Annotated in this window: 44 protein-coding genes and 1 riboswitch (2 of these 45 running past the window's edge); of the genes, 18 read left to right on the top strand and 26 right to left on the bottom strand. The window is 64.4% G+C overall.

The annotated features are described in order from the left end of the window. On the bottom strand, positions 1-6,767 hold the 5' portion of the coding sequence (locus tag UP09_RS24645; RefSeq protein ID WP_044540881.1) for a cadherin domain-containing protein. The gene continues 2,377 nt to the left of window position 1, outside the view; only the first 6,767 of its 9,144 coding nucleotides appear in the window; its start codon is at positions 6,765-6,767; its stop codon lies off the left edge, out of view. A gap of 790 nt (positions 6,768-7,557) precedes the next feature. Here UP09_RS24645 and UP09_RS24650 point away from each other — a divergent pair. The 3 genes from UP09_RS24650 to UP09_RS24660 all read left to right on the top strand — a co-directional run bounded on the left by UP09_RS24650 (position 7,558) and on the right by UP09_RS24660 (position 13,339). Further along, positions 7,558-8,733 carry an efflux RND transporter periplasmic adaptor subunit gene (locus UP09_RS24650; protein WP_502689081.1) on the top strand — a complete coding sequence of 392 codons (1,176 nt, stop codon included), beginning with the start codon at positions 7,558-7,560 and terminating at the stop codon, positions 8,731-8,733. After that, positions 8,730-11,903 carry an efflux RND transporter permease subunit gene (locus UP09_RS24655; protein WP_044540882.1) on the top strand — a complete coding sequence of 1,058 codons (3,174 nt, stop codon included), beginning with the start codon at positions 8,730-8,732 and terminating at the stop codon, positions 11,901-11,903. Before UP09_RS24650 ends, UP09_RS24655 begins: the two co-directional genes overlap by 4 nt. Before the next feature lie 245 nt (positions 11,904-12,148). Beyond that, the gene (locus UP09_RS24660; RefSeq protein ID WP_044541201.1) at positions 12,149-13,339 is read left to right on the top strand and encodes an ABC transporter substrate-binding protein; all 1,191 of its coding nucleotides are present in this window, start codon (positions 12,149-12,151) and stop codon (positions 13,337-13,339) included. A gap of 190 nt (positions 13,340-13,529) precedes the next feature. Here UP09_RS24660 and UP09_RS24665 read toward each other — a convergent pair whose 3' ends face one another. The 5 genes from UP09_RS24665 to UP09_RS24685 are packed head-to-tail and all read right to left on the bottom strand — an operon-like array spanning position 13,530 to position 18,926. Then, a complete protein-coding gene (locus UP09_RS24665; RefSeq protein WP_044540883.1) occupies positions 13,530-13,919 on the bottom strand; it encodes an MAPEG family protein in 390 nt (129 codons plus the stop codon). A 21-nt stretch (positions 13,920-13,940) separates the two neighbouring features. Continuing rightward, positions 13,941-15,029, bottom strand: a complete 1,089-nt coding sequence (locus tag UP09_RS24670; protein WP_044540885.1) for a lipocalin-like domain-containing protein — start codon at positions 15,027-15,029, stop codon at positions 13,941-13,943. After that, a complete protein-coding gene (locus tag UP09_RS24675; protein ID WP_044540886.1) occupies positions 15,019-17,478 on the bottom strand; it encodes an FtsX-like permease family protein in 2,460 nt (819 codons plus the stop codon). The genes UP09_RS24670 and UP09_RS24675 overlap by 11 nt, the downstream gene beginning before the upstream one ends. After that, entirely contained in the window at positions 17,475-18,128 is a 654-nt protein-coding gene (locus UP09_RS24680; RefSeq protein WP_082070266.1) for an ABC transporter ATP-binding protein, read from the bottom strand. Before UP09_RS24680 ends, UP09_RS24675 begins: the two co-directional genes overlap by 4 nt. Before the next feature lie 36 nt (positions 18,129-18,164). Then, positions 18,165-18,926 carry a class I SAM-dependent methyltransferase gene (locus UP09_RS24685; RefSeq protein WP_044540888.1) on the bottom strand — a complete coding sequence of 254 codons (762 nt, stop codon included), beginning with the start codon at positions 18,924-18,926 and terminating at the stop codon, positions 18,165-18,167. Positions 18,927-19,172: 246 nt separating this feature from the next. Here UP09_RS24685 and UP09_RS24690 point away from each other — a divergent pair, with 246 nt between their 5' ends. Both UP09_RS24690 and UP09_RS24695 read left to right on the top strand, forming a co-directional pair. Beyond that, positions 19,173-20,459, top strand: a complete 1,287-nt coding sequence (locus UP09_RS24690; protein WP_044540889.1) for an MFS transporter — start codon at positions 19,173-19,175, stop codon at positions 20,457-20,459. Positions 20,460-20,564: 105 nt separating this feature from the next. Then, on the top strand, positions 20,565-21,605 hold the full coding sequence (locus tag UP09_RS24695; RefSeq protein ID WP_044540890.1) for a Csu type fimbrial protein: 1,041 nt from the start codon (positions 20,565-20,567) through the stop codon (positions 21,603-21,605). 33 nt (positions 21,606-21,638) lie between these two features. Here UP09_RS24695 and UP09_RS24700 read toward each other — a convergent pair whose 3' ends face one another. The 3 genes from UP09_RS24700 to UP09_RS24710 all read right to left on the bottom strand — a co-directional run bounded on the left by UP09_RS24700 (position 21,639) and on the right by UP09_RS24710 (position 25,449). Continuing rightward, the gene (locus UP09_RS24700; protein WP_052833200.1) at positions 21,639-24,056 is read right to left on the bottom strand and encodes a fimbria/pilus outer membrane usher protein; all 2,418 of its coding nucleotides are present in this window, start codon (positions 24,054-24,056) and stop codon (positions 21,639-21,641) included. A gap of 16 nt (positions 24,057-24,072) precedes the next feature. Next, positions 24,073-24,807 (bottom strand): fimbrial biogenesis chaperone, encoded by a 735-nt coding sequence (locus UP09_RS24705; protein ID WP_044540892.1) that lies wholly within the window; start codon positions 24,805-24,807, stop codon positions 24,073-24,075. 75 nt (positions 24,808-24,882) lie between these two features. Then, positions 24,883-25,449, bottom strand: a complete 567-nt coding sequence (locus tag UP09_RS24710; RefSeq protein WP_052833201.1) for a Csu type fimbrial protein — start codon at positions 25,447-25,449, stop codon at positions 24,883-24,885. A 426-nt stretch (positions 25,450-25,875) separates the two neighbouring features. Between UP09_RS24710 and UP09_RS24715 the strand changes: the two genes are divergently transcribed. From UP09_RS24715 to UP09_RS24725, 3 genes are read left to right on the top strand one after another with little or no spacing between them, the layout of a single operon-like run. Next, entirely contained in the window at positions 25,876-26,556 is a 681-nt protein-coding gene (locus UP09_RS24715) for a TetR/AcrR family transcriptional regulator (RefSeq protein ID WP_044540893.1), read from the top strand. Positions 26,557-26,561: 5 nt separating this feature from the next. After that, the gene (locus UP09_RS24720; protein WP_044541203.1) at positions 26,562-28,436 is read left to right on the top strand and encodes an adenine deaminase; all 1,875 of its coding nucleotides are present in this window, start codon (positions 26,562-26,564) and stop codon (positions 28,434-28,436) included. Positions 28,437-28,458: 22 nt separating this feature from the next. Next, positions 28,459-29,868 (top strand): NCS2 family permease, encoded by a 1,410-nt coding sequence (locus UP09_RS24725; protein ID WP_044540894.1) that lies wholly within the window; start codon positions 28,459-28,461, stop codon positions 29,866-29,868. Positions 29,869-29,886: 18 nt separating this feature from the next. Here the strand turns inward: UP09_RS24725 and UP09_RS24730 are convergent, their stop codons facing one another. Both UP09_RS24730 and UP09_RS24735 read right to left on the bottom strand, forming a co-directional pair. Beyond that, the gene (locus UP09_RS24730) at positions 29,887-31,605 is read right to left on the bottom strand and encodes an N-acyl-D-amino-acid deacylase family protein (protein ID WP_044540895.1); all 1,719 of its coding nucleotides are present in this window, start codon (positions 31,603-31,605) and stop codon (positions 29,887-29,889) included. Between the two features lie 122 nt (positions 31,606-31,727). Then, positions 31,728-32,945 carry an MFS transporter gene (locus tag UP09_RS24735; RefSeq protein WP_044540896.1) on the bottom strand — a complete coding sequence of 406 codons (1,218 nt, stop codon included), beginning with the start codon at positions 32,943-32,945 and terminating at the stop codon, positions 31,728-31,730. A 171-nt stretch (positions 32,946-33,116) separates the two neighbouring features. Between UP09_RS24735 and UP09_RS24740 the strand changes: the two genes are divergently transcribed. Beyond that, on the top strand, positions 33,117-34,403 hold the full coding sequence (locus UP09_RS24740) for an ATP-grasp domain-containing protein (RefSeq protein WP_044540898.1): 1,287 nt from the start codon (positions 33,117-33,119) through the stop codon (positions 34,401-34,403). A gap of 112 nt (positions 34,404-34,515) precedes the next feature. Here UP09_RS24740 and UP09_RS38190 read toward each other — a convergent pair whose 3' ends face one another. Next, a complete protein-coding gene (locus UP09_RS38190) occupies positions 34,516-34,674 on the bottom strand; it encodes a hypothetical protein (protein WP_197082735.1) in 159 nt (52 codons plus the stop codon). A 109-nt stretch (positions 34,675-34,783) separates the two neighbouring features. Further along, positions 34,784-37,060 (bottom strand): TonB-dependent receptor, encoded by a 2,277-nt coding sequence (locus UP09_RS24745; RefSeq protein WP_044541204.1) that lies wholly within the window; start codon positions 37,058-37,060, stop codon positions 34,784-34,786. Between the two features lie 111 nt (positions 37,061-37,171). Then, a riboswitch (cobalamin riboswitch) is annotated at positions 37,172-37,369 on the bottom strand. Positions 37,370-37,480: 111 nt separating this feature from the next. Here UP09_RS24745 and UP09_RS24750 point away from each other — a divergent pair. From UP09_RS24750 to UP09_RS24760, 3 genes are read left to right on the top strand one after another with little or no spacing between them, the layout of a single operon-like run. Further along, complete coding sequence (locus tag UP09_RS24750) at positions 37,481-38,524, top strand: FecCD family ABC transporter permease (protein ID WP_044540899.1); 1,044 nt, start codon at positions 37,481-37,483, stop codon at positions 38,522-38,524. Further along, the gene (locus UP09_RS24755; protein ID WP_044540900.1) at positions 38,521-39,294 is read left to right on the top strand and encodes an ABC transporter ATP-binding protein; all 774 of its coding nucleotides are present in this window, start codon (positions 38,521-38,523) and stop codon (positions 39,292-39,294) included. The genes UP09_RS24750 and UP09_RS24755 overlap by 4 nt, the downstream gene beginning before the upstream one ends. Beyond that, positions 39,294-40,127: an ABC transporter substrate-binding protein gene (locus UP09_RS24760; protein ID WP_044540901.1), complete on the top strand. Its 834-nt coding sequence runs from the start codon at positions 39,294-39,296 to the stop codon at positions 40,125-40,127. The genes UP09_RS24755 and UP09_RS24760 overlap by 1 nt, the downstream gene beginning before the upstream one ends. A 113-nt stretch (positions 40,128-40,240) precedes the next feature. Here the strand turns inward: UP09_RS24760 and UP09_RS24765 are convergent, their stop codons facing one another. The 9 genes from UP09_RS24765 to soxX form a co-directional block, all read right to left on the bottom strand. Further along, complete coding sequence (locus tag UP09_RS24765) at positions 40,241-41,281, bottom strand: MBL fold metallo-hydrolase (RefSeq protein ID WP_044540902.1); 1,041 nt, start codon at positions 41,279-41,281, stop codon at positions 40,241-40,243. A gap of 253 nt (positions 41,282-41,534) precedes the next feature. Continuing rightward, entirely contained in the window at positions 41,535-41,978 is a 444-nt protein-coding gene (locus UP09_RS24770) for a DsrE family protein (RefSeq protein WP_044540903.1), read from the bottom strand. A gap of 11 nt (positions 41,979-41,989) precedes the next feature. Then, a complete protein-coding gene (locus tag UP09_RS24775; protein WP_044540904.1) occupies positions 41,990-42,448 on the bottom strand; it encodes a DsrE family protein in 459 nt (152 codons plus the stop codon). Beyond that, positions 42,445-44,193 (bottom strand): thiosulfohydrolase SoxB, encoded by a 1,749-nt coding sequence (gene soxB, locus UP09_RS24780; protein ID WP_044540905.1) that lies wholly within the window; start codon positions 44,191-44,193, stop codon positions 42,445-42,447. Before soxB ends, UP09_RS24775 begins: the two co-directional genes overlap by 4 nt. A gap of 201 nt (positions 44,194-44,394) precedes the next feature. Further along, positions 44,395-44,697 (bottom strand): hypothetical protein, encoded by a 303-nt coding sequence (locus UP09_RS24785; protein ID WP_044540906.1) that lies wholly within the window; start codon positions 44,695-44,697, stop codon positions 44,395-44,397. Continuing rightward, positions 44,694-45,551 carry a sulfur oxidation c-type cytochrome SoxA gene (gene soxA / locus UP09_RS24790; RefSeq protein WP_044540907.1) on the bottom strand — a complete coding sequence of 286 codons (858 nt, stop codon included), beginning with the start codon at positions 45,549-45,551 and terminating at the stop codon, positions 44,694-44,696. Before soxA ends, UP09_RS24785 begins: the two co-directional genes overlap by 4 nt. Continuing rightward, on the bottom strand, positions 45,548-45,859 hold the full coding sequence (soxZ, locus tag UP09_RS24795; protein WP_044540908.1) for a thiosulfate oxidation carrier complex protein SoxZ: 312 nt from the start codon (positions 45,857-45,859) through the stop codon (positions 45,548-45,550). Before soxZ ends, soxA begins: the two co-directional genes overlap by 4 nt. 21 nt (positions 45,860-45,880) lie before the next feature. Further along, positions 45,881-46,375, bottom strand: a complete 495-nt coding sequence (gene soxY, locus UP09_RS24800; protein WP_044540909.1) for a thiosulfate oxidation carrier protein SoxY — start codon at positions 46,373-46,375, stop codon at positions 45,881-45,883. Between the two features lie 32 nt (positions 46,376-46,407). Next, complete coding sequence (gene soxX, locus UP09_RS24805; RefSeq protein WP_502689082.1) at positions 46,408-46,722, bottom strand: sulfur oxidation c-type cytochrome SoxX; 315 nt, start codon at positions 46,720-46,722, stop codon at positions 46,408-46,410. A 363-nt stretch (positions 46,723-47,085) separates the two neighbouring features. Here soxX and UP09_RS24810 point away from each other — a divergent pair, with 363 nt between their 5' ends. Beyond that, positions 47,086-47,760, top strand: a complete 675-nt coding sequence (locus tag UP09_RS24810; RefSeq protein ID WP_044540911.1) for a DUF938 domain-containing protein — start codon at positions 47,086-47,088, stop codon at positions 47,758-47,760. Positions 47,761-47,765: 5 nt separating this feature from the next. On the opposite strand, the gene UP09_RS24815 is transcribed toward UP09_RS24810, so the two are convergent. Then, positions 47,766-49,835, bottom strand: a complete 2,070-nt coding sequence (locus UP09_RS24815; protein WP_044540912.1) for a prolyl oligopeptidase family serine peptidase — start codon at positions 49,833-49,835, stop codon at positions 47,766-47,768. Positions 49,836-50,035: 200 nt separating this feature from the next. Here UP09_RS24815 and UP09_RS24820 point away from each other — a divergent pair, with 200 nt between their 5' ends. From UP09_RS24820 to UP09_RS24830, 3 genes are all read left to right on the top strand, one after another. Continuing rightward, positions 50,036-50,527 carry a type II toxin-antitoxin system HicB family antitoxin gene (locus UP09_RS24820; RefSeq protein WP_044540913.1) on the top strand — a complete coding sequence of 164 codons (492 nt, stop codon included), beginning with the start codon at positions 50,036-50,038 and terminating at the stop codon, positions 50,525-50,527. Between the two features lie 123 nt (positions 50,528-50,650). Then, positions 50,651-51,895 (top strand): MFS transporter, encoded by a 1,245-nt coding sequence (locus tag UP09_RS24825; RefSeq protein WP_044541205.1) that lies wholly within the window; start codon positions 50,651-50,653, stop codon positions 51,893-51,895. A gap of 121 nt (positions 51,896-52,016) precedes the next feature. Then, a complete protein-coding gene (locus UP09_RS24830; RefSeq protein ID WP_044540914.1) occupies positions 52,017-53,273 on the top strand; it encodes an MFS transporter in 1,257 nt (418 codons plus the stop codon). Between the two features lie 47 nt (positions 53,274-53,320). On the opposite strand, the gene UP09_RS24835 is transcribed toward UP09_RS24830, so the two are convergent. Together UP09_RS24835 and UP09_RS24840 are read right to left on the bottom strand one after the other, a co-directional pair. Further along, positions 53,321-53,815, bottom strand: coding sequence for a VOC family protein (locus tag UP09_RS24835; protein ID WP_044540915.1), 495 nt, complete (start codon positions 53,813-53,815; stop codon positions 53,321-53,323). A gap of 121 nt (positions 53,816-53,936) precedes the next feature. Beyond that, the gene (locus UP09_RS24840; protein ID WP_044540916.1) at positions 53,937-54,482 is read right to left on the bottom strand and encodes a carboxymuconolactone decarboxylase family protein; all 546 of its coding nucleotides are present in this window, start codon (positions 54,480-54,482) and stop codon (positions 53,937-53,939) included. A 165-nt stretch (positions 54,483-54,647) separates the two neighbouring features. Here UP09_RS24840 and UP09_RS24845 point away from each other — a divergent pair, with 165 nt between their 5' ends. After that, a complete protein-coding gene (locus tag UP09_RS24845; RefSeq protein ID WP_044540917.1) occupies positions 54,648-55,832 on the top strand; it encodes an acyl-CoA dehydrogenase family protein in 1,185 nt (394 codons plus the stop codon). A gap of 131 nt (positions 55,833-55,963) precedes the next feature. Continuing rightward, positions 55,964-57,103 (top strand): acyl-CoA dehydrogenase family protein, encoded by a 1,140-nt coding sequence (locus UP09_RS24850; protein WP_044540918.1) that lies wholly within the window; start codon positions 55,964-55,966, stop codon positions 57,101-57,103. 98 nt (positions 57,104-57,201) lie between these two features. Here the strand turns inward: UP09_RS24850 and UP09_RS24855 are convergent, their stop codons facing one another. Beyond that, on the bottom strand, positions 57,202-57,671 hold the end of the coding sequence (locus UP09_RS24855) for an amino acid ABC transporter substrate-binding protein (protein WP_044540919.1). Its footprint extends 568 nt past the window's final position; the window shows 470 of its 1,038 coding nt (coding positions 569-1,038); its start codon lies off the right edge, out of view — the gene reads right to left on this strand; the stop codon is at positions 57,202-57,204.

Genomic DNA, 57,671 nt, shown 5'->3' on the forward strand with positions numbered 1-57,671 from the left:
GCGCTGATCGTCGTGTTCTCGATGTCAAGCGCGGTGCCCGTGAGGGACAATATCGTGTTGCCCGTGCCGGTCACGGCCACGGTGCCGCCATGGGTGAAGCCCAGGCCGTTGCCCGACGCCGTGCTGACCACGATACCGGACATCGTGACGGTGCCGACACTGTTGCCGTCGTCGCTGATGCCCATTCCGGTGCCCAGCGTGGTATCGACGGCGACGTGCGAGATGGTGTGGCCCGAAGTGCCGAGCAGATCGATACCGTTGTCGGCGGAACCGGCGGTCAGCTTGATGACCGGATCGGTGCCCGAACCGACATTGGCGGTCACCACCGCGCTGGTCACCGGATTGGTGAATTGCAGGGTCTGGCTGCCGCCGATCAGGTTGACGCCATTGGCGAGGTTGATGCCGTTGGCTTCGCTATAGGTGCCGGTGCCGTGCTCCAGCACGACGTAATCGCCCGAACCCGCCGGGTTCGCCGCGTTAAAGGCCGCGATCGACGTGTAGGGGTTCGCCTCGGTACCGGCGTTTGTGCTGCCGGCCGCCGAATTGTCGATATAGAACACCTGCGGGACGACACCGACATGGAAGGTGTGAGCGCCCGAGGTCTGCGGGCCGCCGGTGCCGGTGTTGCTGTTGTCATTGACGTTCAGCGTCACCGTGTCTGAGCCGGTGAAGCCATCGTCGCTGTTGTAGGTCAGCGTCGCCAGCGCGGTGTTGACCTGCGCGACCGTGCCGGTGAGCGTCACGGTGTGGGTGTCGTTGTTGGTGAAACTGGCGAGCCCTGTCGTGGTGAAGTTCAGCGCCGCGTGACCCGAGGAGATCGTCGCGGTGACGTTGCCGCTGCCGGCATCGACGTCGGCGACGGACAGCCCCGAGATCGCGAGATCGGTGTGCGAAAACGCGGTGCCGATCGATGAATCCGCGGGGACGGCCGCGGTCGGCGCATCGTCGACCGCAGTGACGGTCCCGGTCGTGCTGGCCGAGCCGGTGTTGTTGTTGGGCGCGCCCGTGGCGCCGTCATCGACCGCGGTCACGGTATAGGAGCGCGCGGTCTGGTCGGGATTCTCGCTGGTGTTGTTGAACTGGATGGAGTCGAGCACGGAATTGTAATTCGAGATCGTGTCGGTGCCCGTTAACGTCACGGTTTCGGTGGTGGCCGTGCTGCTGATGTCGAAGTGGATGCTGCCGATATCGCCGCTCGCCCCGGCATGGCCCGAGATCGACAGCGCATCCGACGGCTTGAGGTCGTTCAGCACGAAGGTCGCGCTGGTCAGATTGCTGCTGTCGACGTCTGATATCGTGAGGCTGGGCGCAATCGTGATCGGGACCGAATTCGCGGCCGGCGTGCCGTTCGGCGGCTCGGTGAAGCCGGTGATCGCGCCGAAGGTCACCACCGGCGGATCGTTGACCGGCGTGACGTGGATGGTCGCGGTTGAGAGGTTGCTCGGGAGCGTGCCGTCATCGACGCCGTAGCTGACGGTGCGATCGAGCCCGGACGGGTTGTCGCTCGAGTTGAAATAGGTGACCGAGTCGAGCGCGGCCGCGTAGTTCGCAACGCTGGACGAGCCGGTCAGGCTCAGCGCGCCGGTCAGGGCGTTGTACGAGCCATGGATGCCGTTCTGGTCGGTGAAGCCGAGCACATCCTCGCCAGAGACGAAGTTGCTGGAGATCGTCACCGTCGCGCTGACCATGTTGGCGTTGTCGACGTCTGATACCGTGACGGTCGGATCGATCGCGGTCGCGACCTGGTTCTCGAGATAGTTCAGCGGGCTGCTGGCGCCGGCTGACGTGACCGGCGCGTCGTCGACCGGCGTGACATGGATGGTGTCGGTGACCGCGGTGGAGTTGGCGGTGCCGTCATTGGCAATGATCGTGACGGTGCGGTCGAGCCCGGACGGATTGTCGCTGTTGTTGAAATAGGTCACTGAGGCGAGCGCGGCCTGGTAGTCCGCGACCGTGTCGCTGCCGGTCAGCGTCAGCATGCCGGTCGCGGCGTTGAACGAGCCGGTGATGTGGGCGGTGTTGACGAAGCCGAGGATGTCCTGGCCGTTGGCGTAGTTGCCCGATATCTGCACCGTCGCCGATGCGAGCGTGGTGTTGTCGACGTCGGACACGGTGATCGCCGGGTCGAACTCGGTGGCGGGCTGGTTCTCGATGTAGTTAAGCGCGTGGCTGGCGGTGACGACGGGCGGATCGTTGACCGGCGTGACGTTGATGGTGTCGGTGACGTGTGAGCTGTCGAGCGTGCCGTCATTGGCTACGATGGTGACGGTGCGTGGCGCGCCGGACGGGTTGTCGCTGGTGTTGAAGTAGGTCACGGAGTCCAGCGCGGCCTGATAATCGGCGACGGTGTCGCTGCCGGTCAGGGTCAGCGTGCCGGTCGCGGCGTCGAACGAGTGGGTGATATGGGCGGTGTCGGTGAAGCCGAGGATGTCCTCGCCGTTGACGTAGCCGCCAGTGATCTGCACCGTCGCATGCGCGAGGTTGGCATTGTCGGAATCGGTGACCGTCATCGCCGGATCGATCGCGGTCGCGGCCTGGTTTTCGGTATAGGCCAGGGTGTGGCCCGCGGTGACGACCGGGGCCGCATCGATAACGACGGCGATGGTGAAGCTGTGCTGGCTATGCAGCGTGCCGTCGCTGGAGTCGACCGTGATGTCGTAGGACGGATCGGCTATGTGGATCTTGCTGGGATCGGCGACCGTGACCTTGCCTGTTGTGGGATCGATGGTGAAGGCGCCGCCGGAGGTGTCGCCGACCAGCGAATAGGTCACGGCCGGTCCATTGACGTCGGTCGAGGACGCGGTGATGCCGACATAGGTACCGGCCGGCGCGCTGATCGCGACCTGGTCGACGGAGGCATCGCTGTCGACCGGGGTCGACGGCGCGACGTCGGTGACTGCGATGACGAAGGCCTGCGAGTTGGTCAGCGTGCCGTCGCTGGCCTGCGCGGTGACGGTGTAGGCATGGCCGGCTGCGGTTTCGTAATCGATCTTGGTGGCATCGGCGACGGTGATGATACCGGTCGCTGCATTGATGGTGAAGCCGCCACCGGAGGTGTCGCCGACCAGTGAATAGGTCACGGCCGGGCCGTTGACGTCGGTCGAATGCGCGGTGACACCGACGGTCGAGCCATTGGCGGCACCCTCGACCACGGTGTTGGCGGCGGCGTCGCTGTCGGTAGGTGTCGACGGCGCGGCGTCGGCGACGGCGATGGTGAAGGTCTGCGAGTTCGTCAGCGTGCCGTCGCTGGCCTGCGCGGTGACGGTGTAGGCGTGGCCGGGCGCGGTTTCGTAATCGATCTTGGTGCTGTCGGCGACGGTGACGACGCCGGTCGCGGCATTGATGGTGAAGCCGCCGCCGGATGTGTCGCCGGTCAGGGAGTAGGTCACGGCGGGGCCGTTGACGTCGGTCGAATGCGCGGTGACGCCGACGGTGGAGCCGTTGGCGGCGCCCTCGGTGACCGCGTTGGCGGTCGCGTCGGTGTCAACCGGCGTCGATGGCGCAACGTCGCTGACGGCAATGGTGAAGGTCTGCGAGTTGGTCAGTGTGCCGTCGCTGGCCTGCGCGGTGACGGTATAGGCATGGCCGGGCGCGCTTTCGTAGTCGATCTTCGTGCTGTCGGCGACGGTGATGACGCCGGTCGCGGCATTGATGGTGAAGCCGCCACCGGAGGTGTCGCCGGTCAGCGAATAGGTCACGGCCGGACCGTTGATGTCGGTCGAGGACGCAGTGACACCGACGGTCGAGCCGTTGACCGCACCCTCGGCAATCGTGTTGGCGGCGGCGTCGCTGTCGACCGGGGTCGAAGGCGCGGCGTCGGTGACGGCGATCGTGAAGGCCTGCGAGTTCGTCAGCGTACCGTCGCTGGCCTGCGCGGTGACGGTGTAGGCATGGCCGGGCGAGCTTTCGTAGTCGATCTTGGTGCTGTCGGCGACGGTGACGACGCCGGTGGCCGCATTGATGGTGAAGCCGCCGCCGGAGGTGTCGCCGACCAGCGAATAGGTTACCGCCGGGCCGTTGACGTCGGTCGAATGCGCGGTGATGCCGACGGTCGAGCCATTGGCGGCACCTTCGACCACCGTGTTGGCGGCGGCGTCGCTGTCGGTGGGTGTCGACGGCGCGGCGTCGGTGACGGCGATGGTGAAGGTCTGCGAGTTTGTCAGCGTGCCGTCGCTGGCCTGCGCGGTGACGGTGTAGGCATGGCCAGGCGCGGATTCGTAGTCGATCTTGGTGGCATCGGCGACGGTGATCACGCCGGTGTTGTGGTCGATGGTGAAGCCGCCACCGGAGGTGTCGCCGGTCAGCGAGTAGGTTACGGCCGGGCCGTTGATATCGGTCGAATGCGCGGTGATGCCGACGGTTGAACCGTTGGCGGCGCCTTCCGTAATCGTGTCGGCCGACGCGTCGCTGTCGACCGGCGCCGACGGCGCGACATCGGTGACGGCGATGGTGAAGGTCTGCGAGTTCGTCAACGTGCCGTCGCTGGCCTGCGCGGTGACGGTGTAGGCATGGCCGGGCGCGGTCTCGTAATCGATCTTGGTGGCATCGGCGACGGTGACGACGCCGGTCGCGGCGTTGATGGTGAAGCCGCCACCGGAGGTGTCGCCGGTCAGTGAATAGGTCACGGCCGGGCCGTTGACGTCGGTCGAGGACGCGGTGACACCTACGGTGGAGCCGTTGGCTGCGCCTTCCGCGATCGTGTTGGCGGCGGCGTCGCTGTCAGTCGGCGCCGATGGCGCGACATCGGTGACGGCGATGGTGAAGTTCTGCGATGTCACCGTCGCGCCGTTGGTGGCCTGCACATCGACGGTGTAGGCGTGGCCGGCCGCGGTCTCGTAGTCGACCTTGGTGGCATCGGCGACGGTGACGACGCCGGTCGCGGCATTGATCGTGAAGCCGCCGCCGGAGGTATCGCCGATCAGAGCATAGGTCGTCGGGGGGCCGTTCGGATCGATCGCGGACGCGGTGATGCCGACCGTGGAGCCGTTGGCGGCGCCTTCCACGACGCTGTTGGGCGCCGCGTTGGTGTCGGTCGGCGCGCCGATCGTGACATCGTTGACGCCGATGGTGAAGGTCTGCGAGTTCGTCAGCGTGCCGTCGCTGGCCTGCGCGGTGACGGTGTAGGCGTGGCCGGGCGCGCTTTCGTAGTCGATCTTGGTGCCGTCGGCGACGGTGACGACGCCGGTCGCGGCATTGATGGTGAAGCCGCCGCCCGAGGTGTCGCCGACCAGCGAATAGGTCACGGGCGGGCCATTGACGTCGGTCGAATGCGCGGTGACGCCGACCGTGGTGCCATTGGCGGCCCCCTCGGTGACCGCGTTGGCGGTGGCGTCGCTGTCGACCGGTGTCGACGGCGCGACGTCGCTGACGGCGATGGTGAAGGTCTGCGAGTTCGTCAGCGTGCCATCGCTGGCCTGCGCGGTGACGGTGTAGGCGTGACCGGGCGCGGTTTCGTAATCGATCTTGGTGGGATCGGCGACGGTGACGACGCCGGTCGCCGCATTGATGGTGAAGCCACCGCCGGAGGTATCGCCGACCAGCGAATAGGTCACGGGGGGGCCGTTGACGTCGGTCGAGTGCGCGGTGACGCCGACGGTCGAGCCAGCAGCAGCGCCTTCGGCAACCGTGTTGGCGGAGGCGTCGGTGTCAGAAGGCGCCGAGGGGGCGACGTCGGAGACGGCGATGGTGAAGGTCTGCGAGTTCGTCAGTGTGCCGTCGCTGGCCTGCGCGGTGACGGTGTAGGCATGGCCGGGCGCGGTCTCGTAGTCGATCTTGGTGGGATCGGCGACGGTGATGACGCCGGTGTTGTGATCGATCGTGAAGCCGCCGCCGGAGGTATCGCCGGTCAGCGAATAGGTCACGGCGGGGCCGTTGATGTCGGTCGCATGCGCGGTGATGCCGACGGCGGTGCCGGCGGCCGCGCCTTCGGCGACCGTGTTGGCTGCGGCGTTGCTGTCGACGGGTGCCGACGGCGCGACGTCGGTGACGCCGATGGTGAAGGTCTGTGAACTCGCCAGCGTGCCGTCGCTGGCCGAGACCGTGATCGTATAGGCGTGACCGGGTGCGCTCTCGTAGTCGATCTTCGTGGGATCGGCGACGGTGACGACGCCGGTGTGCGGATCGACCTTGAAGCCGCCGCCGGAGCTGTCGGTGGCGAGCGAATAGGTCACGGTGCCGCCGTTGACGTCGGTCGAATGCGCGGTAATGCCGACCAGCGTGCCGGCGGCCGCACCTTCGGCGATCGTGTTGGCGGCGGCATTGCTGTCAGTCGGCGCTACCGGGGCGACGTCGTTGACCGCGATCGTGAAATTCTGCGACGAGGTGAGAATGCCGTCATTGGCCAGCACCGTGACCGTGTAGGCGTGGCCCGCGCTGCTCTCGAAATCGATCTTGGTCGGATCTGCGACCGTGACCACACCGGTGTGCGGATCGATCTTGAAGCCGCCGCCGGAGGAATCCCCCGTCAGCGAATAGGTGACGGGATTGCCGGCCGAACTGGTTGCCGACACCGTGAGGTTGACGGCTGTGTTGGCAGCCGCGCCCTCGAGCACGCTGTTGGCGGCGGAATTGGTATCCAGCGGCGTCGACAGTGAGGCGCTGACCGGCGGCCAGGGGGTGCCGGGAGGACAGCCGAGATAGAGATATTGCAGGCCGTATTGTGCGGCAAACGCCGTCGCGGCGCCGTCGAGGACGATATTTCCTGCCGAATCGAGATGAAGTTCCGGTCGGGTTAAACCACCGATTGTATAGGCAGGTATGGTCGTCATGGTCACTCCTGCAACCGGTCAGAAACCGGTCAATAACTACGCTTGTCGGAAATGATGACGTGTGAACCCGTTCACACGTCGGGGTTGATCGTCTGTGCTGTGTGCAGGGGGCTGTTTGGGTTGGCCGGAAACACGAGAAGGCCGCGCCGTCGGCGCAAATACGCCAGCCAGTTGAAATGCACTTGCCATAACGCAGTCGCCTCACTCACGCCGCGACTGAAACCCATTGAATGTTCAAGAAAAATGCGGCGGCCAACAAAATTCACTCTTTGGCAACCATGACCGTATGGGCGATGCTTCGATGTGTCAATGTATGTCCGGATGAAGGCCTGCCGGTAACCTTGATGGGTACTCCGCACCGGGAGGTAGAGTGCTTCAATTGGCCGCATGCTGGCGCCCGTCGCTCAATATCTTTGCAGCGCACGCGAGGATCGATGCGATGTGACAAGCCTGTGTCACTTACTCGCCTTGTGATTGCTCCATGATGGAACAAGGGGCTAGCTTGCGATCCCGATATGTCAGCGATCCTGCCCCTTCCGCTCGGCCTTAGCGCCCGATCGCGCCGTAAGGCTTTCAGACTGCGTAACTATTTTGCTTGATCCGGCGGCCGTCTTGAACAGACTGGGGGGCGGTCACATCTGTGACGTCCGCCGCGGCGATGTTACGGCGGCCACCTGCGCTGAATTACTGCAGTTTCAATTGGGACGTTCGGCTCTTTGGGGAGACGGAATTGAATTTGACTGACAGAACGGGGCACCCGGCTCCGGCGGCCCGCCTGGAGCGCCATTCGCTGCACCGCTTTGCCTGGCGCAGTCTTGCGCCGGTCGGTCTTGTCTTCGCGCTGGCGCTCGGCGGCTGCGATGACAAGGCGCAATCGCAGGCAGCCGCGCCTCCACCGCCGCCCGTGACGGTCGCGCAGCCGGTCAAGCGCACGGTCACCGACTGGGATGAGTTCACCGGCCGCTTCGATGCGATCGAGGAGGTCCAGATCCGCGCGCGCGTCGGCGGCTTCGTCAACAGCGTCGAGTTCAAGGACGGTGCGATCGTCCATGCCGGCGATCTGCTTTACACCATCGATCCGCGCCCGTTCGAGGCCGTCGCGCAGCAGGCCGAAGGCCAGCTCGCCGACGCACGCGCCAAGGGGGAACTCGCCAAGCGCGATCTCGATCGCGGCCTGAGCCTGGTGCAGACCAGCGCGGTCTCGGAACAAGTCGTCGACCAGCGCCGTCAGGCGTTGCAGGCAGCGCGCGCCGCCGAGACCCAGGCCGAGGGCGTGCTGAAGGCCGCCCAGCTCAACATCGAGTTCGCGCATGTGATCGCGCCGATCACCGGCCGCGTCAGCCGCCATCTGGTGACCCCCGGCAACCTCGTGCAAGGGAGCGAGAGCGGCGCGACGCTGCTGACCTCGATCGTGTCGCTCGATCCGATCTACATCTATTTCGACGTCGACGAGGCGACCTATCAGCGCAACAGCAAGCTCTGGTTCGAAGGCAGGCGTCCGAGCTCACGGGACACCGCCAATCCGGTGCAGGTGACGCTGACCGGCGAAACCAAGCCCTCGCATGAGGGCAAGATGGACTTCCTCGACAACCGCCTGGATGTCTCGACCGCGACGCTGCGCAGCCGCGCGATCATCCCCAACAGCGATCTCTCGATCCTGCCCGGCCAGTTCGGCCGCGTCAGGATCATCGGCTCCGCGCCCTACGAGGCGCTGCTGATCCCGGACACTGCTGTTGCCACCGACCAGTCGCGCAAGATCGTGTTCGTGGTCAAGGACGACAATACCGTGGAGGCCAGGCCGGTCGTGCTCGGGCCGCTCGACGATGGCCTGCGGGTGATCCGCGAAGGCCTCAAGGCGGAAGATCACGTGATCGTCGATGGCCTGCAGCGCGCCCGCGTCGGCGCCAAGGTGACCCCGCAACTGGCCAAGGGATCTGACAAGGCGCCGGCAGGTGCCAAGCCATGAATCTCGGCAGGCTTTCCATCAACCAGCCCATCCTCGCGATGGTGCTGTCGATCGTGCTGCTGATCGTCGGCGCGATCGCCTACACCACGTTGCCGGTCTCGGAATACCCGCAAGTAGTGCCGCCGACCGTCACCGTCACCACGCAATATCCCGGCGCGTCCGCGCAAACCGTGTCCGACACCGTCGCCGCCCCGATCGAGCAGCAGATCAACGGCGTCGAGGACATGCTGTATCTCTACAGCCAGGCGACCTCGAACGGCCAGTTGACCATCACCGTCACCTTCAAGCTCGGCACCGATCTCGACAAGGCCCAGGTGCTGGTGCAGAACCGCGTTGCGATCGCGCAGCCGCAGTTGCCGGAGGAAGTGCAGCGCAACGGCGTCGTCACGCAGAAGAACTCGCCTGACATCCTGCTCGTCGTGTTCATGCTGTCGCCCGACGACACCTTCGACCAGCTCTACATCTCGAACTATTCCCTGCTGCAGGTGCGCGACCAGCTGCTGCGGCTCGATGGTATCGGCGACATCACGATCTTCGGCGCCCGCGACTATTCGATGCGGCTGTGGCTCGACCCCGACAAGATCGCCAATCTCGGCATGACCTCGGGCGATGTGATCGCGGCGGTCCGGGCCCAGAACCTGCAGATCGCCGGCGGCCAGATCGCGGAGCCGCCGATCTCGGATCGCGCCTTTTCGCCGAACCTCGCCTTTACCGGCCGGCTCAAGGATGTCTCGCAATTCGAGAATATCGTGGTCAAGGCCGGCAGCGACGGCCGCACCGTGCGGCTGCGCGACGTCGCCCGGATCGAACTCGGCGCACTGGCCTATAGCACCAACAGCTTCCTGCTGAAGAAGTCGGCGGTGGCGATGCTGGTGACGCAGCGGCCGGGCTCGAACGCGCTGGCGACCTCCAAGGGCATCTACGACACCATGGCGAAGCTCAAGACGAGCTTCCCCAAGGGGCTCGACTACAACATCGGCTACAACCCGACCGAGTTCATTGCCCAGTCGATCCACGAGCTGATCAAGACCATCTATGAGGCGATGATCCTGGTGGTCGTGGTGGTGCTGGTGTTCCTGCAGGGCTGGCGGCCCGCGATCATCCCGATCATCGCGATCCCGGTGTCGCTGGTCGGCACCTTCGCGGTGATGGCCGCGCTCGGCTTCGGAATCAACAACCTCACGCTGTTCGGCCTCGTGCTCGCGGTCGGCATCGTGGTCGACGACGCCATCGTGGTGGTCGAGAATGTCGAGCGGCATCTCGAACATGGCCTGAACCGGCGCGATGCCGCGCTCAAGACGATGGAGGAGGTCGGCGGCGCACTGGTCTCGATCGCACTGGTGCTGTGCGCGGTGTTCGTGCCGACGGCCTTCCTCGGCGGCATCTCCGGACAGTTCTTCCAGCAATTCGCGGTCACGATCGCGGTCGCGACCGCGATCTCCTGCTTCTGCTCGCTGACGCTGTCGCCGGCGCTGGCCTCGATGATCCTGGTTCCGCATGAGGACAAGCGACCGCCGGCGCGCTGGAATGTGCTCGCGCGCGGCTGGTCTGCCTTTACCGGCGTGTTCAATCGCGTGTTCGATCGATTGGCGCACGGTTATGGCGCAACCGCGTCATTTGTGATCCGCCACTCGGTGGTGATGCTGCTGCTTTATGTTGTCCTGATCGGCAGCGCCGGATGGCTGCTCGCCACCACGCCGCAAGGTTTCATTCCCGCGCAGGACCGCGGCTACGTCATCGTGTCGGTCCAACTGCCTGGCGCGGCGTCGCTAACCCGCACCACCGAGGTTGTCCGCGAGATCGAGCGGATCGCGCTCGAGGTGCCCGGCGTGGTCCGCGTGCCGTCGTTTGCCGGCTTCTCCGGCGCGACGCGGACGCAGGCGAGCAACGCTGCGGCGCTGTTCCCGGTGTTCGACGAGCCGGAACTGCGGGCCAAGAAGGGGCAGAGCGCGACCTTGATCACCAACGAGCTGCGCAAGCGGCTGTCGGCAATCCAAGGCGCCTTCATCATCGTGATCCCGCCGCCCGCGGTGCCCGGCATCGGCACCGGCGGCGGCTTCGCGATGCGCATCCAAGACCGTCAGGGCCGCGGGTCGCAACTGCTTGCCTCCGCCACCGACGAACTCGTCGGCGCTGCGCGCAAGGCGCCGGGGCTGACGTCGGTGTTCTCGCCCTACACCGCCAACACCCCGCAGGTGTTCGTCGATATCGACCGTGTCAAGGCGCAGAAGCTCGGCGTTCCCATCGCCAATGTCACCGACACGATCGAGACTTATTTCGGCTCGACCTATGTCAACGACTTCAACCTGTTCGGGCGCACCTATCACGTCACCGCGCAGGCCGATCTGCCGTTCCGCAAGGAGACCACCGACCTGGCGCGGCTGCGCACCCGCAACGCCAATGGCGACATGGTGATGCTCGGCAGCGTCGTGGACTTCAAGGACATCTCGGGCCCCGACCGCGTCGCGCGCTACAATCTTTATCCAGCCTCCGAGCTGCAGGGCGACACGCTGCCCGGCACCAGTTCGGCGACCGCGATCGACATCATGAAGCGGTTGGCGGACGAAACGCTGCCGAGCGGTTTCGCCTATGACTGGACCGACCTGTCCTATCAGCAGGTCAACGGCGCCAGTGCCGGCCTGTACGTGTTCCCGATCTGCGTGCTGTTCGTCTTTCTCGTGCTGGCCGCGCAATATGGCAGCTGGACGCTGCCTTTCGCCGTGATCCTGATCGTGCCGATGTGCCTGTTCGCAGCCACCATCGGCGTTCGCATCATGGGGCAGGACGTCAACATCCTGACCCAGATCGGCTTCGTGGTGCTGGTGGGGCTGGCCGCCAAGAATGCCATCCTGATCGTCGAGTTCGCGCGCGACATCGAGCTGGAGGGCAAGCCGCGGCTGGAGGCGGTGATCGAGGCCTGTCGCTTGCGCCTGCGGCCGATCCTGATGACGTCGTTCGCCTTCATCCTCGGCGTGCTGCCGCTGGTGGTGTCGACCGGCTCGGGATCGGAAATGCGCCAGGCCGTCGGCGTCGCCGTGTTCTTCGGCATGCTCGGCGTCACGCTGTTCGGCCTGGTCTTCACCCCGATCTTCTACATGGTGGTGCGCAACCTGGCCGAGGGGAAGAACGAGGCGAAGCCGGTTGAGACGACGGCGTCCGCGGCGGGGTGAGGTTGCCCGCTGACCTCTCCACCGTCATTCCGGGGCGCGCGAAGCGCGAGCCCGGAATCGATCAGGCCACGCGCTCTGCGGAGAAATGGATTCCGGGCTCGCGCCAAGAGGCGCGCCCCGGAATGACGAGGCAAGCCCATACCTTTGACTGATCGGAAATAGATGGGCAGCGGCAGGGTTATAAAATAACGTCACGCCGAATTTTCCTGATAGAAACTGCTGGGAGAACATAAATGAAATCGGGATTGTTGTCGGGATTTCTGGCCGCCGCCGCAGCGTGCAGCCTGTTGCTTGCGGTGCCGGCGCAGGCTGAAGGCGTCAAGATCGGTGTCCTCAACGATCAGTCCGGCGTTTACGCCGATTACGGTGGCAAATATTCCGTCGAAGCCGCCAGGATGGCGATCGAGGATTTCGGCGGCGAGGTGCTTGGCCAGAAGGTCGAGTTGGTCACCGCCGATCACCAGAACAAACCCGATCTCGCCTCTGCGATCGCGCGCCGCTGGTATGACGCCGATGGCGTCGACATGATCACCGAGCTGACGGCGTCGTCGGTGGCGCTGGCGGTCCAGGATCTGTCGAAGGAAAAGAAGAAGATCGACATCGTGGTCGCCGCGGCGACGTCGGCCATCACGGGCAGCGCCTGCTCGCCCTATGGCTTCCACTGGGCATTCGACACCCATGCGCTTGCAGTCGGCACCGGCGGCGCGCTGGTGAAGGCGGGCGGCGATACGTGGTTCTTCCTCACCGCCGACTATGCGTTCGGCTACGCGCTGGAAAAGGACACCAGCGAAATCGTCACAGCCGCCGGCGGCAAGGTGCTCGGATCGGTCCGTGTGCCGCTGAACTCGTCGGACTTCTCCTCCTTCCTGCTGCAGGCGCAGAGCTCGAAGGCGAAGATCGTCGGCCTCGCCAATGCCGGCCAGGACACCACCAACTCGATCAAGCAGGCCGCCGAATTCGGCATCGTCAAGCAGGGCCAGAAGCTCGCCGGCCTGCTGATGACGCTCGCCGAGGTTCACGGACTCGGGCTCGAGGCGGCGCAGGGTCTGGTGCTGACCGAGGGGTTCTATTGGGACCATGACGACAAGAGCCGCGCCTTCTCCGAGCGCTTCTTCAAGCGCACCGGGCGGATGCCGAGCATGATCCATGCCGGCACCTATTCGGCGACGCTGAGCTATCTGAAGGCGGTGAAGGCCGCCGGTACCAAGGACACCGAAGCGGTGACCAGGAAGCTGAAGGAACTGCCGGTCGACGACGCCTTCGCGCAGGGCAAGGTGCTGGAGAACGGCCGTATGGTGCACGACATGTATCTGTTCGAGGTCAAGAAGCCCTCGGAGTCGAAGAAGCCGTTTGATTACTACAAGCAGCTCGCCGTGATACCCGGCGATCAGGCTTTTCCCAGCGCCAAGGACAGCGGCTGTCCGCTGACGAAGTGAGGCGTGGCTAACGTCACGCGAAGCTCGTGACCCAACACAGCTGTCGTCCCTGCGAAAGCAGGGACCCATAACCACCGAACTTAGTTGCTGCGTCGGGCTGGGGATCCAGCCTTCGCAAAACTGAATCCTGTGGCTATGGGTCCCGGGTCAAGCCCGGGACGACAGCGAGTGTGCGGCGGCTACCGAGCGCTCAATGCACCAACCGCCATACCGCGCCGCCGATCGCCCCGATCCACAGCACCACGACCGCCAGTCCCTGGATGGCGAATCCCCTGCCACGCTTTGCCACCGCCTCGCGATAGCCGATGAAGTAGACGATGCGGCCGATGATCCAGATCGCGCCGAGTGCCGCCGCGGCAGCATCGCCAACGTAGATCGCGAACAGCCAGAGTGACGGCAGGAAGGCCGGCATCCATTCGAGCGTGTTCATCTGGATGCGGTAGATGCGCTCGAAATCCGGATTGCCCGTGGTCGCCGGCAGCTTGACGCCGTAACGCACGCGGGCGCGCGACACCTCGGTCGAGGTGTACAGATAAAATGCGATGGCAAGGCAGGTGATGATGGCCGTGTAGTGATACATCTCAGGCGTCCCTCATTGTTCTTAGTATCCCGTCATCTCAAGATAGCCAATTCCGGCATGGCTGCCTGAAAAGCGGATCGGGCCCTCCCAATAGGGAAGGCTGGTGCCCATCCAGCTCTTCGGATTGAGCGGGGTAGTCTCGATGGCAAGGCCGCGCGCAGGCAGGTTCACGCGCCAAGAGGTCGGCAGGTCGCGGCCATCGATCTCGGTGGTGGCCGTTGGGGTGATGCTGTTGCCGGCGGCGGCGATCTCGGTCGAGCGGCCGTCCGGCGTGATCCAGTTGCCGAACAGGTTTTCCCGGCCGTCTGTCTGGCGCAGCCGGTACAGCATCAGCTTTTCGTCGTTGGGCAGATGCAGCGAGAACCAGTCCCAGCCGGTCTGGTCGGGCGCCAGCGGTTGGCTGCTCCATTCGCGGTCCATCCAGGCGCGGCCCGTGACCTCGACCGGCTTGTCGTCGATGGTGATGCGGCCGGACGCCGCGAAGAACGGCTGGCTGTAATAATAGGACGCCTGTCCGCGATCGGATTTGCGGCTGTAGCCATGGTCGCCCTGCAGCACTAGCGAGCGATCGGCCGTCAAGCGCAGCGCGTAGCTGAAATCGGCGGCCGAGGCCTTTAGCTCAAGGGGCGCGACGGTTGCTGCGTTGAATGGGTCGGCGGCGGCACGCATCTCCCAGGCGTCGATCCAGGCGTGCAACGGCGCGGCTTCGACGCCGGCCTGACCGACGCCGCCACGCGACAGCGTCTCACCAACGCGATGCGTGGCGGCGCTGGTGACGGCGGCGTGCCCCATCCACACTTGCTGATTGGCCCAACCTTCGACGGCTGCGCCCGGCTTCATCGCCTGGCGGAACAGCGTCCACTGCGCGCCATAGGCTGTGCCATTGGTGTCGGCAAGATTCGCGGTCACGTACCACCACTCGATCCGGAAGTCCGGATGTGGACCGTGATCGGGCGGAAACACGAGTTGCCTGCCCGGCGTGACCGTCGCAAATCCCTCGGCGCTCTCGCCGAGGCCGGCAAAGCCCTGCGCGAAGCTTCTCCCGCCAAGAGCAAGCGCCAACGCGCCGCCGGCAAAGCCGCGGCGCGTCATGAGGGCGCTAGCGCTCATTCGCAAAAATCCTGATCAAATTGGCCGGCTGCATGCGCGCCAGTCTGGCGACCGGCAGAGCCGCCGCACAGAGCGCGGCGACAAGCGCCACCGCCAGCAGCTCGATCAGCTGCAGCGGGAACACGTGGAACGGCAGCCGCCAGCCGAACGCCTTGACGTTGACGATCGCAAGCAGGCACCAGGCAACCAGCAGGCCGAGCGGCAGCGCGAACAGTGCGGTGATCAGTGCGACCGACATGGTCTTCAACAGCTCGAGCGCCGCGAGCCGCCGCCGCGTCAGGCCGATCGCCCACAGCGGAGCAAGCTGCGGCAGCCGTGAATTGGCGAGCGTGAGCAGGCTGGTCAGCAACGCGATGCCGGCGACGCCGAGCGTGAAGGCGTTGAGCGCGGCGGTCACCGAGAAGGTGCGGTTGAAGATCCGCTTCGACTCCGCCTTCATCGTCGCCTGGTCGGCGACGTTGCGGTCGTCGAGGCCGAATTTGTCCTGCAGCGCTGTGATCAGCGCCGGGATATTGTTCCGCGAAACGCGCAGGCCCATTCGCGTCAGCGGCGTTTGCGGGAATCGCCGCGTCAGCGCGGCGAAGTTGACCGCGATCTGGCCCTTGGGATTGCCGTAATCGGCATAGATGCCGACGATCTCGAGCGGCCAGTTTCCGCCGGGGGCCGGCACTTCGATCCGGTCGCCGAGGCTAAGCTTCATCCGCCGCGACAGCTGCTCGCTGACCAGACAAGTATCACCAGGGCGCAGCCTGACCCATGCGTTCGGAGCCTGCTCGAGCAACGGCCAACTGTCGCGATAGGTCGCGTGATCAGGCAGGCCGAGCACCTCGATCGGTGTATCAGCGAATTGCGTGTCGGCGCGGCCGCCGGGCAGGATTGCCTCGACCTCGGGACGGTCGCGCAGCCACGCCTTGATTTGCGTGGCCTGCGTGTCGCTTGCGGCACTGACATAGACGTCGGCCGCAAGCCTGCCGTCGAGCCAGACCAGGAAGGTGCGGCTAAAGCTGTCCACCATGGTGCCAACGCCGACATTGACCGCGAGCGCGAGCAACAGCGCCATCAGCGCCAGCGACAGTCCCGAGAGTTGCTGCCGGCTGTCGGCCCAGAACCAGATGCCGACCGGTTGTCGCGCGCTGCGTTCGCCGAGCGCCAGCGCAATATTCAGGATCATCGGCAAGATCAGCGCGGCGCCCAGCATGATCGCGGCGAGCACGGCAAAGCCTGCGATCAGGGAATCGCCGAACCAGATCAGGCCTGCGGCCACCGCGAAGACCGCGATTGCTGCCGCGCTCTGGAACTTGAGCCAGCGCCGCTGCGCCTGCTGCCAGGCCTGCGGCTGCGCCGTCGTCAATACCGGCATCCGGATCGCCTTGGTCAGGCTCACGGCGGCCGCGGCGAGCGCGCCCGCAATGCTGATGACGATTCCGGCGAGCCACCATGCGGGCTTGAGCGAAAGCTGGCCGGGGATTTGCGCCCCATAGAGCCCGCGCAGCGAGGCGGCGACGTCGGGCAGCAAGGCTGCCGCAATGACATAGCCGCAGACCAGGCCGACCAAGCCGGCGACCAGCGCCAGCGACACCAGCTCGATGACCAGCACGGTGTTGAGCATCCGCGCCGAGACGCCGCAGGCGCGCAACGTGCGCAGCATCGGCAGCCGCTGCTCGAAGGCAAGGCCAATCGCCGAGTTGACGATGAACAGGCCGACAAAGAACGACAGCAGGCCGAACGCGGTGAGGTTGAGATGGAAACTGTCGGTGAGACGTTCGAGATCGCTCTCCGCGCTCGGCTCGACCAGGCGGAGCTTGTTGCCGGCGACAGCGTCCAGTGATGTCCGCGGTGCTTTCGATTTGCCGACCAACAGCCGCGACACCTGGTCCGGCAGCTTCAGGATGGTTTGCGCAATTCCGATATCGACGACGAGCACGCCGGGTGCAAGCTCCGGCTGCACGCGCAGTGGCGGCAACGCGACGCCGTTGGCCTGCGGCCTTGCGCCTTCGCCGAGCGCGAGATCGCGCAGCGTCTCCGGCGCCACCAGCATCTCGCCGGGCGGCGTGACGAAGGATTGCAGGCTGCCGCGCGCGACCGCCGGCGCGCTGCCGACCTCGGCGGGCAAGGTCACCGGCTCGACGCCGAGCAGGCGGTAGCTGCGCCCGTCGATCTGGATGCGGCCCTCGAGCATCGGCGACACCGGCCAGCCGGCGCGCCGCAAATCGACGAACAGTTTTTGCGGGAACGTCGCGCTGTCATTGCTCACCAGCATCGCGGTGCGCGAACCGCCGAAGGTGGCGGCGGCGCGGTCATAGGCGGTGCGGGCCTGCTGGTTCAGCGCCTGCACGCCGCTCCACAGCGCGGTGGCCGAGATCAGCCCGATCAAGAGTGTGGCGAGCTGCATCGGATGCCGCCGCCAGTGGCTGAGCAGCACGGCGAGGACCCAAACGGCGCGTCTCACGCGATCACCCCGGCATGCAAATTGACCCGGCGGTCGAGCGTCGCGGCCAGCCGCGCGCTGTGGGTGACCATCAGAAAGCCGCAGCCGGTGCGAACAACCAGATCGCGCGCGAGCCGCAGCACCTCGTCGGCGGTGTCCTCGTCGAGATTGCCGGTCGGCTCATCCGCCAGCAACAACAGCGGCTTCGGCGCCAGTGCGCGGCCGATCGCGACGCGCTGCTGCTGGCCGCCGGACAATTGCTCGGGATAGCGCTTCAGCAGCGGGGCGAGGCCGAGCCGGTCGACCAATTCGTCATGCCATGCCGGATCGTGCCGGCCGGCGATGCGCGACTGGAAGATGAGATTGTCTGATACCGTCAGGCTCGGGATCAGGTTGAATTGCTGAAACACAAGGCCGAGCCGGTCACGGCGCAATTCGGCGCGGCCGGCGTCGCTCAGCTTGGAGACCAGCGTGTCGGCGAGCCTGATTTCGCCACTGTCGGCGGCGTCGAGGCCTGCAATCAGATGCAGCAGCGTGCTCTTGCCGCTGCCGGATTCGCCTGTCAGCGCCACGCTCTCGCTCGCTCCGAGGGCAAGATCGACGCCGCGCAGCACGGCGACATTTTCGCTCGCCGTTCGGTAGCTTTTGGTCAGGCCGGTGACGCGGAGCACGGCGGTGGTCTGGTCAGGCGAAGCGATGGCCGGGCCTCACTGTGGCTTCTGGTACTTCAGGACGAATTCGTCGATCGGTACCGGCGCCTTGAAGACGGGAATGTCCCTGGGGTCTTCCGCATGATGCAGGAAATCGCCCTCGGCGACCAGCTTGAAGCCGGCGGCCTCGACCTCTTGGCGGAGCGTGCTCTCCTCGATCCGGTGCAGCGTTTTGGCGACGCTGGTGCCTTCGCCTGATTTGGCGGAGTGGTCCGCGATGACGAGGAAGCCGCCGGGCTTCAGCGCGGCGAACATCTTCTTGTTCATCGCGGCGCGATCGACCTCCATGTAAGTGATGTCGTGATAGGCGAAGAAGAAGGTGATCATGTCGAGGTTCGTCGCCTCTGGCGGGATCGGGTCGTCGAAGTTGCGCACCACATGCACAACGTTCTTCATGGCCGGCTTCTGCGCGCGGGTATCGAACTTGTCCTTGACAAAGCGCTCGATCACGGCGGCCGAGTCCTGCGCGTAGACCTTGCCCGAGGGGCCGACGGTGCGTGCCAGCAATTCGGTGCTGTAGCCGGCGTTGGCTTCCATGTCGAGGATCGTCATGCCCGGCTTGACGCCGGCAAAGGCCAGCATCTTGGCGGGCTGGCGTCGCTGATCGGCCTGGCGGTCGGCATCGCTGCGGTCGGGCGCGGCGACGATCGCAGCATAGTCCGGAGCAGCGGCGTCTTGCGCGCGGGCACTCTGTACGACGAGCAGTGCGACGGCCGCGAGCGCGGTCCCCATAGCCATGCGACGACTGGATCTGTTCATGAAAATACCCCGGACTTTGACTGTTCCGAGCATAGCAGCCGGGCCATGCCAGATCACCGTTTCAATGACGGCGCGACGCGATCGTGATCGGTCGCCGCGGGCGCAAAACCGTGGCCCGGAATTCCGTGGCGAAAGCCGCCGGCCCCCGCGGAAATGCGGTGTTGCCTTGCGCAGCGAGGCGTGGCTAGCATCTCCGGCAGGGGCCGATCTTACAGAGCCGAAAGACGAAACGACGGGGAGCCAGACATGACGACGCAACCGACGTCCGGGGACACGCCCAAAGGCGCCTGGACCATCACCTTCCTGCTGTTCCTGTACATGGTGGTGAACTTCGCGGACAAGATCGTGGTCGGGCTCGCGGGCGTGCCGATCAAGACCGAACTCGGCCTCACCCAGGAGCAGTTCGGCACCCTCGGAGCCTCCTTCTTCCTGCTGTTTGCGATCTCCGGGGTCGTGGTGGGGTTCATCGTCAACAGCGTGCAGACGCGCTGGGTGCTGCTGGTCCTCGCGGTGATCTGGGCGCTGGCGCAGTTTCCGATGATCGGCAGCGTGAGCTTCGCGACGCTGCTGATCTGCCGCATCGCCCTCGGTGCCGGCGAGGGGCCAGCATTCTCGGTCGCCGCACACGCGATCTACAAATGGTTCCCAGACGAGAAGCGCACGCTACCGACAGCGATCCTGTCGCAGGGCTCGGCGTTCGGCGTGATCCTCGCGGTGCCCGCGCTGAACTGGATCATCGTCAATCACAGCTGGCATCACGCCTTCGGCGCGCTCGGCATCGTCGGCTTGCTGTGGGCCGTCGCCTGGTTCGCGCTCGGCAAGGAAGGTCCGCTGGTGCCGACTGCTGCGGTCGCTGCCAGCGAGACGAAGATTCCCTATTGGAAGCTTTTGACCTCGCGCACCTTCGTCGGCTGCGTGATTTCGACCTTCGGCGCCTATTGGGCGCTGTCGCTCGGCCTCACCTGGTTCACGTCCTTCATCATCGAGGGTCTGGGTTTCTCACAGCAGCAGGCTGGATTCGTCTCGATCCTGCCCTGGATCTTCGGCGCGACCATCGTGCTCCTCACGGGATGGATCTCGCAGCTAATGTTGGCGCGCGGCTTCACCACCCGCGGCGCGCGCGGCGTGCTCGGTTCGGTGCCACTGATTATCGGCGGCTGCATTCTTGCAACGCTGCCCTATGTCGCGCCCGGTGGATTGATGATCGCGCTGCTGGTGATCGGCTCCGGCCTGTGCGGTTCGATCTATGTGGTCTGCCCGCCGATGCTCGGCGAGTTCACGCCGGTGTCGCAGCGCGGCGCGGTCATCGCGATTTACGGAGCGCTCTACACGATCTCAGGCCTGCTCGCGCCGATGGTGATGGGAAACGTGATCCAGCATGCCGGAACACCGATGGCCGGCTACATGACCGGCTTCTCCATCAACGCCGCCATCATGGCCTGCTCGGGTGTGATCGGCCTGCTGCTGCTGTGGCCCAACACCGAGCGGGCGCGGCTGACCGGCGAACCTGCCGTGCAGCCGAAATTCGCGTAGGACAGGCCTCGACCGGGAGCCGGTCGGGGTCGACTTTGCCGGCGGCGAGACCCGAGATAGCTTGCGCTGACCTCGACCAGTCGATCTCCTTGGGGAACGATCAACGTGGTACGTTCGCCGGCAAATCTGAATTCCGATCTCGCGCGCACCGTCCAGTGCGGCACCACCACCGTCTGGGTATTGCTTGCCGCGATGACGATGTTCGCGTGTCGCGCGAACGCGCAGAGTTGTTCGGTCTCTGCCGCCGCCGGCAATTACGGTTCGGTCAACATTCTATCCGGTGGTACCACCGATACGACGTCGTCGTTCACCGTCAATTGTACGGGGTGCCTTTCGCCATTGGGCTGCACCTACAACGTATGCGTCCAGTTTGACCAAGGGTCGCCCAACAGCAATTCCTCGATCCGGTACATGGGGAGCGGGGCCAGCACAATTCAGCATGAGCTCTATTCCGATGCCGCACGGACCCAGGTCTGGGGCTCCTGGGGCTATGGAGCCTCCCAATACGGCGCGGCGGGAATCAGTCTCAATTTGACCATTCCTTTTCTCTCCAACGCTTCTCAGAATTTTACCGTCTATGGTCGAATCAAAGCCGGGCAACAAACAACCGTTCCGGGAACCTACACCTGGAACACGACCTCGCCCGCGCTTGCCGGGGCTGCATACCTTCTTGCTAGTCCAAACTGTTCGGCCAATCCGGGAAATTTCGTCAATGCCGGTTCGTCGCCCTGGGTGGCCACCATCCTGGCGAACTGCAATCTGTCGGCCACTCCCCTCAACTTCGGAAGCGCATCGCTGCTGACATCGAACGTGGATGCGGTCGCGACGCTCACGGTTCAATGCACCAACACAACCCCTTATTCGATTGGCCTGGACAGCGGAGCCAACGCAAGCGGCAGTCAGCGCCGAATGCTCAACGGTGCGTCGAACCACATCAACTACAATCTCTATACCGATGCCGCGCGTTCCGCCGCCTGGAGCACGACAACGTCGGCGTCCAGTTGCACAAATGGAACGGGGACCTGCGTGCTTGGTACCGGCACCGGCTCCAATCAGAATGTAACCGTCTATGGGCGCGTGCCCCCTCAGGTCGCGCCCGCGGTTGGAACCTATTCCGACACGGTCATAGCAACGATCACGTTCTAGACGTGATCCGGAAGAATCACGCGGAACGGGCCGTCAGCGGCACGCAACCGATGCAATCTGAACCTGCTCGCCTGGTCTCGCAGCGAACGGGAACTCCGCACGACACGGGCCGTCGGATGTTTCAATCGACGCGCGATTGGTGTCTCCGAGGTCCCTGATGAAGGCCTGGCCATCATATCCCACGATGAATTCATTGCCGCCGTCGATTCGGCCTCTGGCTCCGGCCGGCACAAAGCGCCCGTCAGGCCGTACGAAGGTTACAAGGGCAGACGAGCGGTCACTGCGGACCTGAAATTTAACCAGTGTTCCGGCGCGATCGGCCGGAGTGACAACCTCGTGCGTGCTCTCGATCTCGGCATCGACGGGAAGATCGACCGGATCGACCTCGATCTTGTTTTTCTGATAGGCGCGAAGTGCAGGGACCAGCAGCATGCCCTGGGAATCGGTCACGCCGGCGGGACGGTTTTCGTGGAGAACCGTCACCCCGGGAACTCCGACGTTGACGACAGCAAATCCATCGTCGACCCAGTTTGAAAGAAAGATGTCACCGCCCATCGAGGTAATCGACCCGCGCAATTCCAGCGCGGCGCTGGTGGCGGAATTGGTCTGACTGACACCCGCCTGGATCATTCCGTAGTTCGATCGGTAAGACACGGATGCCAGACGATCGGTCACCGCCCCGTCGGCTTCACGCACCCGCCAGCCGTAGCTGCCAGGTTCGGGCCCGAGCGATTGAACCGCATCGACACTGCCGGTGATGCCGCCTGGTCCCCTGGAAACCCCGGTCGAGACCGAAGCGGACGGACCGATCGGAATTGTCAATCCGGCAAAGACTCCTGTGTTTTTTGTGGTTCCAAAATCACGGAATATGGTCGCGAAAGCGGATGCGTTGAACGGTAATGAGCGTGTGACGGTCGCCGTCGCAATATTCGAAAGCGTTCCGGAACAGTCCAGCAAATGAATGAAGCTTGCGCTCACATTGGTTTTTTCGTCGAGAGGAAGCGGTGCGCTGAACGTAATTCGGTCGAGCGCAAGCGGCGGCCGGGCGCTGGTGTAAATCGCAGCGTTCGCCGCCGCGGTACTGCTGGCCGGCAGCGCCGCGAAGTAGCTGGGCGATAGATAATTGAAAAACCCGGAATAGTTCTGCAGCGGATTCACGGTGTAAATCGAGAGCCGGGCGGTTGTCGAAGCGAGATCTTCGTACGACCCGAACGTGTGCTGAGAGCTCGCCGAGATGCTCAATCCAAACAAGCGGGTCTCGTAAAAGAAATAGGTCTGGAGTCCTGAATTTCCGTTGCCGGTGCTCGCCGACAGGGCCGCGCCGGCTACTCCGAAGGCTCCCGTTCTGATAACCGCCCCACCTCCGCCATTCGCAAGACCGGACGCGGCCTCGACGTGGCCTTCCAGTGTCATCCAGTCGAAGATCCCACGGCGCAGAGTTGCCGAGCCAATCGGCGAATTCACATAGACATCCGCATCCGAGCCATAGGAGAGTCGAGGCAATCCGGCTTCCACCGACCATGCCGTTAGTCCGGGGGCCAGCAGACTCGAGGACGCATAAAACGGTGACGTCGACCTTGTTTCATGACCCGCAGCATCGCGTATCACCAACTCGGCGCTGCCTGAGCCGGAAATGAGCGGAACGTTATTCACGCTGAAGGGACCCGCGGCCACCTCCTGGGTAAAGGTCTTCATGTTGTTGACGTACACATCAACTGTCGACGGCACCGCCGCGCTGCCGCCCAACGAAGGAAGCGGCATGGTGACGAGGTCGGGTCGCAGCAGGAAGTTGCTTTGTGCCTGAAACCCGCCGATCCGAACCGGACGCGACCATGCGAGGCCGCCATTGATGGTGTCACCTGCGACATAGGTGATCATCCTCTGTTGATCGGAATATCGAAACGAGGTGTCGAGCCTGACGATATCGGTCGGTCGACCGGGACCGGAGCGAACGATCGCCGATTGTTGAAAGGTCCCGTAGGGCGAAAACACCCGGCCGTCGAGAGTCAGGGAATTGCCGTTGGAAGCGTAAAAGCTGCGCACGTCGCTGGAAGAGCTCAGCAGATCGTAGTTCAGGACGCCTCCCCAGGCTGCTTGCGTTCGAACCAATGATGCGGCGGGTGCTCCGCTCATGTCGAAGGTCTGACCGATGCGATATCGGTTATCCACCGTGATTCGAATGGTCTGGGTGGGTACCAGATAATCGTAGGATACGGTCGGAATATCGTCGAGTGGGACGATTTCATCCGGATTGTGAGACCCGCTGAGACGCAGGCCGATTTCCTTCAGCTCCTGCGGCGTAGCTCCGATTCGGTTTCTATCGAGAACGACAAAGCTTGCGATCATCTTGATGGAAGCGCCGTTGATGACGACGTCAAGCTGCAGGTTTTTCCGCTCCTCGTCGGCACACGATGGACCCGAACCAACCTCGGCTCCGACCACGGCCACCATAAGAGCGGCAATTATCCTATTGCGGACCATCTGACGACTGGGCGATCGCACTCACTGGACCCTTGTTGCTCTCCGCCACAATCGACATGGATCCCCTGACGTCGAAGCCCGTCGGATGGCTCGGCAATATCCAGCTCTTGACGGACTGCCCGAGGACGTAACCCGCCAGACCGTTTCCATATGAAATCGTCGCTCCCGCCGAGTTACGGAGTCGCAGCGATGCGATACGCAGGTGCTCGCTTCCGGCGTTGCTTGCGGTCAGAACCAGCTTGCTAGCCTCACGCCGCAGCGTCCAGGAGACACTGGCGGGTCGAACATCGCGTGCCCGAAAGAAAACCGGGATCGATTGCCGTATCAGGACATTGACCGACCGGCTTTGTTGCCTGACGGCGCTTGGCAATTGATCCACGATGACACGATAGTTTTCCTCAGCCGCTACGGGCTGCTTCGATACCCGGACAATCCGCACCACGTAATCGGTGCGCGGCGCCAGGGTGACCGATGGTGGCGAGGCGACAACGTCAGTTGCGGGTTCGAATACATCGTTGCCGTTCGACTGCGACCATCGAACGACCCGCGTTTGTACGACAGCCTCGACGTCGTCGTCATTGCGAAGGGTCAGAACGCCGGCCGCGACTGGCGCGCCAAGTTCAAGCAGCACCGGCTCGACATGGAGCTGGGCGGCCAGCGAAGGCCGAAGAACGAGGCATATCCCCGCGGCTACCCACAAGAGCCTGCTTCTGATTGTCATCCGATGCTCTCTCTATGCACGCGGCCAAGTTGCCCGGTCGCCGAATGATGGCCTTCTGATCCGGATTGCCTCCGGTCAGAATGTGATCGTCATCGTGACCGTGTCGGTGTAGGTGCCTGGTGGAGGAGCGATCGCTGTGGTTGGGACGACGCCGTAGATATTGATGGTTTGGGCGGCGCCGTTGCCGGTTCCGAGAAAGCAATCGCCGGCTGTCGTACAGGTGGTCGAGTTGGTCGCGGTGGACCAGGGCAACGTATGTGCCGCGTCGACGTACAGATTGTAGCTGAGAAAGTTGGCTCCGCTGCTCATGCGACGCTGGCTGCCGGATGCGTTCGAACCATTGTCCATCGCAATCGAGTAGGGACTTCCACTGGTGCAGGTGACCGATGCCGTTGAGCTTCCATTGACGGCTGTCGTGAGCAGGCTGGTTCCGGCCGTCGACGCAAAGATGAGCGTCGCCGGATTGATCGTGCAGGCCGCGGTGATGACGATCGAAACGCTCAGGGTCGCCGTTGAGGTGCCGGCCTGGGCCACAACCGGCCCTGTGGCGAAAAGACAGGCGGCGATGCCCATCGAGACGATCGACGGCGATGAGCGACGATACCGTCTCGCTCCCAGGAGAAATTTGAACGGCTGCTTCATGGTCGAGCTGCCTGACAACAATAGCGAAGTTTCAACTGTGACGACCGTTATGGTTAACAATCGCAGTGAAGATTCGGTATACGCTTTGTTCTCTCCAGCCGGCGGTCCTTACAACATTCTATGATGCCATCAGAATCGATGAAGCCATAGAAATCTGCCCGGAGAGCCAAGGCGGGATTGAAACTCCACGGAATGGAAAACCGGGCGAGAGGCGGAAGTTTGCGGCGGTCGTCCTGCGCGATCTCGATTCCCGGATGTCGCTGCGCTCATCCAGACGGTGTCTGACATTGGCGTCATCGCCACCTCGCCCAACCCGCCGCCGCGCGTGATCCCGAGAGCGTCCCGCCCCGCCGCGCTTATTCCCACGGCATCGTTGCCTCAAATCTGGCGTTGACGCTCCGAATTCACTGATGTCATGATTATGACATGAGTGCAGTCAAACGACATAGCTCCGGTCTGCGGGATGAATACGCGGCGTTGACGCGCCAGCGCATCGTGGCGGCCTTTGTCGCCTCGCTCGAGGGGAGTGCCGCCGACGATGTTCCGATGTCTGATGTCGCCAGGCGCGCCAAGGTCGCGGAACGCACCATCTACCGGCACTTCAAGACCCGCGCGGACCTGCTCGCCGCCGCGGGCGAGTGGATCGAGGACAACGTCTTTGGCTACGTCCCGTTCAGCTCGCCGGACGAACTGCCCGACATCTTTCGCAAGCTTTGCAAGCGGTTCGATCGTCACCCCCATCTTGCGCGCGCCATCGCGCTCACCCGGGTCGGCCGCGCCATGCGCGTCGACTTCCGGCGCCGCCTGATTGCACGCCATCACGAGGCGATGGCGCCGCTGACCCGGCACCTGACGCCGAAGGAGGTCCGCCAGGCAGAGGCGCTGGCGGTTTATCTGAACAATGCGCTGGCCTGGAACGCGCTGCGCGAGGATTTCGGCATGTCCAGCGCCGAGATATCGGATGCGATCGAATGGGCGCTGACCACGCTGCTCAAAGACGTTCGCCGCCGCGACGCGCTCGCCGCGCAAGAGGCGGCTGAAGGCAGCGGCCAATCGTCCCGCAAGCGCACGGCGGCACGAAGGAAAACCAGCGTAAGCGCAGGATGACGACCATGGCATCTGCAAGCTCGATCCCGGACGACCTGCTGATCAACGCAGCCGATGAGATCCGCATCCGGCAGGATCTGGTGCTGACCGCGCTTGGCCGCCGTCCGGCCGATCGCGCTCTGCGGGTCGGGCGGCTGCTCGATGTCCATAGCCGCAGCTGGAGCGAGGATCAGGAGATCGTCTTCAAGGGCCGCCGCATCGCCTGGGTCGGGCCGGCCGGCAGCTATCCCGGCGAGGTCCGCGAGCGGGTGCACCGGCCGAAACTTTCGGCCGTTCCGGGCTTCGGCGAGGTGCACAAGCACATCGAAAGCTCGCATCTGACGCCGGAATGGGAGGCGGCGCTGGTGCTGCCGCGCGGCAATACCTGGACCTGCGAGGCCAGCCACGAATTCTCCAACGTCAACGGCGCGCGCAATCTCGAATTCTGGTTCGAGGCCCGCCGGCGCGGCTCGCCGTTGAAGATCTTTCCGCAGCCCGGCTCCGCCGTGCCGCCCACCGCTTATGAGTGGGGCGGCGGCTGGTATGGCGGCAAGGAGCAGGCCGGCTTCATGGCCGAGAGCCTGATGGTGACCGGGCTCGACGAAGTGATGGACTGGCCGGCGGTGTGGAATCCGGACAACCCGTCTTACAAACGGATCTGGGCCATGATCGAGGCGACCTTTGCGGCGCGCGGCGTTGTCGAAGGGCATGCGTCGGGCCTGCGCGACCTGCCGTCGATCAACGCCTTCGCAGCGGCGGGGCTCGCCTCCGACCACGAGGTGCAGACGCCGGAGGAAACCTGGGACAAGCTGACGCGCGGTCTGTTCATCGAATTGCGCGTCTACGCCATGGCTGAGATCGTCGCCTGGTTGCTCGCGAAGGGGCTGCAGGACTGGTCGCAGATCGCGTTCACGACCGACGACCGCAGCGCCAGTCACACGCTGGAGCAGGGCGCGAGCGACCACAATGCGCGGGTCGCGATCGAGGCCGGCCTTGCGCCCGAGATCGCGATCCAGTGCCTCACCATCAATCCAGCGCGGCACATGCGTCTCACCCCCTATGTCGGCAGCCTGTCGCCCGGACGGTTCGGCGACGTCGTGCTGCTGTCTGACGTCGGCAAGCTCGGCATTGCCGAGGTCTGGGCTGACGGTACCCCTGTGTCGGACGGCACGCGTTACATCGGCCCTGTGCCGGAGATTCGATGGCCCGACTGGGCGACGAAGACGGTCAACGTCAATCGCAAGATCGAGCCGCAGGATTTTGCGATTGCCGCGGAGCCCGGGCGCGAGACCATGAAGGCGGCGGTGATCCGGCCGTTCCACTGGCATCCCGATTTCTACACGCTCGATCTGCCGGTGCGCGACGGCGCCGTGCAGCGGGATGAGAGCGAGGCCATCACCAAATTTGCCATCGTCGATCGCTTTTCCGGCGACGGCCGCGTCTCGAAGATGTTTTGGCGCGGTTGCGGACCGCGTACGCCGGATTCTGCCGTCGCCTGTTCGGTCGCGCACGACAAGCACAACATCTGGGTCGTCGGCTCCTCCGATGCCGCGATGGCCAAGGCGGTCAATGCGCTCATCGAATTGCAGGGCGGCTGGGCGCTGGTGCGCGAGGGAGAGCTCTCCGCCACCGTGCGCTTCGAGGTTGGCGGCCTGATGAGTTGCCGTTCCGCCGAGGCGCTGGATGCCGACATGCAGGCTCTCTACGCCGAGGGACGCAAGGTCGACTGGATGTACGAGCCGACCTTCCGGCCGCGCTGGTATCCGGGATTTCCCGAGCGACTGATGTTCGCGACCCTGACCTGCGCGCCGTGGAGCTGGGTGTTGGTCGCGCCATGCGAAGCGGCGCCGCTCGGCTTTATCAACGTGCAGACCGGCCAGGCGCATCCGGTGGTGTGGTGACGGCGTCAATCGGAGCAGCGGGATGAACGAGATCACATCGCAGCCGCTGGCCTCCGATCAGGTGGCCTCCGATCAGGCCGCGCCAAAACCCGTCGCCGCAGGCACGCTCGACGGCTTCTTCCGCCTGACCGAACGCGGCACCAGTGTCGGGCGCGAGGTGATGGCGGGTGCGACCACCTTCGCGGCGATGGCCTATATCATCGCGGTGAACCCGGCGATCATGTCCAACGCTGGAATGGATCGCGCCGATCTGGTCAGCGCCACGGCGCTCGCGGCGATCTTTGGCTGCGTGCTGATGGGGCTGTCGGCCAATCTGCCACTCGCGGTGGCGCCGGCGATGGGCTCGAACGTCATCTTCACCTATGTGATCGTGAAGCAGATGGGTATGCCCTGGCAGGGTGCGCTGGCCATGGTCGCCTTCACTGGCGTGCTGTTCCTGGTCCTGAGCCTCTCCAGGCTGCGCGAACGTGTCGCCAGGGACGTTCCGGAGGCGCTGAAGATCGGCATTCAGGCCGCGGTCGGCACGCTGATCGTCTTCATCGCGCTGCGCGGCGCAGGTTTCGTGGTGCAGAGCCAATCGACCTATATTGCGATGGGATCGTTGCGTAACCCGGCAGTCCTGTTGACGCTGGCCGGTTTGCTGTTCACGCCGGTTCTGGTGGCGCTGCGCGTTCCCGGCGCCCTCATTCTGTCGATCGCCGCCCTCACCCTGATCGGTCTGTTCGTTCCTGGCGCCAACGGCAAGATGGTGACGTCGGTGCCATCAGCCATCATGTCCTGGCCACGATGGCCGACCTCGACCTTCATGGCGCTCGATGTCGGTTACCTCTTCTCCCACTTTGTGGTGACCTTGCCGCTGCTGTTCTATTTCCTCTGCGCCGAGTTCTTCTCGACGCTCGGTACGCTGATCGGCGTGACCGGCGCGGCCAATCTGCGCCGGCCCGATGGTTCTATACCCAACGCCACGGCGGCGTTTGCAACCGATGCGACCGCGACGATCGTTGGTCCGATGCTCGGCACATCCGTCGTCACGGCCTATATCGAATCCATCACCGGCGTGCAGGCGGGTGGACGCACCGGCCTGACCTCGCTCACGGTCGCGGGCTTCTTTTGCCTCGCATTGTTGTTCTGGCCGGTCTTCGTCATCATTCCCCCTCAGGCGACCGCGCCGGCGCTGGTGCTGGTCGGCGTTCTGATGATGCAGGGCCTCGCCCGCATCGACATGAACGAGCTCGGCAATGCGGTGCCGATCGTGCTGACGCTGCTGGTGACCGTTCTGACCAACAATCTGATCAACGGTATGGCGCTGGGGACGCTGAGCTACATCCTGCTCGAAGTCGCCATGGGGCGCTCGGCGCAGATTCCCGCAATGGTCTGGGGCCTGGGCGTCGTGTTCATCCTCTACGCCGTCGTAACGGCGCAGATCATGTAGCGCGAGACGTCGTCCCGCTCACTGCAAGCCCTGCGCGCCGCGCACGAGCTTGCCCGGCCGCGCGCCGGTGGACTTGCCCTCGCGCTGCGTCACAACGCCGGATACGATGGTGGCGTCGTAGCCGTCGACCTGCTGCAGCAGGCGGCGGCCGCCGACCGGGAGGTCGTAATGCACCTTCGGCGGATGCAGATGCAGCCGGTCGTAATCGATTACGTTGACATCGGCCTTGAAGCCCGGCGCGATCACACCGCGGTCATAGAGCCCGACCGACAGCGCGGTCTTGCGCGATTGTGCGGCGACCACGAACGGGATCGAGAGTTTCTCGCCGCGAGAGCGGTCGCGGGTCCAGTGCGTCAAAAGATAGGTTGGGAAGCTGGCGTCGCAGATGATGCCGCAATGCGCGCCGCCGTCGGAGAGGCCGGGCACCGAATTCGGATCGCGCAGCATCTCGCGCGTGGCGTCGAGATTGCCGTCGGCATAGTTGAGGAACGGCACGTAGAGCATGCCGCGGCCTTCGTCGGTCAGCATCGCGTCATAGGCGAGGCCCTCCGGCTGAACGCCCCGGCGGCGGGCCTGCGCGCCCAGCGTGTTCTCCGGCGGCTGTTCATAGTCCGGCGGATTGCCGAGCAGATACATCTTGTCGTAGTTCGGCCGGAAGAACAGCGGATCGTCGGTCGCGGTCGCATGCTCGCCGAGGATCGCGGCGCGCAGCTCAGGCTGACGCAGCCGCGCGAGGCGTTCCATAAGCGGAAGATGCGCGATTGCCTTGTAGCTCGGATGGGTCTGGAACGGATTGCGGGACAATTCCAGCCCGAGCATCAGCCCCACAGGGCGCGCGGCGATTTGCGCCGTGATCGACAGGCCGCGTTTTGAGGCTTCGGCGATGGTGTCGAGGGTCTGGCGCCAGCGCTGCGGTGCCTTGTCGTTCTGCGTGATCGAGAACGACACCGGGATCTTTGTGTTCTCGGCGACCCGCAGCATCATCGGCAGGTCTTCGTCGAGCGTGGAGAGATCGAGCACGAACTGGAATACGCTGCGGCCGGCGCCATGCATCGCGCCGGCAATTGCGGTCAGTTCGTCCTCGCCAGCTTTCAAGGTCGGCGTGTAGTCGCCGGTGGAGGTGCGGTGGTTCAGGGTGCGCGAGGTCGAAAATCCCAGCGCGCCTGATCGCACCGCATCGCTCGCCAATGCCGCCATCGCCCTGTTGTCATCTGACGTGGAGGGATCGCGGCGCGCGCCGCGTTCGCCCATCACATAGACGCGCAGCGCTGCATGCGGCAGTTGCGCGCCGACATCCATGTCGAAATTGCGCTTCGATAGCCACTCCATGTAGTCCGGAAAACTCTCCCAGGCCCATGGAATGCCGGCGCTCAGCACCGGTTCCGGGATATCCTCGACGCCTTCCATCAGCTGGATCAGCCTGACGTGATCGCTCGGCCGGCACGGCGCAAAGCCGACGCCGCAATTGCCCATGATCGCCGTGGTGACGCCGTTCTGCGACGACGGCGTGATGTCGTGGCTCCAGGTCACTTGGCCGTCGTAATGGGTGTGGACGTCGACGAAACCGGGCGTCACCAGTTTCCCCTTTGCGTCGATTTCTTCCTTGCCCTTGGCCGTCACCTTGCCGACTTCGCTGATGCGTCCGCCAGTGACGGCGACATCGGCTTCATAGAGATCGCCGCCCTTGCCGTCGGCAATGTTGCCGCCGCGAATCACGAGGTCAGGGGTCGAGGTCATGGCGCGTCATCCCGTGGCTGTTCTTGGTTAGCACGCATCATGGGTGACGCCCTGATGCTGTCAACCGCCGGGGATGAGGCTCTGGAATGCGCCTGTTTCTTGTTTCGCGTGAAGAAACGCGGTTACGCGGTGGCGGGAACGCCAGCGGGCTTGCGGTCGGTCACCATGGCGAGCAGCACGGTCAGCACCATGAACACCACGGAGGCGCCAAACACCCAGTGCGGCATGTGCTGGTCCATGATCCAGCCGAACAGCAGCGGGGCAAAGATGCCGCTGAAATTGAAGCCGGTGGAGACGATTCCGAAGGCGCGCCCCGCCGCGCCGGGAGGCGCCGCGTTGCGCACCAGCATGTCGCGCGACGGTGTGATCACGCCGCCGAGGAATCCCGCCACCGTCAGCAACGCCGTCAGCACCATCGACGGCAGAGAGACGACCGCGATCACCAGCATGATCACCGCGTTGATCCCGAACGCGGCGGCTGCGACCTGGCCGTGACGGTGGGTGCGGTCGGCGAGAAAGCCGCCGGCCAGCACGCCGATGGCGCTGGCGGCAAGAAAGGCCGTCAGCGCGACATTGGCGGTCGCGAGATCGACGCCATAACCGCTCATCAGCGCCACGATGCCGAAATTGCTGATGCCGGCATTCGACAGGCCGAGCAGCATGAAGAATATCGTCAGCATCATGATGGCTGGCGTCAGGATGTTCTGCTTCGGCGCTTCTGCGCCGGCCGCCTTGCGCTCGGCAGCGCTGGTATCGGGCAGGCCCATCGCGATCAGCAATAACGCCACCAGCGGCCCGATCGCACCCGCCACGATCAGCGCGCCGAGGCCACCGACCGTCGCGACAAGCGCCAGCATGATCGCGGGCGCGACGGCGCCGCCGAGGAAGCCGGCAAAGGTGTGGATCGAAAACGCCCGGCCCATCCGTGCGTTGTCCATATGCGCGGAGAGAATCGCATAATCGGCCGGATGATAGACGCTGTTGGCGAGCCCCAGCACCACGGCGCTGACGATCAGCGCGGGATAGCTCAGATGCAGGCCGAGCCCGATCAGCGCACAGCCACCGACGGCAAGGCCGATCAGCAGCACTTTCCGCGCGCCAAAATGGTCGGTGAGATAGCCGATCGGCGCCTGGGTCAGGCCGGAGACCAGGCCGAACACGGTCAGCGCGAAGCCGAGCTCGATGTAGCCGACGCCGAGCTGCTCCTTCAGGAACGGAAACAGCATCGGGAACACGAAAATGTAGAAATGGCTGACCCAATGCGCGATCGAAATCCCCGTCAGCGTGCGCAGCGCGCTGTCGGATTTCGCTTGTTGCGGTGCAACCAGAACGTCGACCATATCTGAGAAAAGCCCTGTTTCGTAACGGCCCGGCAGGGCGGGGCGAAAATAGAGGCTGGCGGCTAATTGTCCATAAACGCCGCTGCATGGCTGCCCCCGATGCGGGTGCCGGATCGACACATGCGGCACCAAAGGCGGCGACAAAATCCGGCGCCGAGGCGATGATCGGCCATGATCGACGCCAGCAAACCGCTCCGGGTGCTCGTGCCAGAGGGGTCCAGCACCTCCGCCCGCGAGGCGATCACGATCGTCGGGCTGGCCGGCCATCATGTCGAGGTCTGCGATCCCTCGCGCTGGTGCCTGGCGCGCTACTCCCGCTTTGTCCGCAAATTCCACCATTGTCCCGGGCTGCGCAGCGATCCGGCGGGCTTCCTGCGCTTCGTCGAGCAATTGCTGGCGTCGCAGCATTTCGACGTGCTGCTGCCGACCCACGAACAGGGCTTTCTGTTCGCCCGAGCCGGGGTGCAGCTCGCATCGCGCGTGGCGCTGGCGCTGCCGGATTTCGCCGCCTACCGCACCGTGCACGGCAAGGCCGGCTTCAGCCGGCTGCTCGATCAACTCGGCCTGCCCCAGCCGCCGACCCGGATCGTGAGGTCGGCCAATGAACTGCGAGAGGCGGTCCGGTTCCCATCCGTGGTCAAGACGTCGGTCGGCACCGCCAGCCGCGGCGTCTGGTTCGTGCGCGACGCCGGCGATCTCAATCGCGCGCTTGACGATCTCGAAGCGGCCGAGGATTTTGCCGGCGAGGTGCTGGTGCAGGATCTCATCGCCGGCATCACCGAGAAGGCGCAGTCGGTGTTTTGCCGCGGCAAGTTGCTTGGCTTCCACGCCTACCAGCAAGTCGCGGCCGGCATCGGCGGCGGCGAGGCGATCAAGCAGAGCGTAAGCCGACCCGTCATCCGCACCTCACTCGAGCGAATCGGCGCGCATCTCGGCTGGCATGGTGCACTGTCGGTCGATGTCGTCATGCCGCGCGACAGCGGCACGCCGCTTCTGATCGACTGCAATCCACGGCTGGTCGAGCCTTTCAACGCGTATCGCGCCGGCACCGATCTCGTCGATGTCTTGCTGCGCGTCTCGCGCGGCGAGGTTCCCGTGCCGCTTGCCGAGAGCCGCACGGGCGTGCGGACGCATCTTGCGATGCAGGCGCTGCTCGGCAGTGCGTCGCGTGACGGCACGCGGCGCGGCATCGTCAGGGAATGCGGGCGAATGATGATGGGCCGTGGTGCCTATCAGGGCAGCACCGAGGAACTGACGCCTGTGCGGCTCGATTGGCTCAGCGCCGTGCCGCTGGCAATGACAGCGATGCTGCTGCTGGCATCGCCCCGGATCGCAACCCGCCTCGCGCGTGGTGGCTTCGGTGCGCATCTGCTCGATCGTGCGAGTATCCAGATGATCGAGAGCGAGGATTTTCCTCCCGTCGTCCCGGACAAGCGAAGCGCGATCCGGGACCCATAACCACAGATGGTGATTGTGGAATCTGGCTGGGGCCACAACCTGTATCGACAATCGGCAGCGGTGGTTATGGATCCCGCTTTCGCCGGGACGACGCTGTGGTGAGCACCGTGGCCTACAACGGCTCGTCATCGTCGTCATAGCGGTCGCGCTTCGGCGTCGCTATGTCGCCATCCTCGTAATCTTCGTCGGCCTGCGGTGACGGCGGAGGAGGCTTTTTCGATTTGTCGTCGGCCTTGTCACGGCCCTCGTTCTTCTTGCCGGCCTTGCCCATGCGTTTCCCCTGCGCGAGCGATCGATTGCCGACGATCCTACGCCTGTTCGCGCGCTTTGTAATGCGAGGAGACGGCGCGGCGGGATGTGCTCCCGCCGCGCAGCGCAGCTTAGAACGTCGCGCCGGCCCGCACCATGTAGGTCCGGCCGGGGAGCGGGTAGGCGGAGAAGCGGCCCGCCGTGAAGCTGCTCGCGATCGCGTAGTCGTAGTACAGCGCGTTGAACAGGTTGTTCACGCTGAGCGACCAGAAAAAGCGGTCATATTGACCGCTGAGCTTGATATCGGCGGTCGCATTGCCGGGGATGCGGCTCTGGGTGTTGGCCTGGTCGTTGTCCATGATACGCGAGCTCCAGGCGCGCAGCGTGCCGTCGAACACCAGATAGTTCTGCCAGATATTCCAGGTTATGCCGACATTGCCGGTGTAGCGGGACACCAGCGGGACGTCGTTGCCGGCGTACATGCCTTCGCGGAAGACGGCGCGGGTGTAGGCCATGCCGCCGCGGAAGGTCACGGTGTCGCTGACCTTGAGCGAGGCGCTGGTCTCTGAGCCGTAGCGGCGGGTCGGATCAAGGTTGACATTGTAGAACAGCACTGGATTGAATTGAATCTCGTTCTCGAGATCCATCACATAGACGCTGGTCTGCACCTGGAAGCGGTTGGTCTTGACCCGGAAGCCGCCCTCGACGTCTTCCGAGGTCTGGGTTTTGAGCTGGAAGTTCTGCGGCAGCGGATTGAAGAACGCATCGAACGAGGGACCCGATGCAACGCGTTCGTCGGCGCCGGGTGTGCGGAACGCGCGCGCGGCGCGACCGAATACCGAGAACGTGTCGTCGAATCGATGCTCGACACCGATATGCGCCGCATATTGCGTCTCGCTGCTGTTGAGCGGGGTTGCTTGCGCGTCGAAGGCGAAGGGGGCGTTCGGGTCGTAGCGATCCCGCGCCGAGACGTTGGTGTTCTCCACCCGCGCACCATACGAGAAATCGGTGGTCGGCAGCAGCCCGATGGTCTGCTGCCAGTAACCTGCCAGTTGCTGCTGGTCGATGTTGTAGATGTGGTAGGGGTCCACGCCCTGGAAGGCGCCGCGCGACTCACGGAACGTCGTGTCGTAATAGTCGATACCGGTCAGGATCGAGGACGGCAGCCCGAAGGCCGTATTTTTTATGCTGAGGCGCGGCGTGATCGACCAGGTCTGCAGCGCGGCATCGTTGTAGGTCGACGAAAAGCTGATCGTCGGCGTCGAGCCGAAGAAGCCGCTCTGGGTGTCGCGCTGCCGCCAGCCGCCGTCGACGATCAGGTCGACGCCGTTTATCAAGGTCTTGGTGAAGCCGGTGGTGACGCCGGCGGTCTGCTGATTGCCATAGTCGTACGGCGTGCTGGTACCCCTGCGGTCGGTCGCCAGTTCGTTGAGGCCGATCGATGGATCAACCAACCTGCCCCCGGGGAGGCCGAGCTTCTGATCGCCTCCCGTGACGGTGAGGAACGCGGAGAGGTCGGAGGTCGTGTAATTGATGTTGCCAACGGCGTTACGCTGGTCGAGCGCATTGTTGGCGCGGTAGCCGTCGGACTTGACGCCGTTGCCATAGAACGAGGTCGACCATGGCCCGGAATTGACCGCGGCCGAGACTTCGGCCATGCGCTGGTTGAACGAGCCGACGCCGCCTTCAGCCTTGATCGACACTGGTGGTCCGCCGACGCCGGTCTTGGTGACGATGTTGACCACGCCGCCGACCGCGTTGTCGCCGTAGAGCACGGCGCCGCTGTTGCCGCGGGTGATTTCGATGCGCTCGATCGAATTGAGCGGGATCGTCGAAAGATCGAAACCCGCCAGGTCGATGTCAGTTTGCCGGCGCCCGTTGATGAGAATGAGTACGTTCGGGGCGGCGAAAGCGCCGAATCCGCGGATGTCGACCGACGTCTTGGCGCCGTTCACGCCGCCGTAGAACGACTGCAACTGCACGCCAGGCACCTGCGCGATGATCTCGGACAGTGTGTGCACCGGTGAGTGCGCGATGTCGTCGGCCGTGATCACGGTCGAGGACGCGCCGACAATGGCGGAGAACTGACGTCCGCCGCCGGCTGTGCCACCGGTTCCGGTGCCCGCGCCCGTCGACGGCGTGCTCGTTCCCGTCCCGGTGCCCGTGTTGCTGGTTTGCGTGTCGCCCGGGGCCGGGCGACGCTGAGCCGGTGTCTCGTCAGCGGTCGGTTTGGCACGGGTGAGATTCTGGTCGCCCGGCTTGGTGACCTCGATGGGGGGGAGCTGATCGGAAGGCGCGGCCTGCGACGCCTGCTGCGCCAGCGCGGATGTCGCGCCGAGGGCCGGCACGATCATCGTCGACGCAAGAAGCAGCGCGCGATGCCGCGGGGCGGAAAGGATGGAAAACATAGTCTGGACCTCGGTCGACGTCAGTGGCACGTCACCGCGAACCAGTTTCACCGCCGCGCCTCGGCGCATCAGGTGAAGCTAATGTCTGTACTCCCCGACCGACATCATCGCGTGTGACCACGGCTGACGGCAGGTCTCCTGGCTCGCGGGTCGATACCCTTTGTCGCCTTCCCAGGACCGAGTTTCCCAGTGGCATATGACAAAGGATTCACCGCATACAGTTGCGGGGGCAGCCGCGGCCTAGGGGAGTTTCCCCGCACCGCATTCCCTTTTGATCCCAATTCAGGAACCGTCTTGTTCATCTAGGGGGCGGCTGGAAACCGAGTCAATCCCGGCGGAAGTGGGGCAACGGTGGAGGGGGTACGGTTTTTGTCGAGTGTCGCTTGTCTGCCACTGTAATCGCTGTATGAGCATGGCGCGATGAGCGTGCAGGATTTTGCCTTGGCGGCCGAGGTCGCGGCGCGGCGGCGTTTTGGCGCGACTGCGGCGCTCGCCGCGCTCGTGGTTGTGCTGGTGCTGATCTCGCTCGGCATCGGGCCGGTGCGGCTGTCGCCGCTCGCGGTGATCGAGGCGCTGTTCGGCGGGGCTACCGATGTGGCGCAGGTGATCGTGCGCGAGATCCGGCTGCCGCGCACCATCCTGGCGTTCGCAATCGGCGGCATTCTGGGATTGTCGGGCGCGGCGCTGCAGGGCCTGTTGCGCAATCCGCTGGCCTCGCCGTCGCTGTTCGGCGCGCCGCAATCTGCGGCGTTCGGCGCCGTGCTGGTGATCGCACTGGGGCTGGCCGACGTGCGCTCCTACGCGCTGCCGGTGGCCGCGATCATTGCGGCCTTCGTCTCGGTGTTCGCGCTGCTGGCGATCGCCGGCCGCAATGCGGGGCTGCTGATCCTGATCCTGTCGGGGTTGGCGATCTCGAGCTTCGCGGGTGCTGCGACCGCGCTGGTGATGAACCTCTCCAGCAATCCGTTCGTGGTGCTGGAGATCGCGTTCTGGCTGCTCGGCTCGCTGGAGGACCGCAGCTTCCAGCATGTCGCGCTGGCATTGCCCTTCATTATTGCCGGTGCGGTCATCCTGCTGAGCCAGGCCAGTGCCTTCCGCGCGCTGACGCTCGGCGAAGAGGCCGCGCAGAGCCTCGGCGTCGATGTCGGGCGGCTGCGGCTCCTGGTGATCTCAGGCGTAGCGCTCGGTGTCGGCGGCGCGGTCGCCGTCACAGGCACGATCGGCTTCATTGGCCTGGTCGCGCCGCATCTGATGCGCCCGGTGATCGGCCACGATCCGGCGCGCCTGCTGGTGCCGAGCGCGCTCGCCGGTTCGGCGCTGCTGCTCGCGGCCGACATCGCGGTTCGGATCATCCCCTCGACCTCGGACATCAAGGTCGGCGTGCTGACCTCGATCATCGGCGTGCCGTTCTTCCTTTATCTGATCATGCGCGAACGCCGCGCGCTCGGCGGAGGCGTGGCATGACGCTGCTCTCCGCAACCGGTCTCAATGCGTCGCTCGGCAAAAGAAAGGTGCTGCACGACATCTCGCTGTCGCTGTCGTCCGGTCATCTGGTTGCATTGGTTGGACCGAACGGCGCGGGCAAGACCACGTTGCTGCGTGCGCTGGCCGGGCTGATCCCGTCCGATGGCGAGATCAGGATTAGCGGCGACGCGCTGTCCTCGCTGTCGCTGCGCGAGCGCGCCAAGCGCTTTGCCTATCTGCCGCAAGGCCACATGGTGCATTGGCCGCTGCCGGCGCGAGACATCGTAGCCCTCGGCCGCTATCCGCATGGCGCGACCGATCCGGCGCGGCTGTCGCCCAGAGATATGGAGGCGGTGCTGCGGGCGATGCAGGCGGTCGATGTGATGGCGTTCGGCGATCGCCGCGTCACCGAGCTGTCCGGCGGCGAACGCAGCCGCGTCGCGCTGGCTCGTGTTCTGGCGGTGGAAGCGCCGGTGATTCTCGCCGACGAGCCGACCGCGTCGCTCGATCCGCGTCACCAGATCGACGTGATGCAGAATTTACGCAGCGTCGCCGACAAGGGCGTTCTGGTGATCGTGGTCACCCACGATCTCGGGCTCGCCGCGCGCTTCGCCGATCATGTGCTGGTGCTCTCGGAAGGGCGGCTGGCCGCGCAGGGCGCGCCGACCGAGGCGCTGTCGGAAGCCGTGATGGCCGACGTGTTCCGGATCAGCGCCTATCGCGCCGAGTATCAGAGCGAAGCCGTCATCGTGCCATGGGCGGATGTTTGATGGGTGCGCGGCTCGCAACGCTCGCAGTTGCCGCCTGGGCGCTGTCATGCGGCGCGTCCCAGGCCACAGGCCCGCGCATCGTCTCCATGAATGTCTGCAGCGACCAGTTGCTGTTGTCGCTGGCCGACCAGGACCAGATCCTCGGCCTCAGCAAATTCTCGCGCGACACCTGGCAATCCTGGGCAGCGGGCGAGGCTCGGCGCTATCCGGTTCTGTCCGGCGGCGCCGAGGACGTGCTGGTCGCGAAGCCCGATATTGTCGTGGTCAGCCTGTTCGACAAGCGCACGACACGCGATCTGCTCAAGGCCAAGGGGCTGCATCTCGTCGAATTCACGGTGCCGCGCACGCTGGACGAGGTGAAGGACCAGATCCGCGAGATGGGCGACGTAGTCCAGCATCCGGATCGCGCGTCGGCCGAGATTGCGCGCCTCGATGCTGCGATGGCCCGCGCGCGGGCGGCGGTAACCGATCATCATTATCGTGTACTGCCGCTGGCGCGGCGCGGCTGGGTGTCCGGCGCGGACAGCCTGGTCAGCTCGCTGCTGACGCAAACCGGCCTGGTCAACGCCGCCGGCGAACTCGGTCTGGATACGGGCGGATTTGCCTCGCTGGAGGCGATCGTGAAGCTGCGGCCGGATTTCATCCTGGTGTCGGAGGCGGGCGATCGTGCCGAGGATGACGGCCGCGCCTTCCTGCTGCATCCCGCGCTGGAGCGCTTCTATCCACCCGACAAGCGCATCGTGCTGCCGGAGCGGCTCACCGTATGCGGCGGCGTGATGCTGGCGGATGCGCTTGATAAGCTGACGGCGGAGTTGCAGCGGGTGGCGCGGTAGCTCTTTCTGCCGTCATTGCGAGGAGCGATAGCGACGAAGCAATCCATACCTCCGCTTGCGGAGCGATGGATTGCTTCGCTTCGCTCGCAATGACGGCGATTGAGGCTACACCATCACCCCCGCACCACCGGTCCACCAGCCTTCTTCCAGGCGTCGACGCCGCCTTCGATATGCGCGGTATTCGCAAGGCCCGCCTTCTTCGCGGCGGCCACGGCCATCGCCGAGCGTTCGCCGAAGGCGCAGAAGAACACGACGCGGCGGCCGGTTGCGGCGGCGACCTCGCGCAGCATGCCGCCGGGCCGCAGGTTGTCGCAGATCGCAGGATAGGGTGCGTGCAGCGCGCCGGGGAGCATGCCGTGTTTTGTTCGCTCGCCGCTCTCGCGCAGATCCACCAGCAGGATGTCGGGTCGGCCGAGGCTTGCGATGGCGTCGCATGCTGACAGCGCGAGGCCTTCCCTGGCGAGCTCGTCCTGGTGCAGGCCGACATGCATGTTGGCCGGTAACACGACATCCATCAGCTTCGGGTTCGGCAGATTGAGGTTGTCCATCAGCTCGACATAGTCGTCGATCGATTTGACCTGCAGTCGCGGATTGTAGCGCTTCTCCTCGCCGATGGTGGAGACGGTATCGCCCTTGTAGTCGTGTGCGGGGAATACCATGGTCTCTTCCGGCAGCTTGAGCAGGCGATTGAATATCGAATCATATTGCGCCCGCGCGCTGCCGTTCTGGAAATCGGTGCGGCCGGTGCCGCGGATCAACAGCGTGTCGCCGGTGAACACGCGATCGCCCATCAAATAGCTATAGGAATCGTCGGTGTGGCCGGGCGTGTACATCGCCTCCAGGCACAGGCCTTCGATCGTCACCCTGTCGCCGTCGGCGACGCGCATCGACACCACGTCGGCCTTGCTCTGCTCGCCCATGATGGTGATGCATTGGGTGCGGTCGCGCAGCTCGGCCAATCCAGTGACGTGATCGGCGTGCAGATGGGTATCGACCGCCTTGACCAGCCGCAGGTCGAGCTCCTGCAGCAGCTTGCAATAGCGGTCGGCTTTCTCCAGCACGGGATCGAGGATCAGCGCCTCGCCGCCGGCCCGGCTTGCGAGCAGATAGCTGTAGGTGCCGGAAACGCTGTCGAAGAGCTGACGAAAGATCATGGCGGCTCGCTCGTTCTCCAAATCGAGTCTTGGAGAGGATATTATTCCATATATAGGGTCGATTCAAAGCAAATCCATCCCCGGAGCAAGCCCTATCCCCGTCACCCTGAGGAGGCTGCGAAGCAACCGTCTCGAAGGGCCGACGGCCAGTGTGTCTCTGCGGGGAGGTCTGGACGCAGCTCGGCCGTGCATCCTTCGAGACGCCGCTGCGCGGCTCCTCAGGATGACGGATTTTGCTCTGTGATTTCCGGACTCAGGGCCGGACGTAGCTCCAGCCCTGCTCCTGCAGTTCCATCAGATGGACCACCCCTGACGGAACGATGGTGGCGTCCGGCACCACCGAAATCGCGTGGCCCTCGGCCTTTTCCATGCCTTGCTTGGTGTTGTTGCAGGCCGAGAACTGGATCTTGCCGGGGAAGACCATGTCCTTGAGCCGCCTGATACGGTCCTGCACCGGTGACGTGTCGCTGCGCAGCATGTGCAGCCCGGGGCCATAGGCAACGATGTCGATGTCCACGTCTTCGTTCTTCGCGCGGTAGTATTCGATCACGTTGGTGGCGTTGTTGAGCGCGAGATTCATCACCTGCGGGTCGTTCTGGTCGACCTGGATCGCGATGTGATGCGGCTTGTCGGCGGCAAGTGCGCTGGTGGCAAGCGCGAGCGACAGCGCGGCAGCGGTGGCAATGCGGCAAAACATCGAAAAACTCCTTACGGACGAACCAGCGTGTAGCCGTTCTCGGTCAACAGCAGGATTTGCGCGACACCGACTTGCACCGGGGTGGCGGCCGGAATGTAATCCGGCCGCTTGCCGGTCTCGCGCTCGATGGTGTCGACGGTGTTGAGGCAGATGTCGACCCGTGCGCCCTGCGCGACCAGGCTTTCGACCAGCTTGCGGTTCGGATTGTCAGGCTTGAGCAGCTCGATACCCGGACCGAAGGCGACGATCTCGATCGCGACCTTGTCCGGATCGTAGTGCTTCATCAGATTGTTGGCGACGCTGATGACGAGGCCCTGCTTCTTCGGATCGCTGTCGGAGAGCTGCAGTACGATCTTGTGCTCGGCGAACGGTTTGTCCTGGAGCAACGGTGTTTGCTGGGCGCGGACGACGGGCGCAGCGAGCGCAATCAGCGCGAAGCAAAGCGCGGTGGTGGTTAAGCGCCGCATCATCCGTGCCTCGCTATGCCTGGATTGTCCTCGACGCCCTTCAGTGTCACGGCCGGCTCGTCACGGTTCGGCGGCCGGCCAGCGCGCAGATGCTTGGCGACGACATCCCACACGGGCGCGCCGCTTTGTTCGTTGACGGAGGCCCAACCCGCCACCTTGTAGCTCTTGCCGGCTTCGAGCGGCTTGCCGTTCGCGAGCCTGAGTTCGGAGATGCGTTTTCCGACGGCTTCCGCTGGCGTGCAGGTGTAGGCGAGGCCGCCGACGCGGACCATGTCGCCGCCCTGCTGGTAATAGGGATCGGCGTTGAACAGATTGTCGCAGACGTCTTCCAGTACGTCCTTGATCTGGGCGCCGGTCATCGCGGAAACGTAAGTCTCGGGATAGGTGATCGCGGTTTCCGACAGCACATCTTCCATGGTCAGTGGCTGGCCGGCCAGCGTGGTGAGGCCCCAGCGGAAACCGGGCGACAGCGCGATCTCGGCATTGAGCTCGTTGAGCAGCGCGTCGCAGATCAACTGATCGACGGTGCCGGAGAAATTGCCGCGGCGGTAGAGCAGGCGGTCGGCGGAGGCGAGCTTGTCGCTCCAGTCGTCGGCATGCGGTTCGCGCATTTTGTCGATCAGCGCCTGCATCGCCGGATCGGGCTTCAGCAGTTCCGAGAACACCGGCAACAGCTTGTAGCGGACGTTGGCGACCTTGCCCTTGGCGAGGTCGAGATCGAGCACGCCGAGGAATTTGCCGTTCGAGCCGGCATTGGTGACCAGCGTGATGCCGCCGGCATTGGTCACCGTGATCGGCAACGGAATCGCATCATGGGTGTGACCGCCGAGGATCACGTCGATGCCGGTGACGCGGCTCGCAAGCTTGAGGTCGACATCCATGCCGTTGTGCGACAGCAGGATCACCGCCTCGACGTGATCGTTGTTGCGGTGGCCGTCGACGAGCTTCTGCAACTCCTCGTCACGGATGCCGAAGGTCCAGTCCGGCGTGAAGCGCTTGGGATGCGCGATCGGCACGTAGGGAAAGGCCTGGCCGATGACCGCGATGCGGTGGCCGCCGATCTCCTTGATCGTGGACGGCTGGAAGACGCGGCGTGTGGCCGGATCGAATGCCTTGGCGTCGTTGAAGGCGGCTTCCTCAGTCAGGAACACGTTCTGCGCCAGGAACTCGCCCTTGAAGCGAGCGAGATTGTCGCGCAGCGCCTGTTCGCCATAGGTGAATTCCCAATGGCCGGTCATCGCTTCGATGCCGAGCAGATTGGCGGCCTCGACCATGTCGGCGCCCTTCATGACATTGGACAGGCCAGTGCCCTGCCAGAGGTCGCCGCCATCGAGCAGCAGCGCACGTCGCTCGCCGACATCGGCGCGCAGTTTGTCGATCAGAGTCTTCAGATGCGCAAAGCCGCCGAGCTTGCCGAAGCGGCCGGCGGCCTTCTCGAACCCGGCGCAGGTGAAGGCATAGGCGTCCGCACTGTCGGGCCGGATGCCGAAGCGGTCGAGGAACGCCTTGCCGACCAGATGCGGCGGCTGGCCGGTCATCGCACCGACTCCGAGATTGACGCTCGGCTCGCGGAACAACACCGGCCGGAGCTGCGCATGGGTATCCGTCATGTGCAGGATGCGCGCATTGCCGAAGCGCTCGAGATCGTAGACGCCGTTCGTCTCGGCACTACGCGCAAGGCGCGGCAGGCCGGCCGTCAGCGTTGCGGCTGCCGTTGCTCTCAGGAAATCCCGGCGGCGGATTCTCATCACTCTCCCAGCATTTGGTTCAAGGCCACGCGGGCGGTGGTAGGGCTCTCTCCCCCTTGCGGGGTCCGAGGCGAGCGGAGCTCGCTCTCGAAGTTGGAGAGAGGGGTAAGCCACGAACACCGCCCGTGCGGCTTACCCCTCTCCCTAACCCTCCCCCACAAGGGGGGAGGGAACCCTTCCGCCAGTGCTAACTCCTATGCGTCAGCGAATTTCCATGTCTTTCCAGCGTTCCTTTTCGCTGGTGGCCTGGAAGATCGATGCCTTTGCCAATGCTTCGGCTTCCTTGGCCTGCGCGATCGCGCCATCAAAGTCGCCGGCGTCGCCGGCCTTTTTCGCCGCTGACAGCGTCGAGGCCGTCGTGGTCCACTGATTGCGCAAGGCGCCGGCTTCCTTGTTGGCGGCATCAGCCGCGGCATAGGCCGCCTTGTAGTCGGCCTCGGAAGCGGCGAAGGCGGTGGTCGCCGCCGCGATCAGCAGGGCGGATGCCGCAAAGATTGCTCTCATGGCCGCGCTCCCGGGCCGGAGATCGGCAGACCATTGCTGACATAGGACAGATAATATTCGAGGTTGCGGTACTCGTCGTCCTGCGGATTGAGCGGTACGCCGCGGATCTGGCTGTTGCAGGTGGTGAAGCGGCGGCTGGTGGTGCCCATGCCTGACCATTCCGAACGATAGATCGGCATCGCGTTCAGAATCCCGAGCGCCGGCGCCAGCACCTCGGCGCGGATCCGCTCGCCCGGGCTCTGCACGTGGCAGGTCGCACAGGAGAAGTTGAGCTGGCCGCGGCGGGTGTAGAAATATTCCTTGCCCTTCTGATAGGCGTCCAGCGCGCGCGGATCGTTCGGGATCTTGATGTCCATCGGCTTGCCGCGCGAAGTATAGGCCATGTAGGCGGTGAGCGCTGCCATGTCGTCCTTCACATAAGAGAACGGCGCCTCGCCATTCGCCTCGCGGCAGCGATTGAGCGCCAGCTCGAGCGTGACGACCTTGCCCTCCTTCTCGTCGAAGTAAGGATAGTTCTGGCGGATGGCGATGCCCTGGTTCGGGAAGCAGTCGGCGTAGGTTTTGCCGTTCTTGAACGGTTTTGAAAACATCTCCTTGCCCGCCTCGAGCGAGAACTCGTAGGGCGGGAAGTCCTCTTTCTCCACCCACTGTTTATGCAGGTCCTCATTCATCGAATACGGACCGTTGACGAAATCCTCGAGCTTCAGCTTGGGGAATTTGTCGGTGTAGAATTTCTGGAACGCCGCCTTGTCGGCGAGGGGATCGATGCTATCTGCCGCGCGTGCGGCCGGCACGAGTGCCAGCACGCCCAGTGCAAGCGTCGCAGCGGCGCGGATCGTCAGGCGCAGCATCATTGAATCTTCGCCGTGGTGGTGTCGGTCGCGCCCTTGCTGTCGACCCAGCTGATCTTGAGATCGTCGCCCTTCTTGCCACCCTTGAATGCGAACTTCACATAGGGGTCCTTGGAGACCGCCGGCCCCCAGTCGGCGACGAACACCGGCTTGCCGTCATATTCGAAGGTCAGCTCCTGGATGAAATGCGGCGGGATCAAATTGCCCTGCGCGTCCTTGACGAAGCCGGAATCCATCGGATGCTGGATCAGCGCCTGCACCTCGGTGGTGTCGCCGTTTGCGGTCGCGCGCACACGAATGCTTGAAGCCATCGGACACTTCCCTGTTTGAGTTCAGCCGCCGCAGCCGCCGACGGTGACCTTGACTTCCTTGGTGGTGCTGTAGAGCTTGCCGCCGGCCTCGACGATCGCGGTGACGTTGGTGGTCTTGGCCATCTTCAGGCGATTGGCGACGCTCGGCAGCGTGCCCGCCGGAATCTTGTAGCTGGCCGCCAGCGCATTCGGATTCTCCGCGACCAGGAACGAGATCGATGTCACGTCTGACAGCGTCGTCGTGACCGAGATCGGCACGACCGCACCGTTCTCGGCGATTTCAGGCGCATCCATCTTCACCTTGTCGGATGGTTCGGCGGTCCTGCCATAGAGCGCCTTGATCGCGTCGGCCTCGCTCTTCTGCTTGAATGCGTCCTCAGGATATTTGTCGTTCGCGGCCGCCAGCGCCCGCGGGACGTCGAAGGGCATGACGCCGAGGCCGATCAGCGCGGTGACGCCGATGCCCTTCAGCACCAGGCGGCGCGTTTCGGAAAACTCTCTGGTCGTGGTGCTCATTCCAAAAATCTCCTCAAGCGACCGTCGCGGCGTCACAGTGTTTGCAGGAAATCCACCACCGCGCTGATCTCCTGCTCGGACAAGATCCGGTTTCGTCCGAACGGCGGCATCACGGTCAGCGGGTTGCGTTTGGTTTCGTCGGTGACGATCGCGATCAGATCGTCGCGGCTGTATTTGGCCTTGAGGCCGGTCAGCTCCGGGCCGATCGTCCCGGGCAGGTCGCCGCCCTTGATCACATGGCAGGTCAGGCAATTGCCCTTGCCGCGGTCGAAGGCGAGCTTTTGGCCCTCGGCGGCCGATTGGGCCTGCGCTGGGCCGGCCACTGCTGCGCCTGCCAGCAGCGCCAGGGTGAGGGCTGGCTTGGAGAAGTTGGCGATCAAAGGCGTTTCCCGGGCTTATATCTCGATGATCTCTTCGCAATATAGAAGGTGGAAAGCACAAAGGCCACCGGCTGGCAATGTGCAGAATGGCAGTGGGGACGCGGCGGTTCATGGTTGTCCGCGTACGCAAAATCATACCCGTCACCCTGAGGAGGCCGCGAAGCGGCCGTCTCGAAGGGTCGACGGCCACCAGCGGGGCCGTGCATCCTTCGAGACGCGCGAAGATGCGCTCCTCAGGATGACGGGTTAGGTAGTATTCGCACCATGCCGGTTCCGCTTTTGCCCAATGTCGCTGCGCGGTCTACAACCGGCTGACCCAAGGAGATTGCGGTGGCGGAATTTGTGGTGGAGTTCGGCAAGGATGGCAGCCCGGTCGAGGCGGACGGGCGGCTCGATGCCGCCGCGTTCCACCGCAACCATCAGCCGATCTGGGCCGTGCTGAACGGTTTCCTCGCCAGTCAATCCGGCGATGTGCTGGAGGCCGGCAGTGGCACCGGCCAGCATGTCGTGTATTTCGCACGCCATACGCCCGACATCATTTGGTGGCCGAGCGACCTCCACTCAGCACATCTCAGAAGCATCGAAGCCTGGCGCGCGCATTCAGGCTTCGCCAACATCCGGCCGCCGCAACGGATCGATCTGTCCGATCCGGCGTGGTCTCCCGCGCCATCAGATGGCAGCGGCCCGGACCGGCTGCTCGCGATCTTCTGCGCCAACGTGATCCACATCGCGCCGTGGCCCGTCGCCGAGGGGCTGTTCGCCGGCACCGCGCGCCATTTGCGCGCTGACGGGCGGCTGTTCCTCTATGGTCCGTTCAAGCGGAACGGCAAGCACACCGCGCTCAGCAACGCGGTGTTCGACACCTCGTTGCGCGACCGCGATCCGAAATGGGGCGTCCGCGACATCGCCGATCTCGAACAGCTTGCCGGGAGTGTCGGCCTGAAACTGGCCGGCACCTTCGATCTGCCCGCCAACAACATGATCCTGATGTTTGAGCGGAAATAACACGTTCAAATCTCGCCGTCGGCCCAGCCGATCTTGTCCTTCAGGAACGTATAGCCGAGCGCGATGAAGGCAGCGCGTTCCTTGTTGTCCTTGCCGTAGCCGTGGCCTCCGGCGGCGGGCTCGTAGAGATAGGCCTCATAGCCCATCGCCTGTAGCTTGGCCGTCATCTTGCGCGCGTGGCCGGGATGAACGCGGTCGTCGCGCTTTGTGGTGGCAATCAGGATCGGCGGATAGGGCTGCCCGGCCTTCGCGGTGTGATAGGCGGAGTAGGTTTGCAGCCAGGCCCATTCCTCCGGCTTGTCGGGATCGCCGTATTCGGCAATCCAGCTCGCGCCAGCCAGAAGTTTTGTGTAGCGGCGCATGTCGATCAGCGGAATCGTGCAGAGCAGAGCGCCGAAACTTTCAGGGTAGCGCGTCAGCATGTTGGTGATCAGGATGCCGCCATTCGATCCGCCTTCCGCGGCAATCCGGCTCGCGCGCGTGACGCCGCGCCTGACCAGATCGGCAGCGACCGCAGCGAAGTCGTCATGCGCCAGCCGTTTGCCGGCGTAGCGTCCGGCGTCGTGCCAGCGCGTTCCAAACTCGCCGCCGCCGCGGATGTTGGCCTGGACCGTGGTGCCGCCGCGTTCCAGCCACAGCTTGCCGAGCGCTGAGCCATAGTTGGGCTTCACCGAGAGCCCGAAGCCGCCATAGGCGGTCATGTGCACCGGCGCATCGCCGGTTTCGGTCGCTGGTCCGGTCTGCACATAGGGGATCCGTTCGCCATCGACCGAGATCGCCTCGTGCTGCGTGACCACGAGCCCGTCGGCGTTGAACGTTCGCGGCGCCTGCTTGAGCAGCGCAGGACTTGCAACGCCCTCGATCAGCATCAGCGAAGGTGGGGTCAGCGGGTCCTGCACGTTGGCGAGCAGGTCGCCGTTGCTTTCGGACTCGTGCCGGTCAAGGCGCCAGACATCGACGACCCCGATCCCGGGAAGCCCTTGCAGCCTTCGTCGTGTCCAGTCATTTGCCGTGGGCGTGCAGACCTCGAAAACCGGTCGCAACTCATCCAGAATCGACAGCACCAGTTCGCCGGCGGTCCAGAAAAATCCTTGCAGCGCAAGCCGCGCGCCCGGTTCGAACACGACCGTGAAACGGCGATCGCCTGCGAGAAAGGCTGACAGCGATATGCCGAGCACGGAGTCCACCGCGTAGGTCGTCCCCGCCACCGTCCATGCCGAGCGGAGCTTGATCGCCAACCAGTCCTGCTGCGCTTCGAACAAGACATCGGTTGGCAGATCGAGCTTCGTCTTTGCGCCGGTCTCGTCACCCAGCCAGCCCTGGAAATTGAAGAAGTCGATTTGATCGATGAACCAGACGCGGGGGATGGCCCCCGTTCGATCGCCGCTGCAATATGCCGCCATATGATCGGCGGGCACTTCGAAAATCACCGGAGCCTGCTCGACAGCCTCACCGCGGCGCCAACGTCTCACGGTGCGGGCGTAGCCGGAGGTCGTGACCATGCCTTCGCCACCCGCGCGCGATAGCAACAGGGTGTCGGCATCGACCCATTCGGCGCCGCCTTTTGCTTCCGGAAGCACAAATCCGTCGGCGACGAAGCTCTTTGTTTCCAGGTCGAACTCGCGCAGCGTGGTGGCGTCGCTGCCGCCGCGCGACAGTCCCACGATCGCGCGCGAAGCAGCTTCAGGAGGCGCGTGCGTCCAGCCCAGCAGCCAGTCCTTGTTTTCCGCGGCGGCAAGCTTGTCGACGTCCAGCAGGATGTCCCATTCCGGATCCGGCTTGCGAAACTCTTCGAGCGTCGTCCGTCGCCAGAGGCCGCGCGGATTCGTCGCGTCCTTCCAGACATTGTAGAGCAACCCGCCGCGGCGTGTGACGTAGGGAATATTGTCCGGCCGGTCGTAGATCGCCGCCAGCGCGTCGCGATCCCGCTCGAAACGCGGTCCGCCGAATTTATCCAGCGTGCGCTGATTCTGCCGCTCGACGAAATCGAGTGCGCGTTCGCCTTCGATGTCTTCCAGCCACAGATGGGGATCGTCATCGGGGGCAGCGAGGGTGGGCCTTTCGTCGAGGGACACGGTATCGGCTCCGGGGACGATGAGAAGGAAGGCTCAACAGGCGGACTGATTTACGCGGGAGCAGGCGTCCTGTCCATTGCGGCCGCGTGGATGATGCGGAGTTCGACTTGCCGGTCCATGCGTTCTCTCCGCATCGATCAATGTGTGATTTGACACAATATTGTGTGTCAAATAGCATACCTCCTCGAGGGAGGCCAAAAATGAAGAGACGGATTTATCCGGCGGTGCTGGAACGCGGGGCCCGCGGCGCGTTCGGCGCGTGGTTTCCTGATTTTCCGGGCTGTGTCGCGGGCGGCAAATCGCAGGAAGAGGCAATTGAACGCGCCGAGCAGGCACTTGCGCAGGCTGTGGATGGCTGGGTGGAGCAGGGCAAGCCGCTGCCAGAGCCGACGCCGATCGAGCTTATCGTGCCGCCCAAGGGCTCCGATGTCGCCGCGTTCTTCATGGTCGGCGTCGATCCGCCCGATCCATCCGAGCGGGTGAATGTCTATCTGCCGAAAAGCCTGATCGCGCGGATCGATAGGCACGCCGCCGGGATTGGTATGAGCCGCTCCAGCTTCTTCGGCTTCGCGGCTTCGCTTGCGCTCGAGTGGCGGCTTCCGACACCTCACCTCGTCGAGCCGCGCTCGAAGGTCCACAAGACCGGCGCACTGCGCGCCGAAAAACGGCCGGCGAAGAAGTCGACGCGATAAGGTGGCTAGCTTGCGTTGGTCGCATGGCGCGCGCCCGTTTGCGTCGGTTGATCGCCTCACACCCGCTCTCCATAGTGCCCGCAACAAAGGGCTCCTGCCGGGGCCTTCCGGGCGGAAATGCTGATGATCGATGTGACAGCTTTGGACGAGACGGCCAACGACGCGCGGGCGCGTGGCAATGTGCTGCGGCTCGCCGCGGCGCAGGCGTTGACCGGCGCCAATTCGGCCGTGATCTTTGCCACCGGCTCGATCGTCGGCGCGACGCTGGCGCCTGACATCTCGCTCGCGACGGTGCCGCTCTCGATGTATGTGCTGGGCTTGGCCGCCGGCACGCTGCCGACCGGCGCGATCTCGCGCGCCTACGGCCGGCGCGTCGCCTTCATCATCGGCACCTTCTGCGGCACGCTAACCGGCATGCTCGGCGCCTGGGCGATCCTGCATGCATCGTTCTGGCTGTTCTGTGGCGCAACCTTCCTCGGCGGTCTTTATGGCGCGGTGTCGCAATCCTATCGCTTTGCGGCGGCCGATGGCGCCAGCACCGCGTTTCGCCCCAAGGCGGTGTCATGGGTGATGGCGGGCGGCGTGTTCGCCGGCGTGCTCGGGCCGCAGCTCGTGCAGTGGACCATGGACATCTGGTCGCCCTATCTGTTCGCCTTCTCCTTCGTGGTGCAGGCGCTGGTCGCGCTGGTTGCGATGGCGGTGTTGTCGGGTGTCGATGCGCCGAAGCCCGCGGCCGCGGACCTGCATGGCGGCCGTCCGCTGTTCGAGATCGCAAAGCAGCCGCGTTTCATCGCGGCTGCGCTGTGCGGCGTGATCGCCTATCCCATGATGAACCTGGTGATGACCTCGGCGCCGCTTGCCATGCAGATGTGCGGGCTGACTGTGAGCGATTCCAATTTCGGCATTCAGTGGCATATCGTGGCGATGTATGGCCCGAGCTTCTTCACCGGCTCGCTGATCGCGCGGTTCGGCGCGCCCGCGATCGTAGCCTTCGGGCTTGCGCTGGAGGCCGTGGCCGCGACGATCGGGCTGTCCGGCATCACTGCGCTGCACTTTTGGGCAACGTTGATCGTGCTCGGGGTGGGCTGGAATTTCGCTTTCGTCGGCGCCTCTGCGCTGGTGCTGGAAACGCACCGGCCACAGGAGCGCAACAAGGTGCAGGCCTTCAACGATTTTCTCGTCTTCGGCATGATGGCGATCGGCTCGTTCTCCTCCGGCCAGTTGCTCGCACATTACGGCTGGAACGCCGTCAACATGGTGGTGTTCCCGCCCGTGCTGCTCGGTCTTGCCGTGCTCTCGCTCGCCTCGTTCGCGAGGCGGCGGGCGAAATTGCGCGCGGTGGATGAAATTCCCGACCCGAGCATCTGATCAGCTGCTGCCAATTGCTGACAGTTCGATCTGCATCGAAATGATCGGCTTGCGTCGCTAATTACATCGTCAGACCAGACAATTCCTGTCATGACGATGTGAGAAGCAAGAGCAAGAACAAATGGACGCATCCTCATACGCCACGCCCGATGAATCCGCGCTTCGTTACGACGGCTGGCGCATCGTCGCGGTCTGCTTTCTGCTCGCGACGTTCGGCTGGGGGCTCGGCTTCTACGGACAGAGCGTTTACGTCGCCGAGCTGCAACGGCTGCACGGCTGGCCGGCGTCGCTGATCTCGTCGGGCACGACATTCTTCTATCTGTTTGGCGCAGCACTGGTTGCCTTCGTCAGCGAGGCGATCCGGGCGTTCGGTCCGCGCAACTGCCTGGTCGCCGGCACCTTCGCGCTGGCGGCGGCTGCGGTCGCGATCGGCGAGGTGCGCGAGCCCTGGCAGCTTTATCTTGCCAATGCGGTGCTGGCGTTCGGTTGGGCCGGCACCAGCCTCGGTATCATCACCAACACGCTCGGCCTGTGGTTCGACAAGAAGCGCGGCATGGCGATCAGCCTGGCGCTGAACGGCGCAAGCTTTGGCGGCATCGTCGGCGTGCCCTTGCTGGTCGCGGGTATCGGCGCTTTCGGTTTCTCAGGTGCGATGACGGCCGCCGCCGTGCTGCTGATCGTGCTGATGGTCCCGGTGATCCTGATTGTCGTCGGGCGGCCGCCGGTTCATCTCCACGCCGTCACGGCAGCCGCGGCGGACGCGCCATCGGCAACGCAGGTCCGTGCCCGGGCGCTGCGCGATATCAACTTCCTCTCGGTCTCGGTTGCGTTCGCGCTGGTGCTGTTTGCTCAGGTCGGCTTCATCGTTCACCTGATCTCGTTCCTCGACCAGGTGATCGGGCGCGAGCGTACGACGGTGGCGATGGCGCTGTTGACGGCAATGGCCGTGGTCGGCCGGGTCTCGTTCTCGTTCGTGATCGACCGGCTCTACCAGCGGCTCGCCGCGGCGCTGTCCTTTGTCAGCCAGGCAGTTGCGCTGTTGGTTATCATCAACGTGCACAATGATGTCGCGCTGATCGCGGCCTGCGGGCTGTTCGGCTTCTCCGTCGGCAATCTGATCACGCTGCCGTCGTTGATCGTGCAGCGAGAGTTCGATCCGCGTTCGTTCGGCGTGCTGGTCAGCCTGATCACGGCGATCAACCAGATCACCTATGCCTTCGGTCCCGGCGTGATCGGGCTGCTCCACGATGTCTCGGGCGGCTATACACTGCCGTTCTATGGCTGCATTGGCCTCGAGCTGATCGCGGCTGTGGTGATCATGATGAGGGCGCGTAGCCCGGATGGAGCGCAGCGTAATCCGGGGCCGGTGTCGAGGTGATCTGCGAGAGGACCCGGATTTCGCTTCGCTGCATCCGGGCTACAAGCTCACGTCGCTCGCTGCTTCAGCAGATCCTCAAGATCCAGCCTGCTGGTGAACATCGCGAGTTTGCCGTCGGCCGTGCGCGGCCATTCCGCCTCGGGCCGGTCCCAATAGAGTTCGACGCCGTTCTCGTCGGGGTCGCGCAGGTACAGCGCCTGGCTGACGCCGTGGTCGCTGGCGCCGTCGAGTGGGATGCCGGCGGAGCGCACGCGATGCAGCGCGTCGGCGAGGGCCGGGCGGGTCGGGTAGAGAATCGCGGTGTGGAACAGGCCGGTGGTGCCTGATGGCGGCGGATGGCCGCCTTTGCTCTCCCAGGTGTTGAGGCCGATGTGGTGGTGATAGCCGCCGGCCGAGATGAAGGCTGCAGCAGGGCCCATGCGCTGCTGCAGCTCGAAGCCGAGCACACCGCAATAGAAGCCGAGCGCGCGCTCGAGATCAGCGACCTTGAGGTGGACATGTCCGATCCGCGTGCCCGCGACGATGGGAGGATTTTGCGACATGTCGTGGCTCCGTTCGTGTCGATGCCTCGCCGCTCAGCGGCAAGGTATTCAGCCTGATATAGTCCGAATCCGGGAGCGGACGAGCGGCCGATCCTGAAACCCAAAGTTTCCGCAGGCGAGCTTACGACAATTCCGACAATTCGCCGCCCGGCAACTCGAATTCAAAGGTGTTCAACGTCATCGACACCATGGTGTAGTAGCCGCACAGCCCGATGATCTCGACGACGCCGCGCAGGGTCAGCAGCTCGACTGCCTCGTCGTACAGCGGCTTCGCCACGCCGTGGCCCTCATGCAGCGACTTGGCGACCTCGTAGATCATCCTGGCCTTGGGATCGTCGAAGGTCGGGATCCGGCGCACGCGGATGTCCTCGATGATCTTCGGGTCCAGGCCGCCCTTCAGCGCCAGCCGCTTGTGGGCATACCATTCGTAATGTGCGGTCCAGTGCCGGGCGGTAACGAGGATCGCGATCTCGGAGAGTTTCGGCGGAAAAATCGTGTCGAAACGCAGCACCTCGCCGAGGCGCGTGGCATGCCGGGCCACCTCGGGGCTGTTGAGCCAGGCCATCATCGGCGCCGGCGGGGCGCCGCGCTTGCCGGAGATCGACTCGTCGTAGGTTTCTTTTTGGGCGGCGTTCATTTCGCCAGGCGAAAGCAGTTTCAGCCGCATGTCCGTTTCCTCTGGTTTTTCAATTGCTACTGGTCTCGCGGATACACCCGATCGCGCGAGGAGACCACCGACGCCAGAGCATGGCGCGGCCGCAAGACATATTGAATTCCACGATGCGCTGGCTAAGGTCGATTCCAATTCATCGAATTCGACCGGAAACGCACCATGGCAGACCTCGAGACATTCCGCAGTGAGACCCGCGCCTGGCTGGAGCAGAATTGCCCGCCGGAAATGCGCAAGCCGATGACCTCGGATGGCGATACGTTCTGGGGCGGCCGCAACACGAAATTCTCCTCCGACGCGCAGCGCGTCTGGTTCGAGCGCATGCGCGACAAGGGCTGGACCGTGCCGCACTGGCCGAAGGAATATGGCGGTGGGGGCCTCGACGGCGAGGAGGCCAAGATTGTCCGCCAGGAAATGGCTGTTATCGGCGCGCGGACGCCGCTGACCTCGTTCGGCATCTCCATGCTCGGGCCGGCGCTGTTGAAATACGGCACCGAGGAGCAGAAGAAGGAGCATCTGCCAAAGATCACCGCGGGCTTGATCCGCTGGTGCCAGGGCTATTCCGAGCCGAACGCCGGTTCCGACCTCGCCTCGTTGCAGACCCGCGCCGAGAGCGACGGCGACGACTACATCATCAACGGCCAGAAGATCTGGACGTCGTATGCGAACTATGCCGACTGGATCTTCTGCCTGGTGCGCACCGATTCCTCGGCAAAGAAGCATGACGGCATCAGCTTCATCCTGTTCGACATGGCGTCGAAGGGCGTGTCGACCAAGCCGATCCTTTTGATCTCAGGCTATTCGCCGTTTTGCGAAACCTTCTTCGACAATGTGCGGGTGCCGAAGTCGCATGTCCTGGGTACCGTCAATCGCGGCTGGGACGTCGCGAAATACCTGCTGCAGCATGAACGCGCGATGATCTCGGGCATGGGCGAGCGCGGCGTCGGCCGGCCGCTCGGCCAGATCGCGGCCGACTCGGTTGGCGCCGACGCACAAGGGAAGCTCGACGATGCGCAGTTGCGCAGCCAGATCGCGAGCTTCGAGGTCGATGAGGCCGCGCTTGCCGCCGCCGCCGAGCGCGCGGTCGATCTCGCCAAGGCCGGGCAATCGCATCCGGCATTCTCGTCGGCGATGAAATATTACGGCACCGAGCTCAACAAGCGCCGCTACGAGATCCTGATGTCGGCCGGCGGCATCGACGCGCTGGAATGGGACAGCGAGCGCTCCAGAGGCGGCGCCCGTCCGCGCGCCTGGTTGCGCACCAAGGCCAACTCGATCGAGGGCGGCACCTCGGAGGTGATGCTCGGCATCGTCGCCAAGCGGATTCTCGATTTGCCGGGGGCGTAGGTACTCATCGTCGTTCCGGGGCGGCGCGAAGCGCAGAACCCGGAACCTCGAGATTCCGGGTTCGATGCTGCGCATCGCCCCGGAATGACGAACTCAGGAACACAAGTTTCGAACGTTAGATCGGATTCTTAATGGCCCTCGTCCTCACCGAAGAACAATCCATGCTGCGCGACAGCGCGCGCGGCCTCATCAGCGACAAGGCGCCGGTGTCGCATCTGCGCGGGCTGCGAGACGGCAAGGATGCCACCGGCTTCTCGCGCGAGCTCTGGAAGACCTTTGCCGAGATGGGCTTCTCCGGCCTCCTGGTGCCCGAACAATTCGGCGGCAGCGGGCTTGGCTGCGTCGAGGCTGGTATCGTCATGGAGGAGATCGGCCGCACCTTGATGCCGTCGCCGTTCCTCGCGACCTCGGTGCTCGCCGCCTCGGCGCTGTCGCGCGGCGGCAGTGAGGCACAGAAGGCGCAGCATCTGCCGAAGATTTCCGACGGCTCGCTGCTGGCGGCGCTTGCGATCGACGAGGGTGCAAAGCATCGTCCGCTGCAAACGGCGCTGCAGGCCACGCGCTCCGGCAACGGGTTCAAGCTCTCCGGCGACAAGGCGTTCGTGGTCGATGGGCACACCGCCGATCTCTTGATCGTCGCCGCGCGCAGCGCGGGCAGCGCCGGCGACAAGAACGGGCTCACGCTGTTCCTGGTTGATCCGAAGGCGAAGGGGTTGGCGTTGGAACGCACCGCGATGGTCGATTCGCACAATTCGGCGCGCATTGTGTTCGACAATGTCGAGGTCAACGCCGACAGCGTGCTTGGCGAAGTCGACCAGGGTCTTGCGTTGCTCGACGGCGTGCTCAATATCGGTCGCGGCGCTATCGCCTCCGAAATGGTTGGCCTCTCCGAAGAGGTGTTCGGCCGCACCGTGACCTATCTGAAGGAGCGCAAGCAGTTCGGCAAGCCGATCGGCGAGTTCCAGGCACTGCAGCACCGCGCAGCGGAACTCTATATCGACATCGAGATCACGCGCGCCGCAGTGTTGAAGGCGTTGCTGGCGCTCGATGCTAACATCGACAAGGCTGCTGCCGCAGTCGCCGTTGCCAAAGCGCGCGCCGGCACCACCGCGACGCAGGCCGTGCAGGAAGGCGTGCAGATGCACGGCGGCATGGGCATGACCGACCAGTTCGACATCGGCTTCTTCATGAAGCGCGCCCGGGTCTGCCAGGAGCTGTTCGGCGACAGCAACTTTCACGCCGACCAACTGGCGCAGGGGAAGGGGTATTGAGGTCCTGAAATGTCATTCCGGGATGGTCCGAAGGACCAGACCCGGAATCTCGAGATTCCGGGTTCGCTTCGCGCCCCGGAATGACGGCCTGACGGTCGTCACCTGATCGGCGGCGCGTACTGGACGCCGCCAGCGTTCCAGAGCTGGTTCATGCCGCGCGGAATCTTCAGCTGCGATCCGCTGCCGACGTTGCGCTCATAGACCTCGCCGTAATTGCCGACGTGCTTGATGATGCGCACCGCCCAGTCCTTGGTCAGGCCGAGATCCTCGCCATAGCTGCCTTCGGTGCCGACCAGCCGCATCACTTCCGGCTTCTTCGACTTCAGCGCTTCGTCGATGTTCTTCGAGGTGACGCCGAGCTCTTCGGCGTTGATCATGGCGTAGAGCGTCCACTTCACGATCATCATCCAGTCGTCGTCACGCAAGCGCACCACGGGCGCCAGCGGCTCCTTCGAGATGATGTCGGCCAGGATGACGTGGTCGTTCGGCTTGGAGAGGTTGAGCCGCAGCGCATAGAGCTGCGAGGCATCCGACGTCAGCGTGTCGCACTGGCCGGAATCATAGGCCT

Source organism: Bradyrhizobium sp. LTSP885 (assembly GCF_000938305.1).
GTDB lineage: Bacteria > Pseudomonadota > Alphaproteobacteria > Rhizobiales > Xanthobacteraceae > Bradyrhizobium.

What these genes read in the sequence shown, in the direction of transcription:
- UP09_RS24755 (WP_044540900.1), top strand. Translation starts at nt 38,521, where the DNA reads ATGACGCTGCTCTCCGCAACCGGTCTCAATGCGTCGCTCGGCAAAAGA.
- soxB (WP_044540905.1), bottom strand. Translation starts at nt 44,193, where the DNA reads ATGAGAATCCGCCGCCGGGATTTCCTGAGAGCAACGGCAGCCGCAACG.
- UP09_RS24655 (WP_044540882.1), top strand. Translation starts at nt 8,730, where the DNA reads ATGAATCTCGGCAGGCTTTCCATCAACCAGCCCATCCTCGCGATGGTG.
- UP09_RS24715 (WP_044540893.1), top strand. Translation starts at nt 25,876, where the DNA reads ATGAGTGCAGTCAAACGACATAGCTCCGGTCTGCGGGATGAATACGCG.
- UP09_RS24745 (WP_044541204.1), bottom strand. Translation starts at nt 37,060, where the DNA reads ATGTTTTCCATCCTTTCCGCCCCGCGGCATCGCGCGCTGCTTCTTGCG.
- soxZ (WP_044540908.1), bottom strand. Translation starts at nt 45,859, where the DNA reads ATGGCTTCAAGCATTCGTGTGCGCGCGACCGCAAACGGCGACACCACC.
- UP09_RS24835 (WP_044540915.1), bottom strand. Translation starts at nt 53,815, where the DNA reads ATGTCGCAAAATCCTCCCATCGTCGCGGGCACGCGGATCGGACATGTC.
- UP09_RS24720 (WP_044541203.1), top strand. Translation starts at nt 26,562, where the DNA reads ATGGCATCTGCAAGCTCGATCCCGGACGACCTGCTGATCAACGCAGCC.
- UP09_RS24690 (WP_044540889.1), top strand. Translation starts at nt 19,173, where the DNA reads ATGACGACGCAACCGACGTCCGGGGACACGCCCAAAGGCGCCTGGACC.
- UP09_RS24820 (WP_044540913.1), top strand. Translation starts at nt 50,036, where the DNA reads ATGAAGAGACGGATTTATCCGGCGGTGCTGGAACGCGGGGCCCGCGGC.
- UP09_RS24850 (WP_044540918.1), top strand. Translation starts at nt 55,964, where the DNA reads ATGGCCCTCGTCCTCACCGAAGAACAATCCATGCTGCGCGACAGCGCG.
- UP09_RS24760 (WP_044540901.1), top strand. Translation starts at nt 39,294, where the DNA reads ATGGGTGCGCGGCTCGCAACGCTCGCAGTTGCCGCCTGGGCGCTGTCA.
- UP09_RS24785 (WP_044540906.1), bottom strand. Translation starts at nt 44,697, where the DNA reads ATGAGAGCAATCTTTGCGGCATCCGCCCTGCTGATCGCGGCGGCGACC.
- UP09_RS24735 (WP_044540896.1), bottom strand. Translation starts at nt 32,945, where the DNA reads ATGGTCGACGTTCTGGTTGCACCGCAACAAGCGAAATCCGACAGCGCG.
- UP09_RS24725 (WP_044540894.1), top strand. Translation starts at nt 28,459, where the DNA reads ATGAACGAGATCACATCGCAGCCGCTGGCCTCCGATCAGGTGGCCTCC.
- UP09_RS24670 (WP_044540885.1), bottom strand. Translation starts at nt 15,029, where the DNA reads ATGAGCGCTAGCGCCCTCATGACGCGCCGCGGCTTTGCCGGCGGCGCG.
- UP09_RS24775 (WP_044540904.1), bottom strand. Translation starts at nt 42,448, where the DNA reads ATGATGCGGCGCTTAACCACCACCGCGCTTTGCTTCGCGCTGATTGCG.
- UP09_RS24830 (WP_044540914.1), top strand. Translation starts at nt 52,017, where the DNA reads ATGGACGCATCCTCATACGCCACGCCCGATGAATCCGCGCTTCGTTAC.
- UP09_RS24665 (WP_044540883.1), bottom strand. Translation starts at nt 13,919, where the DNA reads ATGTATCACTACACGGCCATCATCACCTGCCTTGCCATCGCATTTTAT.
- UP09_RS24770 (WP_044540903.1), bottom strand. Translation starts at nt 41,978, where the DNA reads ATGTTTTGCCGCATTGCCACCGCTGCCGCGCTGTCGCTCGCGCTTGCC.
- soxY (WP_044540909.1), bottom strand. Translation starts at nt 46,375, where the DNA reads ATGAGCACCACGACCAGAGAGTTTTCCGAAACGCGCCGCCTGGTGCTG.
- UP09_RS24740 (WP_044540898.1), top strand. Translation starts at nt 33,117, where the DNA reads ATGATCGACGCCAGCAAACCGCTCCGGGTGCTCGTGCCAGAGGGGTCC.
- UP09_RS24840 (WP_044540916.1), bottom strand. Translation starts at nt 54,482, where the DNA reads ATGCGGCTGAAACTGCTTTCGCCTGGCGAAATGAACGCCGCCCAAAAA.
- UP09_RS24750 (WP_044540899.1), top strand. Translation starts at nt 37,481, where the DNA reads ATGAGCGTGCAGGATTTTGCCTTGGCGGCCGAGGTCGCGGCGCGGCGG.
- UP09_RS24685 (WP_044540888.1), bottom strand. Translation starts at nt 18,926, where the DNA reads ATGAACAGATCCAGTCGTCGCATGGCTATGGGGACCGCGCTCGCGGCC.
- soxA (WP_044540907.1), bottom strand. Translation starts at nt 45,551, where the DNA reads ATGATGCTGCGCCTGACGATCCGCGCCGCTGCGACGCTTGCACTGGGC.
- UP09_RS38190 (WP_197082735.1), bottom strand. Translation starts at nt 34,674, where the DNA reads ATGGGCAAGGCCGGCAAGAAGAACGAGGGCCGTGACAAGGCCGACGAC.
- UP09_RS24700 (WP_052833200.1), bottom strand. Translation starts at nt 24,056, where the DNA reads ATGGTGGCCGTGGTCGGAGCCGAGGTTGGTTCGGGTCCATCGTGTGCC.
- UP09_RS24845 (WP_044540917.1), top strand. Translation starts at nt 54,648, where the DNA reads ATGGCAGACCTCGAGACATTCCGCAGTGAGACCCGCGCCTGGCTGGAG.
- UP09_RS24705 (WP_044540892.1), bottom strand. Translation starts at nt 24,807, where the DNA reads ATGACAATCAGAAGCAGGCTCTTGTGGGTAGCCGCGGGGATATGCCTC.
- UP09_RS24825 (WP_044541205.1), top strand. Translation starts at nt 50,651, where the DNA reads ATGATCGATGTGACAGCTTTGGACGAGACGGCCAACGACGCGCGGGCG.
- UP09_RS24730 (WP_044540895.1), bottom strand. Translation starts at nt 31,605, where the DNA reads ATGACCTCGACCCCTGACCTCGTGATTCGCGGCGGCAACATTGCCGAC.
- UP09_RS24765 (WP_044540902.1), bottom strand. Translation starts at nt 41,281, where the DNA reads ATGATCTTTCGTCAGCTCTTCGACAGCGTTTCCGGCACCTACAGCTAT.
- UP09_RS24710 (WP_052833201.1), bottom strand. Translation starts at nt 25,449, where the DNA reads ATGAAGCAGCCGTTCAAATTTCTCCTGGGAGCGAGACGGTATCGTCGC.